Annotated in this window: 36 protein-coding genes; 12 read left to right on the top strand and 24 right to left on the bottom strand. The window is 59.0% G+C overall.

Annotated features, from left to right (window positions below):
• Nucleotides 1-87: 87 nt before the first annotated feature.
• The 3 genes from L8U60_RS09270 to L8U60_RS09260 all read right to left on the bottom strand — a co-directional run bounded on the left by L8U60_RS09270 (nucleotide 88) and on the right by L8U60_RS09260 (nucleotide 3,366).
• Nucleotides 88-564: a GNAT family N-acetyltransferase gene (locus L8U60_RS09270; RefSeq protein WP_269966085.1), complete on the bottom strand. Its 477-nt coding sequence runs from the start codon at nucleotides 562-564 to the stop codon at nucleotides 88-90.
• A 6-nt stretch (nucleotides 565-570) separates the two neighbouring features.
• On the bottom strand, nucleotides 571-2,352 hold the full coding sequence (locus L8U60_RS09265) for an acetyl/propionyl/methylcrotonyl-CoA carboxylase subunit alpha (RefSeq protein WP_269966084.1): 1,782 nt from the start codon (nucleotides 2,350-2,352) through the stop codon (nucleotides 571-573).
• A gap of 120 nt (nucleotides 2,353-2,472) precedes the next feature.
• The gene (locus L8U60_RS09260; protein ID WP_269966083.1) at nucleotides 2,473-3,366 is read right to left on the bottom strand and encodes a sulfurtransferase; all 894 of its coding nucleotides are present in this window, start codon (nucleotides 3,364-3,366) and stop codon (nucleotides 2,473-2,475) included.
• 214 nt (nucleotides 3,367-3,580) lie between these two features.
• On the opposite strand from L8U60_RS09260, the gene L8U60_RS09255 reads away from it, so the two are divergent.
• On the top strand, nucleotides 3,581-4,642 hold the full coding sequence (locus L8U60_RS09255) for a Cj0069 family protein (protein WP_269966082.1): 1,062 nt from the start codon (nucleotides 3,581-3,583) through the stop codon (nucleotides 4,640-4,642).
• A 62-nt stretch (nucleotides 4,643-4,704) separates the two neighbouring features.
• Here the strand turns inward: L8U60_RS09255 and L8U60_RS09250 are convergent, their stop codons facing one another.
• The 5 genes from L8U60_RS09250 to L8U60_RS09230 form a co-directional block, all read right to left on the bottom strand.
• Nucleotides 4,705-5,103, bottom strand: a complete 399-nt coding sequence (locus L8U60_RS09250) for a DUF3151 domain-containing protein (RefSeq protein ID WP_269966081.1) — start codon at nucleotides 5,101-5,103, stop codon at nucleotides 4,705-4,707.
• A gap of 42 nt (nucleotides 5,104-5,145) precedes the next feature.
• The gene (locus L8U60_RS09245) at nucleotides 5,146-5,934 is read right to left on the bottom strand and encodes an acetoin reductase (protein WP_269966080.1); all 789 of its coding nucleotides are present in this window, start codon (nucleotides 5,932-5,934) and stop codon (nucleotides 5,146-5,148) included.
• Between the two features lie 191 nt (nucleotides 5,935-6,125).
• On the bottom strand, nucleotides 6,126-6,959 hold the full coding sequence (locus tag L8U60_RS09240; RefSeq protein WP_269966079.1) for a carbohydrate ABC transporter permease: 834 nt from the start codon (nucleotides 6,957-6,959) through the stop codon (nucleotides 6,126-6,128).
• The gene (locus tag L8U60_RS09235) at nucleotides 6,956-7,969 is read right to left on the bottom strand and encodes a carbohydrate ABC transporter permease (RefSeq protein ID WP_269966078.1); all 1,014 of its coding nucleotides are present in this window, start codon (nucleotides 7,967-7,969) and stop codon (nucleotides 6,956-6,958) included. Before L8U60_RS09235 ends, L8U60_RS09240 begins: the two co-directional genes overlap by 4 nt.
• A 148-nt stretch (nucleotides 7,970-8,117) precedes the next feature.
• Entirely contained in the window at nucleotides 8,118-9,374 is a 1,257-nt protein-coding gene (locus L8U60_RS09230; RefSeq protein ID WP_269966077.1) for an ABC transporter substrate-binding protein, read from the bottom strand.
• Between the two features lie 280 nt (nucleotides 9,375-9,654).
• On the opposite strand from L8U60_RS09230, the gene L8U60_RS09225 reads away from it, so the two are divergent.
• Complete coding sequence (locus tag L8U60_RS09225; RefSeq protein WP_269966076.1) at nucleotides 9,655-10,299, top strand: DUF4282 domain-containing protein; 645 nt, start codon at nucleotides 9,655-9,657, stop codon at nucleotides 10,297-10,299.
• 225 nt (nucleotides 10,300-10,524) lie between these two features.
• On the opposite strand, the gene L8U60_RS09220 is transcribed toward L8U60_RS09225, so the two are convergent.
• The 13 genes from L8U60_RS09220 to L8U60_RS09160 all read right to left on the bottom strand — a co-directional run bounded on the left by L8U60_RS09220 (nucleotide 10,525) and on the right by L8U60_RS09160 (nucleotide 22,789).
• The gene (locus L8U60_RS09220; RefSeq protein ID WP_269966075.1) at nucleotides 10,525-11,121 is read right to left on the bottom strand and encodes a Maf family protein; all 597 of its coding nucleotides are present in this window, start codon (nucleotides 11,119-11,121) and stop codon (nucleotides 10,525-10,527) included.
• A 6-nt stretch (nucleotides 11,122-11,127) separates the two neighbouring features.
• The gene (locus tag L8U60_RS09215; RefSeq protein ID WP_269966074.1) at nucleotides 11,128-11,334 is read right to left on the bottom strand and encodes an acyl-CoA carboxylase subunit epsilon; all 207 of its coding nucleotides are present in this window, start codon (nucleotides 11,332-11,334) and stop codon (nucleotides 11,128-11,130) included.
• A 19-nt stretch (nucleotides 11,335-11,353) separates the two neighbouring features.
• Entirely contained in the window at nucleotides 11,354-12,871 is a 1,518-nt protein-coding gene (locus L8U60_RS09210) for an acyl-CoA carboxylase subunit beta (protein ID WP_269966073.1), read from the bottom strand.
• A 121-nt stretch (nucleotides 12,872-12,992) separates the two neighbouring features.
• Nucleotides 12,993-13,469 (bottom strand): carboxymuconolactone decarboxylase family protein, encoded by a 477-nt coding sequence (locus L8U60_RS09205; protein ID WP_269966072.1) that lies wholly within the window; start codon nucleotides 13,467-13,469, stop codon nucleotides 12,993-12,995.
• A 44-nt stretch (nucleotides 13,470-13,513) separates the two neighbouring features.
• Complete coding sequence (locus L8U60_RS09200) at nucleotides 13,514-14,200, bottom strand: hypothetical protein (protein ID WP_269966071.1); 687 nt, start codon at nucleotides 14,198-14,200, stop codon at nucleotides 13,514-13,516.
• A gap of 23 nt (nucleotides 14,201-14,223) precedes the next feature.
• Complete coding sequence (locus L8U60_RS09195) at nucleotides 14,224-15,975, bottom strand: SWIM zinc finger family protein (protein ID WP_269966070.1); 1,752 nt, start codon at nucleotides 15,973-15,975, stop codon at nucleotides 14,224-14,226.
• Nucleotides 15,976-16,032: 57 nt separating this feature from the next.
• A complete protein-coding gene (locus L8U60_RS09190; protein WP_269966069.1) occupies nucleotides 16,033-16,278 on the bottom strand; it encodes a ribbon-helix-helix domain-containing protein in 246 nt (81 codons plus the stop codon).
• 19 nt (nucleotides 16,279-16,297) lie between these two features.
• Complete coding sequence (locus tag L8U60_RS09185) at nucleotides 16,298-16,843, bottom strand: RNA polymerase sigma factor (RefSeq protein WP_269966068.1); 546 nt, start codon at nucleotides 16,841-16,843, stop codon at nucleotides 16,298-16,300.
• Nucleotides 16,844-16,929: 86 nt separating this feature from the next.
• Nucleotides 16,930-17,280 (bottom strand): hypothetical protein, encoded by a 351-nt coding sequence (locus L8U60_RS09180; RefSeq protein ID WP_269966067.1) that lies wholly within the window; start codon nucleotides 17,278-17,280, stop codon nucleotides 16,930-16,932.
• Nucleotides 17,281-17,349: 69 nt separating this feature from the next.
• A complete protein-coding gene (locus tag L8U60_RS09175; RefSeq protein WP_269966066.1) occupies nucleotides 17,350-18,036 on the bottom strand; it encodes a hypothetical protein in 687 nt (228 codons plus the stop codon).
• Between the two features lie 109 nt (nucleotides 18,037-18,145).
• A complete protein-coding gene (locus L8U60_RS09170) occupies nucleotides 18,146-19,957 on the bottom strand; it encodes an Hsp70 family protein (RefSeq protein ID WP_269966065.1) in 1,812 nt (603 codons plus the stop codon).
• A gap of 36 nt (nucleotides 19,958-19,993) precedes the next feature.
• Nucleotides 19,994-21,346, bottom strand: coding sequence for a DUF7373 family lipoprotein (locus L8U60_RS09165; protein WP_269966064.1), 1,353 nt, complete (start codon nucleotides 21,344-21,346; stop codon nucleotides 19,994-19,996).
• A gap of 87 nt (nucleotides 21,347-21,433) precedes the next feature.
• The gene (locus L8U60_RS09160; RefSeq protein ID WP_269966063.1) at nucleotides 21,434-22,789 is read right to left on the bottom strand and encodes a DUF7373 family lipoprotein; all 1,356 of its coding nucleotides are present in this window, start codon (nucleotides 22,787-22,789) and stop codon (nucleotides 21,434-21,436) included.
• Between the two features lie 303 nt (nucleotides 22,790-23,092).
• Between L8U60_RS09160 and L8U60_RS09155 the strand changes: the two genes are divergently transcribed.
• The 7 genes from L8U60_RS09155 to L8U60_RS09125 all read left to right on the top strand — a co-directional run bounded on the left by L8U60_RS09155 (nucleotide 23,093) and on the right by L8U60_RS09125 (nucleotide 43,023).
• Nucleotides 23,093-24,919: a dynamin family protein gene (locus L8U60_RS09155; protein ID WP_269966062.1), complete on the top strand. Its 1,827-nt coding sequence runs from the start codon at nucleotides 23,093-23,095 to the stop codon at nucleotides 24,917-24,919.
• Nucleotides 24,920-26,344 (top strand): dynamin family protein, encoded by a 1,425-nt coding sequence (locus tag L8U60_RS09150; protein ID WP_269966061.1) that lies wholly within the window; start codon nucleotides 24,920-24,922, stop codon nucleotides 26,342-26,344.
• A gap of 92 nt (nucleotides 26,345-26,436) precedes the next feature.
• A complete protein-coding gene (locus L8U60_RS09145; RefSeq protein WP_269966060.1) occupies nucleotides 26,437-27,378 on the top strand; it encodes a cysteine peptidase family C39 domain-containing protein in 942 nt (313 codons plus the stop codon).
• A 246-nt stretch (nucleotides 27,379-27,624) separates the two neighbouring features.
• Nucleotides 27,625-32,733: an AAA domain-containing protein gene (locus L8U60_RS09140; protein WP_269966059.1), complete on the top strand. Its 5,109-nt coding sequence runs from the start codon at nucleotides 27,625-27,627 to the stop codon at nucleotides 32,731-32,733.
• Between the two features lie 260 nt (nucleotides 32,734-32,993).
• Nucleotides 32,994-35,432 carry a DUF262 domain-containing protein gene (locus L8U60_RS09135; protein WP_269966058.1) on the top strand — a complete coding sequence of 813 codons (2,439 nt, stop codon included), beginning with the start codon at nucleotides 32,994-32,996 and terminating at the stop codon, nucleotides 35,430-35,432.
• Nucleotides 35,433-35,565: 133 nt separating this feature from the next.
• Nucleotides 35,566-38,442, top strand: a complete 2,877-nt coding sequence (locus tag L8U60_RS09130) for a DEAD/DEAH box helicase (protein WP_269966057.1) — start codon at nucleotides 35,566-35,568, stop codon at nucleotides 38,440-38,442.
• 3 nt (nucleotides 38,443-38,445) lie between these two features.
• Nucleotides 38,446-43,023: an Eco57I restriction-modification methylase domain-containing protein gene (locus L8U60_RS09125; protein WP_269966056.1), complete on the top strand. Its 4,578-nt coding sequence runs from the start codon at nucleotides 38,446-38,448 to the stop codon at nucleotides 43,021-43,023.
• Between the two features lie 68 nt (nucleotides 43,024-43,091).
• On the opposite strand, the gene L8U60_RS09120 is transcribed toward L8U60_RS09125, so the two are convergent.
• Nucleotides 43,092-43,754 (bottom strand): hypothetical protein, encoded by a 663-nt coding sequence (locus tag L8U60_RS09120; RefSeq protein ID WP_269966055.1) that lies wholly within the window; start codon nucleotides 43,752-43,754, stop codon nucleotides 43,092-43,094.
• A gap of 69 nt (nucleotides 43,755-43,823) precedes the next feature.
• Nucleotides 43,824-43,991, bottom strand: coding sequence for a hypothetical protein (locus L8U60_RS09115; RefSeq protein ID WP_269966054.1), 168 nt, complete (start codon nucleotides 43,989-43,991; stop codon nucleotides 43,824-43,826).
• 632 nt (nucleotides 43,992-44,623) lie between these two features.
• Between L8U60_RS09115 and L8U60_RS09110 the strand changes: the two genes are divergently transcribed.
• The 3 genes from L8U60_RS09110 to L8U60_RS09100 all read left to right on the top strand — a co-directional run bounded on the left by L8U60_RS09110 (nucleotide 44,624) and on the right by L8U60_RS09100 (nucleotide 54,182).
• A complete protein-coding gene (locus L8U60_RS09110; protein WP_269966053.1) occupies nucleotides 44,624-44,950 on the top strand; it encodes a hypothetical protein in 327 nt (108 codons plus the stop codon).
• A gap of 488 nt (nucleotides 44,951-45,438) precedes the next feature.
• The gene (locus tag L8U60_RS09105) at nucleotides 45,439-51,795 is read left to right on the top strand and encodes a DEAD/DEAH box helicase (protein WP_269966052.1); all 6,357 of its coding nucleotides are present in this window, start codon (nucleotides 45,439-45,441) and stop codon (nucleotides 51,793-51,795) included.
• A gap of 5 nt (nucleotides 51,796-51,800) precedes the next feature.
• Nucleotides 51,801-54,182, top strand: a complete 2,382-nt coding sequence (locus L8U60_RS09100; RefSeq protein ID WP_269966051.1) for a 3'-5' exonuclease — start codon at nucleotides 51,801-51,803, stop codon at nucleotides 54,180-54,182.
• A gap of 7 nt (nucleotides 54,183-54,189) precedes the next feature.
• Here the strand turns inward: L8U60_RS09100 and L8U60_RS09095 are convergent, their stop codons facing one another.
• Nucleotides 54,190-54,363, bottom strand: a complete 174-nt coding sequence (locus tag L8U60_RS09095) for a restriction endonuclease (RefSeq protein ID WP_269966086.1) — start codon at nucleotides 54,361-54,363, stop codon at nucleotides 54,190-54,192.
• Nucleotides 54,364-54,365 lie beyond the last annotated feature (2 nt).

Genomic DNA, 54,365 nt, shown 5'->3' with positions numbered 1-54,365 from the left:
CTTTTGTGGGGATTTGCACGATTTTTGAAAATCGTGCAATGAGGCGGTCCCGCGGGGCGGCCAGCGGGGCACGACCGGGGCCCGGCCCTAAAGCTGCTTCGTCATCACTTCCGGGTGGTGGTCGGACCAGGTGAAGCCGAAGGACTCGTAGACGTGCTGGGCGCGGTCGTTGCCTGGCTCGACGTGGAGGGCGATGGTGGTGGCGCCTTGGGAAGCAGCCAAGTCGCACGCCGCCTGCAGCAGGATGCGGCCGAGCTGGTGGCCGTGGGAGCGGTTCTCCACGGCGATGGCCAGCTCAGGGATGTCGGGGCCGAGGTTGGCGTCGGTGTAATCATCTTCGGGTGCCCAGTAGCGCAGCCAGACCCCGCCGGCGGGGACGAGCTCGGGGTCGTAGGCGATGAACCCGCCGTCGCGCTCCGGGGACCACTTTCCCACGTACTCTTCGGCGCTTTGGACGGCACCGATGCGGGAGCGGGACTCATCGCCGAAGACGTCGGCGAGGTAGTCGAGGCGGCGCAGGTAGGTGCGGTCGGATTCGGTTGCGGGGACGAGGGTGAACTTCATAAAGGGTTATTGGATCTCCAGTAGTACTGCGTTCTTGTTTACCTGTTCGCCCTGCTCAGCGGCCAGCCCCTTGACGGTGCCGGACTTGTGGGCCTTGACAGGGTTTTCCATCTTCATGGCTTCGAGGACGAGCAGGATGTCGCCTTCGTTGACGCTGTCGCCTTCGGCCACGTTGACCTTAACGACGGTGCCCTGCATCGGCGCCGGCACCGCATCGCCCGACAGAGCAGCGCCAGAAGAACGGCGCTTCTTGGACTTGCGCTTCGCACCGTTGCCGATGACCAGGGAGGAGGGGAGAGCGACTTCGATGCGGCGGCCGTCGATCTCTACGGCGTACGTCCGGTTGCCACCAGGTTCCTCGGCGTCGTCGTCCGTGTCCTGGTACGGCGGGATGGTGTTGTTGAATTCCTCTTCGATCCACCGGGTGTAGACACCAAAGCGCGTGCCGTCACCGATGAAGGCCGGGTCATTAAGAACGGCCTGGTGGAAGGGGATAACGGTGGGCAGGCCGGCGACCTCGTACTCGGAGAGAGCGCGGCGGGCACGCTGGATGGCCTCGTCGCGGTCCTCACCGGTGACGATGAGCTTGGCCAACATGGAGTCGAACTGGCCGCCGATGACGTTACCGGCGCGAACACCGCTGTCCACGCGGACGCCGGTGCCGGAAGGCTCGACGTAACGGGTGATGGTGCCCGGTGCCGGCATGAAGTTCATGCCGGGGTCCTCGCCGTTGATGCGGAACTCGATGGCGTGGCCACGCGGTTCCGGGTCGGAGGTCAGGCGCAGGGGCAGGTCGGAGGCGATGCGGAACTGCTCGCGGACAAGGTCGATGCCAGCGGTTTCCTCGGTGACGGGGTGCTCCACCTGGAGGCGGGTGTTCACTTCGAGGAAGGAGACAAGGCCGTCAGAGCCATCAGCCTCCGGCGCACCAACGAGGTACTCCACGGTGCCGGCGCCGTAGTAGCCGGCCTCCTTCACAATCGCCTTGGCGGAGGAGTGGATGGACTCGCGCTGTGCATCGGAGAGGAACGGGGCGGGTGCCTCTTCGACGAGTTTCTGGAAGCGGCGCTGCAGGGTGCAGTCGCGGGTACCGGCGACGATGACGTTGCCGTGCTTATCCGCGATGACCTGGGCTTCAACGTGGCGGGCGCGGTCGAGATAGCGCTCGACGAAGCACTCGCCGCGGCCGAAGGCAGCGACGGCTTCACGGGTAGCGGATTCGAAGAGCTCCGGAATTTCTTCGCGGGTGTGGGCGACCTTCATGCCACGGCCACCACCGCCGAAGGCAGCCTTGATGGCCACTGGCAGACCGTGTTCGTCTGCAAAGGCCAAGACTTCGTCGGCAGTAGCGACCGGATCCTTCGTGCCCGGGGCCATCGGGGCACCGACCTTCTCAGCGATCTGGCGGGCTTCCACCTTGTCGCCCAGCAGGGCGATGGCCTCGGGGGAGGGGCCGATCCAGGTCAGGCCTTCATCGATGACGCGCTGGGCAAAGTCAGCGTTCTCCGACAGGAAGCCGTAGCCCGGGTGGATCGCGTCCGCGCCGGAGGCCTTAGCAGCGCCGATGATTTTGTCGAAGTTGAGGTAGGAATCCGCCGCGGTGGCGCCGCCGAGGGCAAAAGCTTCGTCAGCAAGTTCGACGAAGGGAGCATCAGTGTCCGGCTCGGCGTAGACAGCTACGGAGGCGATGCCAGCGTCCTTGGCTGCGCGGATGACGCGCACGGCAATTTCGCCGCGGTTGGCGATCAGAACTTTGCTGATGGTCAGGGCGTTGGACGCTGCGGACAATTCAAAAACTCCTCGTCGGAAACTTTCGGGACGTCAATCAGGGTAGAGCACTTCTGCCCATATAAGAGGTATCGCACGCAGGACACGAAGAATTACAGCCCCGCGCCCCTAAACCAGGGCCTAGTCCGCTTCTCGCTCAATCGGCATGCGGATCATGTTGCCCCATTCGACCCAGGAGCCGTCGTACAGCGCGACATCTTCTAGCCCAAGCACGTTACGCAGGATGAAGCAGGTGTGCGCCGCGGACTGTCCGTTGCTGCAGTACGCGATGATGGAGGGGTTGTCCGTGTCCACGGTGGCTAGGGTCTGGGCATAAGCCTCAGCTATCGACGCCCTATCCTTCACCCGCCCATTCGGATACACCGACGCTCCCCATGGGTGATTGACCGCGCCCGGGATATGCCCATGGCGTTGAACAGGGGAGGAGCAGTTGGGTTCCTTCTGCGTTAGGTGCTCGGCGCCGGCGTAGAACTCGGGCCCGCGTGCGTCGATAAGCAGATGATTCTTGCTGCGCGTGCGAACATCATCGACGAACGCGCGGCGTGGCTTATCTTGGCGCTCCACCACCGGGTAATTGCGGGAGGGGTAATCGGGGACGGCGTAGGAGGTGTCGCGTTCCTCGCCCATCCACGCGTCGCGGCCGCCGTCGAGGAGGCGCACGTCCGGGTGGCCGAAGAGCTCGAAGACCCAGGCGGTGTAGGCTGCCCACCAGTTGTTGCGGTCACCGTAGACGACCACGGTGTCATCGCGGCCGATGCCCTTGTCGTTCATGAGCTTGGCAAATGCCTCACCGTCGATGAAGTCCCTCACCGTCGGGTCGTTGAGGTCCCGGTGCCAGTCAATGCGTACGGCGCCGGGGATGTGGCCGATGTCGTACAGGAATGCGTCCTCGTCCGACTCCACCACGCGGAGGCCATCGGTGCCCAGGCGGGCCGACAGCCAGGAGGCAGAAACGAATTTTTCCGGGTGCGCAAAGTCCTGAAATTGGGCAAACGGGTCGAATTCGATTCCCATGCGAGTGTCCTCCCAAAGCGTGTTTACAGTCACTAGACACCATACATGTGAACCGCTACCCCCGAAGGTGGATTGTGTGGCCTATCGCGGCTGTGAGGTTAGTTACTAAACGGCCTTCCGCGAGGGCGGGAAGAAGGGTTAGGCCGTAATCTCAAAAGTGGGATTATTTCCGCGTTATATGAGCACTACTGAGCACTATTGAAAGGGATTCACTGTGCACAAGGCAATCGTCGTCTTCGAGGTCGAGGGTGGTTCTGACAAGTACTTCGATGGGCACCGCAAGGACACCATGCCCATCGTCAACGCCATCAAGGAGAAGGGCTGGAATTCCGAGGTCGTGTACTTCCGCCCTGAGTGGTCTGACGCGATCTTCGAGTACGTGTCCAACAACTTCGACGGCTACATCTCCCGCGTGAACCCGGGCAACATCCCGGGCGGTGAGAAGGGCTACTTCGACCTGCTCACCCGCCTGTCCGAGGCAGGACTTGTGGGCATGTCCACCCCGGAGGAGATGGTCTCCTACGGTGCCAAGGACGCACTGGTGAAGCTGAACAAGACCTCCCTGGTCCCGGAGGACACCGCCGCGTACTACGACATCGAGTCCTTCCACAACACGTTCCCGACCTCCCTGTCCTACGGTGAGCGCGTGCTCAAGCAGAACCGCGGCTCCACCGGTTCCGGCATCTGGCGCGTACGCCTCGCGGACGAAGCCCTGGCCGCCTCCGTCGAGCCCGGTACCGCCCTGCCGTTGGACACCAAGCTCAAGTGCACCGAGGCAGTGGACAACCACACTGAGGACCGTGAGCTCGGTGAGTTCATGGACTTCTGCGACCAGTACATCGTTGGCGACAACGGCATGCTCGTGGACATGCGCTTCATGCCGCGCATCGTTGAGGGCGAGATCCGTATTCTCCTCGTCGGCCCGCACCCGGTCTTCGTGGTGCACAAGAAGCCGGCCGAGGGCGGCGACGCATTCTCCGCAACCCTGTTCTCCGGTGCGCAGTACACCTACCAGAAGCCGGAGGAGTGGCAGGAGCTCGTCGATATGTTCGCCGAGGCCCGCCCGGTCATCGCTGAGAACCTCGGCGGCGACAACATCCCGCTGATCTGGACCGCGGACTTCATGCTCGCGGACGACGATGAGACCGGCGAGGACACCTACGTCCTCGGCGAGATCAACTGCTCCTGCGTCGGCTTCACCTCGGAGCTGGACATGGGCATCCAGGAAATGGTCGCTGAGGAGGCCATCAAGCGCGTCGAGGCAAAGCACGCTTAAAAGCCTGCTTATCGACGTTTAACCGCGCCGCCCACCATTCGGGCCGGCGCGGTTTACTTGTTTTAGCCGAGCAGCTTTTCGACGCTCTCCGGATCCGCATCCGACAACATCTGCCGGCAGCGGTCATATTCCGCGTCGTCCCCGATCCTCTTGGAGGCCAGCGCCAGCATCGCGATGGCCTTGAGCACTGCTTGGTTCGGCTCGTGCGAGGCCGGGACCGGACCCCAGCCCTTCCACCCGTTCGCGCGGAGACGGTCCAGCGAGCGGTGGTAGCCGGTGCGAGCGTAGGCGTAGGCAACGATCGGGTCGCCCTCGGCCAGCTCACGCTCAGCCCGGGCAGCCCACACCGCGGGGGAGTCCGGGTGGGCGATGGCGGTGGCGTTATCAAACAAATCGCTCCCGCGCGCCGGGTCCTCAGGGAGGTGGACCGGCGGGGGAGCGAGCATATCCTTAAATTCCATGGTCCTACGCTACCAACTCCGGGGTGCGGTGAGGCAGCAGGTTTAGCGGTAGACCATGCCGCCGTCGGTCAGAATGGACTGGCCGGTGATGTAGTCCGAGTCCTCCGAGGCGAGGAAGGACACCAGGTTGGCTACATCCTCCGGGGTCTGTGCGCGGCCAAGGGCGATGCTCTCCACGTTCTTCTCGTAGGTGGCGCCGAGCTCAGCGCCGGTCAGCTCGTGGAAGCGGCGGTCAATGTCCACCCACATGTCGGTGCCCACGATGCCCGGGCAGTAGGCGTTGACCGTGATGCCGTCGCTGGCGTATTCGCGCGCAGCCACCTGGGTCAGCGCACGCACCGCGAACTTGGAGGCGGAGTAGGCGCCGAGGATGGGGAAGCCGTCGTGGCCAGCGATGGAGGAAGCGTTGATGATCTTGCCGCCGTGGCCGAGCTCCTTGAACTTGGCGGCAGCAGCCTGGATGCCCCAGACAACGCTCTTGATGTTGACGTTGAACATGGCGTCCAGCTCATCGTCCGTAATTTCATCGATCGGCTGGACCTGGGCGATACCGGCGTTGTTCACGATGATGTCAAAGCCACCCAGTTCCTTCTCCGTGCGCTCGATGGCGGCGTAAACCTCGTCGCGCTTGGACACATCGGCCCCGATGGCGATGGCCTTGCGGCCCAGCTTTTCAATCTGGGAAACGGTGTCGGCGCAGTTCTCTTCCTTCAGGTCGAGGACGGCTACGTCCGCGCCGTCCTGAGCAAGGCGCAGGGCGATGGCCTGGCCAATACCGCGTGCGGATCCGGTGACAAGGGCGACCTTGCCGTCGATAGCTTTCGTTGGCATGTTGTTCTCCTGTTTGTACCGTGTGCGTTTCTCTTCTGGCTGACTTTGTCGGCCACGGCCCACGGTACGCGGGAGAAACGAATTGTTCAGGGGGGGCCACTGCTACGAACTTTCCAAAGTTGGTAGCAGTCCTGGTGTTTTAGAGGGGTTGTGCGCCATTTTTGAAAATGGTGCACAAAGCTCCTGGGCGCCTAGCCCTTCACGCCGCCCGCCGTCAGGCCGGAGACGATCCGGCGCTGGAACACCAGCACCATGAGGATGAGCGGGACAGTGACCAGGGAGCCGGCAGCCATGATGGCGGCGTAGGGGTACTCGAAGGCGCTTGGCCCGGAGAAGCGGGCGATGGCCACCGTGACCGGCTCGGTTGCGTTGGTGGACAGCTGGCGGGCCAGCATAAACTCGTTCCAGGTGGCAATGAAGGCGATGATCGCGGTGGTGAAAATGCCCGGTGCTGCCAGGGGGAGCAGCACTTTGCGGAAGGCTTGGCCGCGGGTGGCGCCGTCCACACGCGCTGCTTCCTCCAGCTCCCACGGCAGCTGACGGAGGAAGGAGATGAGGGTGTAGACGGTCAGCGGCAGGGCGAAGGAGATGTTCGGGATGATCATGGCGCGGTAGGTGCCAATCCAGCCGAGGTCGCCGAAGAGCTGGAACAGCGGGGTGACCAGCGCGATGCCAGGGAACATGGACGCGGCCAGGATGATGCCGGTGACCAGCCCCTTGCCGCGGAAGTTCAGGCGCGCCAAAGCGTAGCCGGTGAACACGCCGACGATGACGGCCAGGGCGGTGGTGACCAGGGAGATGATCAGGGAGTTCCCAATCGCACCGAGGAAGTCATTGCCCTTGTCCGTGGCCAAGGCGTCGCGGAAGTTCTCCATGGTCACGTGCGTGGGCCAGGGAGTGGTGTCAAAGGTGTGCTTCTTATCCCGCAGCGCGGTGACCAGCATCCAGTAGAACGGAGCCAGGCCCCACAGGAGGATGAACAGCACGCCCAAGACGTGCCCGATGGATCCAAGACGCTTCTTCATCGTGCGACCTCAGCTTTCTTTGCCTGACGCTTCTCTATCCGCCGCTCCCTGCGGGACCGCGTTTCCTCACCACCGACATCGGCGCCGCCAAACCGGACGAGGAGGAAGGCGACGGTGAAGATGAGGAGGAAGATAAGCGTCGATAAGGCGGACGCTGAGTTGAAGTTGTTCTGGCGCATGTCTTCGACGACGAGCTGCGAGATGGTGGCGGTGGGGGAGTTAGACGAACCGGAGATCATGATGACGGGCAGGTCATACATGCGCAGGGCGTCGAGGGTGCGGAAGAGGATGGCCACCATGAGGGTGGGGCGGATGAGCGGCAAGGTGATGCGGGTGAAGGTCTGCCACGCGGAGGCGCCGTCGACGCGGGCGGCCTCGTAGACATCCTTGGGCACCATCTGCAGGCCGGCGAGGATGAGCAGGGCCACGAACGGCGTGGTCTTCCACACGTCCGCGATGATGACGGCGATGCGCGCCGCCCACGGATCAGTGGTCCAGGCGATGTCCTGGCCGAGCAGGGAGTTCACAATGCCATTGGGGGCGAACATGAACTGCCACAGCTTCGCCGTCACAGCTGTGGGGATCGCCCACGGGATGAGCACCGCCGCGCGCACGAGCGCACGCACGCGGGAGGGGTGGTTCATGATCAGCGCCATGACCATGCCCAGCACAGCTTCCAGCGAGACGGTGACCACGGTGAAGAACAGCGTGATGCCCAGTGCCGGCCAGAAGTCCGTGGCCAGTACACCCGGCGGGCACTCGCCGACGGTGCCGGCGGGGCTCATGCAGCGGTTCTGGATCCAGTACAGGTAGTTGTCTAGGCCGGCGAAGCCACCGTCGACGAACACGCCGGTTGCCGGATCAAGGTGGCGGTTGGCCTGGAATGACAGCCAGATCGCGCGGACGATGGGGTAGCCGATGACAATTGCCAACACGATCAGTGCGGGCGCGACTAAGGCATACGCTTTGCCGGCATCGCTGCGGGTGCGTCGCTTCACCACAGTGCTCATGAACTCTCCTTAACACTCACTCCCAACTCGGGCGAGCGTACTATGCGGACGCAAAAAACGGCAGGGCCGCAGGCGGTAAACAAACCGCTGCGGCCCTTTCCTTGTTACTTCTTCATTGATGCCGTTAGGGGCCAAAGAAGAATTCGAGTCACTGTGCTGCCTGCTTGATAGCAGCAGCCATGTCCTTGGTTGCATCGTCGACGCTCTTGCCGTTAGTCAGTGCGGCGTAAGCGTTGTCCTGGATGGCCTTGGAGATAGCCGGGTAGAACGGCGAAACCGGACGCGGCTTCGCGTTCTCCAGGGACTCCTTGAGAGCCGGCAGGTACGGGTGCTCCTCAATCAGAGCAGCATCGTCGTAGATGGAAGCCAGAACCGGCGGGAAGGATGCCTTGGCGAAGGAGAGCTGGTTCTCCTCGCTAACGATGAACTCGATGAAGTCCTTGGCGGTTGCCTTGTGCTTGGAGTTCACGTTGATGCCGTTGTTGTAGCCACCCAGGGTGGACACACCGACACCGTTCTCGCCGACGAGCGGCTGAACCTCAAAGTTCAGGCCTGCCTCCACAGCATTGGTGTACATGTACGGCCAGTTGATCGCCAGAGCGGTCTTGCCCTCGGTGAAGGCCAGGTTGGTCTCCTCCTCGGTTGCGGCGGTGGAGTTCTTGGCGATGGTGCCGTCCCCATACGCGTCCACAAGCGCCTGCAGACCAGCCTTTGCCTCAGCGGACTCGACGGTCGGCTCACCGTTGTCATCGATGACGGAGCCGCCCCAGCCGTTGATGAAGCCCAGGGTGTTCACCGTCAGGCCCTCGTACTGCTTGAGCTGGGTGGTCAGGCAGTCGCCCTCCACAGCCTCACACGCGGACTTGATGTCAGCGAAGGTGTCCGGCTTGGACGGAACCTGGTCCACGTTGCGGAACAGCAGCTGGCCGTTGGTGTTCTGCGGAAGTGCGTAGAGCGTGCCGTTGTAGGTCGCGGAATCAACCGTTGCCTGCAGCAGCTTGGAGGTGTCCACTGCGTAGTCGCCCTCGAGTGGCTCCAGCCACTGGTTAGCAGCGAAGTCAGCGGTCCAGACAACGTCCAGCGCCATGACGTCGTAGTCAGAGTTGCCAGCCTGGAGGGACTGCACGAGCGTATCGCGCTGGTCGTCTGCCTCACCGGCGAGCTCCTTCAGGGTCACCTGCTCATCCGGGTGCTCCTTGTTCCAGGCCTCAATGATCGGAGTGATCTTATCCGTGTCATTACGGCCCATGGCAAAGGTGATCGGGCCGCGGTCCGAGCCCGAAGACTGTGCGTCGGAGCCAGTGTTCGAATCAGCAGAGTCATCCGAGCACGCGGTCAGTGCGGTAGCGGACAGTGCGATGGCGCACAGTGCGGCGCCAGTCCTGCGGGTTACGTGAATTTTCATGCATCGACCTTTCAGATAGGAGGTTTTCCAAGATCTTAGAGAAAATGTGTCGCCGAATGGACGATTCTTCAATTCTTCCTGCACATTTCCGCACAAAAGGCGCCTCATTTACCCCCGAGCCGGGGGTTTACATGTGGGATTAAGTCCGCCCCGGCCCCATTCAGGTGGGCCGCTCCGCGCGCCTTGTTGCTTATCGACGCCCACCTTCCCCTCCCACTTCCACTACACTGCTAGTGGTTTGCACACCGCCGAGAAGAGAAAGACGAAGGATTAACAAATAATGTCCACTCCATTCGACGACAACAACACCAACGACAGCACCGGCTCCACCGGCTCGGAGTCCACCGGCTCCTTCGGTGACACCTCTGCCACCGACTCTTTCGGCTCCTTCGGCCAGACGAGCTCCACCGAGTCCACCTGGCAGATGTCCCAGCCGTCCTCCCAGCCGTCTTCCGCTGACGCGACCGCAGCAAGCACCGCAGCGAACACTGCTCAGTACGGTCAGCCGGCTTACGGTGCGCAGTACGGCCAGTACCCGAACCAGGGTTACCCGCAGGGCTACTACCAGGGTCAGCCGATGATGCCGAAGGAGGACGGCTTCTTCAAGAAGCTCTTCGACTTCTCCTTCAAGCGCTTTGTCACCCTGGACAGCGCACGGATCATCTACATCATTGCCCTGGTTCTCATCGGCATGATGTGGTTCCTGGGTCTGCTGTTCAGCATCTTCTTCATGATCGGTATGGCTGAAGAGGGCGAGTCCGGCATCGGTATCCTCTTCATCTTCCTCTACCTGATCTTCGGCACCTTCTGGAGCTTCGTCCAGATCGTGTGCGCTCGCCTCACCATCGAGGCCCTGGTGAACCTCTTCCGCACCGCGGAGAACACCACTGAGCTGGTTGAGCAGGGCAAGAAGGACAACGAGTAAGTCTTCTTCCCGCCAACGCGAAACCGTGCGGCGCCAACGCCGCACCAACGCGAAAACCGCGCCGGGGCGACCAAACTAGGTCGCTCATCCGGCGCGGTTTGTGTTTTGTCTCGGGGGGATTCGAGAAATCTGACGACCGGCCCGAAAGCCCATTTCTATCAGTGCAGGTCAAAGCGATGCGAAAATTTTTGGCCCTCTGGAGGCGTTAGATTTCTCGGGTGTGTCCTATGACTTGCTCCACAAAGACAACGCATCCAGTCCAAAAGAATAGAGCGCCCGGCGAAGAAGTGGCAGGGAGAGACCGATGACGCTGGTTTGGTCGCCTTCAATGGAGTCAATGAACCAGCCGCCGAGGGCCTCCAAGGTGAAAGCACCGGCGCATTCGAGGGGTTCGCCGGAACGGGCGTAGGCCTCAATGTCCGCATCGGAGACATCACCGAAGTGGATGCGGGTGGACACGGTGTCTACCACCCAGGTCCCGCCGTACCCAATGGCATGGCCGGTGACCAGCTCGGCGGTGCGGCCGCGCTGGGCTTTCCACCGGCGGATGGTTTCTTCGACGGTGTGGGGTTTGCCTTGGAGGGTGCCGTCCAAAAGCAACATTGAATCGCACCCGACCACCACGTCATCGGGGTAGTGCGGTGCCACAGCGTCGGCTTTTGCGCGGGCGAGGGTGGTCACCGTCGTGGCGGGGGAGGCGCCCCCGAGGGAGGCAATGATCGCGTCCTCATCCACGTGCGCCGGGTGCTGGAGTGGTGAGACCCCAGCGTTGCGCAAGATCATCAGGCGCGAGGGCGACTGGGAAGCAAGAACAAGGCGCATGGAGTACTAGAACAGCGTCTGCGAGTTAAACGCGGACGGGTTGAAAATCACTGGGCCGTGAACGCGTGGGGCCGGGCGGCCCCACAGGTTGCGGTGGCCACCGGCGGTGCGGGACTTCGCTTCCTGCTGCAGATCCGTGAGCACCTGGGTCAGCGCGGCGAGTTCTTCTTCGGTGGGGTTGCCTTTAACCACCGTGAACAGGGGATTAGTCATGCTGGTTCCTTAAAGCTCCTTACAGCGGGATGTTGCCGTGCTTCTTCGGAATGGCGTAGACCACCTTGCGCTCCAGGAGGCGCAGCGCTTCGGTGACGTGGGCGCGGGTCTGGGAGGGCTCGATGACGGCATCCACGAGTCCACGCTCCGTGGCCACGTACGGGGTGAGGTGGGAAGCGGCGTACTCGTCCACGTCGACGCCGAGTTGTTCGGCGGCGGTGGTGGCGTCCGCAAGCGCGATCTGCGCCGTCGGCCATGCAAAGACCATGTCTGCGCCCAGGTCCTTGGAACCCATGACCACGTAGGACGGGCCGATAGCGCGGCGGATGATCACGGTGATCTTGCCCACCTGCGCTTCGGCGTAGGCAAAGGCCAGGCCAGCGCCGTGCTTCGCGGAAGCCAGGTGCTCTTCCTCCTCGGAGGGGAAGAAACCAGGGGAGTCCACGAATTCCACGATGGGCAGGTTGAAGGAATCACACACGCGGATGAAAGCTGCTGCCTTCGTTGCGGCGGCGTGGTCAAGGCAGCCGGCCAGCACACTCGGCTGGTTAGCCACGATGCCCACCGCGCGGCCGGAGATGTGCGCGAAACCCGTCACCACATTGTCGGCGTAGCCGCGGCTGAGCTCGGTCAGGCCCTTGTCGGTGACGCGGTTGATCACATCGCGCACGTCGTAGGAGGCAGCGATGTTGTCCGGGATGAACGTGTCCAGGTCCGTGTTGTCCGGCTCCGTGGCGTTCTCATTGATGGGGGAGGCCGCACGGTTGTTCTCCGGCAGGAAGGCCACTAGGTCACGCACGGTTTGGATTGCTTCCAGGTCCGTCGGCGCAGTCAGGTGAGCCATGCCGGTGATCTGGGAGTGCACATCGGCACTGCCCAGGGACCGTGCGGTTGCAACGCGACGCGTCACCTTCGTCACCGCGGACACGGAGGTCAGGTGCATCGTCGCGGTTTTCACCATGACGGTGAGATCACTGATGGGCACCAGCAGTGCGGCGAGGGACGCCACCTCACCAGCCACGATGGAAATCTGCGGCACAACGCCGGACGCTTCCGTCGCCTTGCGCAGAATCCGCGCGGACATCGCCGCGGTGACCACGCCCTCCTGCAGGCGCGCACCGGTCGAGTCATGGATAGCAATGACCGGCACACCGGTCTTAATAGCCAGGTCGTAGATCTTCAGGATCTTCTCGGCGTACACCTCACCCAGCTGGCCATCAAAAATGGAGGAATCGTGGGCGTAGACGGTGACCCGTCGGCCGTCGATAAGCCCGTAGCCCGTCACAACACCATCGGTGGCGGGCTTCACGCGATCCAGGCCGTAGTCCTCCACGCGGTGACGCGCGAGCGCATCCGTTTCCACGAAGGTGTCTGGGTCCAGCAGGGCCTCAACGCGCTGCCGGGCGGTAGAAATACCCTTCTCACCCGCGGTGCGGGCGGCCTCGCTGCCCATCGGCTCACGAGCCTCCGCCAAACGGTTACGTAAATCCGCAATCTTTCCGGCGGTGGTGGTCATGTCGGGTTTCTTGTCGGTCATAGCGCCTCAGTTTACGGGTTTGCTGTGAATAGATCAGGTCCTACACGGCCTATCGGCCCACACGCCCGCGATGTTTCGCGGATTGCTTATCGACGCCTTTCGGCCTGCGCCAAAAGCCAGCTTACTTTTGGCCTAGATCAAAAGCCGTGACTCCGGAAAGGCTTGTTGGATCAAGGCGTGTGGTGATACCGACTCGGTTCCAAGCGTTGATGGTGACAACAGCCATGAGGAGATCCCGCGTGCCTTTCTCGCCGTGCAGTTCCTCCACTCGCTCCCACAGTGAATCCGGCACAGATTCTTCGCCGTGGATCTTGGTTACTGCATCTGTGAGCTCAAGTGCTGCACGTTCCTTCTCAGAAAAAGCGTCTGGAAAGTCAGTCCAGTTCTCGGTCTGGGTGATTTTGTCTTCTGTCCAACCGCCCTTTCGTGCATCACGACGATGCATTGCCAGGCAGTAAACGCATTGGTTCAGAGCAGAGGCCCGAAGTTGCACGAGGTGGGAGAAGTCCTTTGCCACACGTGCGCGAACGTATGTTTCCAGTCCGAGCATGGGGGCGTAAGCGACTTTTGGAATGGGTTTCCGTTTATGTGTTGCCATGCAGCGAGCCTACGCGCATTCGACATATTTGGGTTGGCCCACGGTTAGCCATCGTGCCCCAACAAGTACTGCCCGGTGTCCCTGTCCCATTGGTCGTAGAACGCCTGCGCGTCCGGGCCGTCCACGACGAGCTTCCCGCCATCATTCTTCAACGTCACGGTGAAACGGTGCGTCACCCCAGCAGCGGTACCGTTGCGCACTTCACCCCAACTGAACTCCGCCGAGCTGGGGGAGAGGCGCTGGATGTTCTCAATCCGGTCAAACTCACGCATCTCACCCACCGGTTCACCGTTGATGTACAGCGCCAACCCGTCGGTGATGGATGCGCCCGTACCGGCCGGGCCGTCCTCATACCCACGCCCGCCAGCGAAAGTGATCCACGACAACTCCGCGCACGGGTCGTAGTTGTTTTCCACGCCCCCGATCCAGAAATTCACGTGAAGGTCGCCGGAGCCCACCACAGCTGGCATCCGCCCGAGCCGCTCGTTGCCGGTGGGGTACTGTTCCCGCGGGTCCTTCGCCAGGGAAGCACACTTCTTCTCCGGTTCCGGCTTTTCCTTCGACGAGGGCTGCGCACTGCTCGACTGCGTCGACGCACCCTCATCCGCGGCAGCAACGGTGGTCATCGCGGGTTCCTCGAGGCCATCACCAGCAGTGGAACAGCCAACGAGCACACCTCCCGCCAGCATGGTTGTGAGGGCAACAGCAGCAGCACGGTAACGGGACATCATGTCGCGCCAGTGTAGTGGAGCGCTCACAGCCCCCACTCCGTGAACACCTCCTTGACCACCGGGTGGCTGCCGAATTCAGATTTCAGCGCACCGACCTGCAACCCCCACTCCACATCGGAATCCAATGAGCCGGTGGCCTCCTGCGCTGTTTTCTTCAGCGCCATCATTCGGCCCATCAACCAGTTGACCGTTGCGCGCGTTGCCGCCATGTTCTCCTGGGCCAGGGCTTGGGACATCTGCTCCCGGATGTGCGCAAAGATCACGCCGAACGCCCATTCCGGGTCATACGCCAGACCGACGTGTTCTGCGAAGTGGGCAGCCATGGATGTGCTGGGGGAGGTGGTGGTGATGAGGGTGAATCCGACGTCGAAAAGCTTGAAATACGCTGCTGCCAGCAACATGTAATCCGGGTTGGTGGCGGCTTCCTCCACGGATTGCAGCACGAACATAACGTCGGCGAAGTCCATGTCCGGGAGACGGATGTAGTCGAGGAAGTTTTCGAGGCTCACGTCCTTCTCAAACCAATAGCGGTGATACATCCGCGTACCGTCCGCACCGAAGTACTTCGCCGCCGAGGCATATAGGAGATCCGGCGTGAGCTCCACCGGATCCGCATTATCCAGTGCCGCAGCCACCAGCTTCTCCGCACCGAGATCCATCCCGTTGCGCTGATAAAAGAACAGCAGCGCGTCATAGTTGCCGTACTCCCCGCACAGCCGCTTGACCTCATGCATGTTGTTGCGCAGCAACGCTACGTCGATCTCCAGCGGCAGGACGTTCTCCGGATGGCGGGGGGCGCATTCGTGGGCTTTGGTGATGATGACATCAAGATCCTCATCTTCCAGCAGCTTTGCATAGTCCGCGAGATGCGGGCGTAGGTAACCGCCGGGGGCCAAGAAGACGTCCACGATCCAATCAACCAGAAGCTGTGTCGGCGGCTGGGTATCATGCGCGATGAGCACGTGGTGCTGATACAGCTTCTCTAGCGCAACCACCACGCTATCGACGGGATAAGTGATGTGATGTGTCCACGCGATGGCGTCAAAGATGAGACTCTCCAACGCGCACAGGAGCTTGAGCTTGTCATTCTGGAAGTCCGTTGCATCAGCATGACTACAGATCACATTGCCCGCGTACTCCAAGTTGTGCGCAGCCTCTTCCACCTTCTCTTCGGTATAGGCCACGTCAAACAGGAATTTGGCAAACTTCATTTCATGTTGCACCGCTTCCATCGCGGGCAATGGCTGGGAAGAAAACGGCAGAACATACTTGGTTACCGTGGGCTCGGCCAGTGGATTCTCATGCCGCAGCGCGTTGATCACATCCACCAGATCCCGCTTGCTCATGGTCTCCAACGTGCTGGTGACTACGTCTTTGGTGTCCACCACCACATCGTCATAGCGCCGGGTCGAATCAAACTCGTACTCCTCTTCGGCTTCCCCAACCAGCTTGGCAGTCAGCGGCCACTCGGGATGCCGCATCATCTGCAACGCCACCGCCACCGCGTGCTTGCACCAAACCCGTGGTACCGGGCAGGTGCAATGCACATTGAGACGATCCGCCACTGTCTTCCCCTCATCGACAACCAGCTCAAACCGCACCACCCACACATCCGTACCCAACACCTGCGCGGTAAACGACGGCCCCGTGCGCACCAACGGCGTCATATCGATGTCCAAGATCTCATCAGCACGGATGAAGCTCTTCACATCGGTCAACGCCGCCACGCCCGCCTCGCCCAGGGCCTGCACAAACTCCACCACGTTCTCGCTCATGCCCTCACGCTACAACGCGGGTGCGACATGGGCTTTGAGCTGCTCGAACGGGTGTGCTTACTCCGTGATGAGGTCGGCGATTGCTTTGCGCACGAGTTCAGAGCGGCTCATGTGTTTCTTGGCTGCCAGGGAGTCAAGGGCTGCGATCTCGGCTTCGGTTAGTCGTACGGTAACCACCCGTGACGGTGTGGCGCCACGGCCGGGGCGTCCGCGGCCACGCTTCTTCAAAAGTGCAACGTCGTAGCCCTGCTCGGCTTCGGTGGCCCAGGTGTTGATTTGGCTTTCGCTTGCTTGAACTGGCATTGGAATTTCCTTGGACACGCTATCCCTGCAGCAGCTCGCGGAGGCTTTTGCGCGCCCGGTGCACGCGGACTTTGGTGGCGGAAAGCGAAGAGCCTTGGTGCTCGGCGATTTCGGCCAGGGTGAGGCCGGCGATCTCGGCGAGGATGAGGGCTTCGCGGGAGTCGGCGGGAAGCGAGGCCAGGGCTGTACTCAACGCGTCGTTGTCCGCGATGGATTGTTCAAACTCGGCGAGGGGATCGGCGATCTCGAAGGAGGGGGAGTCCTCTGACTCGGAGTCGCGCGGGGCGTCGAGGGAGACCGTGGGCTTCCGGCGGCGCACAACTTCCAACGCGGTGTTGGAGGCAATGCGGTACATCCAGGTGCCAAAACCAGAATCACCGCGGAACGTAGGCAGGTTCTTCCATGCCAGATACAGTGCCGCGGTGAATGCTTCCTCCGCATCGTGGTGGTTGGTGGTGATGCGGAGGCAGACGTTGAAAAGTTTTCCTTCGTGCAGCTTCACCAGTTTGGCAAAGGCGGACTCATCCCCACCTTTTGCGTTCTGGAGAAGCTGGGATTCGGACATATCTGCTTTCAATCTGCGCCGGGATGGACAAGTGTTCAATAAGTTACGCAAAAGAATACTGCAACATTGTCGCGCCGGGGCAGTAGTTACATGTCGTAGTTCCCGGAGGAATCGGAATCGAAACCTGAATCAAAACCCGAATCGACATCGGAGGAGAAGTCCGATCCAAGATCAGGTCCCAGATCAGCGCCCAGATCCGGGTAGTCGAGCACCGGGGAGTCGGAAGAGTCCTCTGAGTCAGAGTCAGAGTCAGATTCAGGGGACTCAACCGACCCGGTGTCCTCTTTCCCCGCGAAGGGGTCGAAGGCGTCCAGGTCGAAGGGCTCGTCGGTGGTGGGGACGATGTCGAGTGTGTCCCACTCTGGCCATTCGTCGGTGGTGAAGGCGGTGTGGAGGGCGCGGTCAAGGAGTCCTTCAGGGACTGGTTCTTGTTTCATGGTTGCGGCCTCCTTTCAGCCGGGTCGTCGTCGTTAAGCATCGCAATCGTAGAGGGTGCGAGCGTCACGTTAGAACGAATCGTCGTAGTTGGTATCCAGATTATCCGCCGGGGTATCCAGGTTCGTGTCCAGGGTGGTGTCCGGGGAGCTGATGTAGTCGTTGATGGAGCCGAGGCCGCCAGCGTACTCGTTGGCCTCGATCACGGTCTCCAGGACGCCGTCGGTGTTGTCCACGTCAGAGTGGATCTCATCAATCATGCCGTCGCCGTCAAGGTCAACGAGCTTGGTGTTGATGTAGCCGTCGCCGTCGGTGTCCAGGGTGATCTCATCAACCACGCCATCGCCGTCGGTGTCCTTGTACACAACGTCCGTGACACCATCGCCGTCCAGGTCGACGCGGGACTCGACCACCTGGCCGTCCTCGATCAGGTCCTGCTGGAAGGTGTTGCCGGTCGTCGCGTCAACGTAGGCCACGGTGTCAGCCACGCCGTCATTGTCCGTGTCCACGTTGTAGGCCACGGTGTTCTCATCGACCATCTGGCGCTGGGTTTCAAAGGTGCCATCGCCGTCAGTGTCCATTTCCTCGAGGGTGATGTCGCCCTTGCCGTCGAGGTGGAAGATGTGGGCATTGCCGTCGTGGTCAACGCCGTGGATCAGGTCGTTCGTACCGTCGCCGTCGATGTCGCGTGCGGAGAGGTAGCCGAAGTCATCCGGGTTGAGCTCCGGGAGGTTGAGGTTGTTGTTGTCGCCGCTCATGATGTGGTCCTTTCTAGGGGGTGTGGGTGCTTACATATCTTTAGATGCGAGTAGCGCCCGGATGGTTACATCCAGGCGCCAACTATTTTTTGAAGGGAGTGTCCGCAGGTTAGAGCAGCTTGTGGTACTCCAGCCACTCGATGGCCTTCTCCGGGGAGGCGAAGTCGCGGGACTCAATTGTCAGACCCGTTTCCGCGTTGGCGTAGTGGAGGGAGGCAGAAGTGTCATTCTCCTTGGCAGCAACGGCGGATGCTTCACCCTTGGTAACTGGTTCCGCCCCATCCTTGCCGTTGTAGCGGCCTTGCTCAATGAGGGCCTTCTCGCGCGAGCTGTCGTCCGTGTTGTACGCGAACGAGATGCGCGGTGAGTCGTACGGGCCAGTCGGCTTGAAGTACTGCACGTTGTCGCCGGTGAATTTCACTTCGCAGGAAATTGAGGTCCCGGTGAAGTTAACGGTGCTTGAGGTTCGGCGGTTGCACATGCCGGACTCATTGCGGATGGATTCCGGCAGGGCATTGAGCACGTCCTCGCTGGTTTGTTGCGCGGGAGCCTCGCTGGACGGTTGGCTTTCCCCGGTTGTCTCCATCGTTGCGGTTTCCTCAGGCTCACCGCTGGGCTTGTCGCTTGATTGCGGCTTGACTAGAAACACAATCACTGCCACCACAGCCGCAATGGCCAGGAGTGCGCCGACGGCGATGCCGATGGTCTTGCCATTCGACTTCTTGGCAGGTGCTGCCGATGGCTGCGGCTGATACGCGGACATCGGCTCCGTCATTGGTCGCTGCTGCTGGGGTGCCGGCTGCTGCGGGGTGGGTGCAGGAGTGGTGTGCAGGCCGGTGACGATGGGGCCGACGGCGGAGATAGCACCCTGGGCGACGACCAGCTTCGGATCGTCGAGAGTTGCTACCGGGCCGAGTGCCTTGATTTCTTCCTGCACCAGCGGGACACGAGAGGAGCCACCGGTGAGGTAGAGGGCCTTGAGGTCGGTGGGGTTGTTAATGCCTGCGTCCACGAGCGTGGCCTTGGCCAGGTCGACAGCGCGCTGGACGGGGTGGCGGATGATCTCCTCGAACTCAGAGCGGGTGAGCTGCAAACGGATGGTCTCGCCATCACCAGGGACGGAGATAGTGGCCGTTGGGTGCTCAGACAGGAGCTCCTTGGCACGACGAATGCTGTCTTCCACCGCGTGGCGGTCCGACAGCGGTGCGCGCCGGCGCAGGTATTCGAGGTGCTCCGGGTAGTCATCCTCCAGCTGCTGGTCCACCCAGCGGCGAATGAAGGCGTCAAAGCTCTTGCCACCGAGGGTGTTGTCGCCGCGGGCAGCGATGATGTGGAAGGAGCCATCGGGCTGCACCTGCAGCGCAGCCACGTCAAGGGTGCCGCCGCCGAAGTCGAAGACAGCAATCTTGTCGCCCGGCTCCAGCGGGGAGTTGGTGGAGTAGTACTGCGCAGCAGCCTGAGGCTCCGAGACGGTGCGGATGGTGGTGGCGTTGAGGCCGAGCTTCTCCGCAGCGTCCAGCAGCACCTTCACCTCAGCATCAGACCATGCCTCCGGGTGGGTGAGCACGAGCTCACTCGGGCGCTGATCATTGTGCTCGCGGGAAGCGCGCTTCACCACAGAATCTAGAATCGCGGCCACCGGGGTGGAGGACGGCACGTCATAACCATTGATCTGGAACACCTGCTGTGGCACCACTCGCTTCGGTGCGGCGAGGAACCCGTCCGGGTTGTCCTCCGCCTTATTCAGCGCGACATCACCAGTGTCGACGTGGTCAGGTGTTTCGATGTACACCGAGGACGGCATGGTCATCCGGTCATGAGAGAGACTCACTGCCTCAATCCCACCGCGCGTCGGGTTGGTGTGCGCCGCCGCGGTGTTGGATGTGCCGAAGTCGATGGACAAAATCCAGTCATTGGACATGTCGGGTCCTTCCTAATCTAATTCCCGCCTGGGAGCCTAACTGTTTTCCACGGAGCTCGTCGGAGCCTTCTGCAGGATGAGGTACTGGGCGGCCAGAGCCTGCGTGAGCTGGAGCTTCGGATCGACGGTGGTCTTGCCATCGTCGCCACCCTCCACAGCATCCGGGTCCTTGTCGCCTTCGAAGGCGCTGGCCTGGGCAAAGTAGTTCTCATGCACCAAGTAGCAGGTGTAGCCGGTGCCGAAGGGGCGGTCCACCTTCCAGCACGACGCGCCCGGAATCTCCTGCGGCGGGTCCCACTGCTGGTAGCCCGAGTCTGCGTCCACGGCGTGCATGGTGGCCATGATGAGCTTGGCACCCTCCGGGTGCTTGGTGCGGTAAAGCGTGGTGTCCATCTGGGCCATGGCCTCGACCTTGGCCTGGTCGATCATGGACAAAACTTCTCCGGTTTCCTCATAGCGGCCGGCCATGCCGCGTGGGGACAGCGCCATGGGCAGGCCGCCCAAAGCTTCCACGGATTCATCCTTCGGGGACAAGACCGTGTACTTCAGAATGTCGTTCGGATCCAGCGGCGGCCACTCTTCAGAGAAGCCGTAACCGGCCTTCGTCTTGTGGGTCTTCAGCGTGTCCAGAAGCGGAATCTGCTTGTCAAAGAAGGTGGCGGCATACTCGGCCTGCCACTCGGTCTTCTCCGGGTCCGCGTTTTCCGGGGACACATGCGTGGTGGACATCAGCAGGTATTCCTTGTGCACCTTCACTGCGTCCAGGTTCGTGCCATCGGAAGTACGCACTGCAATGGCGTCCTTGTGGCCCGGTACTGATTCTTCGGTGCCCGGCTTAAACGGATCGCTGTCAAAGAAGTAGTCGAGGCCTTCCGTCAGCGCCGTTTCCTTAATCGCGTCTGCTGTAGCCTGTGCGCTTTCCGGGTCCTCGAAGCGGAGGAGGAAGTTGCCTGCGCCGCGCTCACCAGTGCCGTCATCACCCAGGTAGGCGTAACCAAGCAGGTACTTGTCACCCAGTGGGGCCAGGCGGTCACGCGCCACCTTTGGCAGGTCCATGGCGAGGGAATCGAAGTTCCACAGACGGCGATTCGCCGTGCCGCGCTTCAATCCCTGATCAATCTCGTACGGCAGCAACGTGTTGTTGCCCAGAAGAGCAATCTCAGCGGAAGGGCCGAGATCATCTGTCGTTTCGGGCCAGCCCTTGTGCGGCTCGGTGCCGTAGGAGCCGGTGTCGAATTCAGGACCTTTCTGGTCCATTACCTCGGTCGTGTCTGATTCGGCCGGGGCCTCGCCACTCTTGCCAACGCTGTCCAGGACAGAGCAACCAGTGCTGAACAGAGCAGTTGCGGTGAGAATTGCTGCCAGGGGGAGAGCAGTGCGCTTTTTCATAAGTCTTTCTACTTTCCTGATCGGGGGGATCCGGGGTCTTTAGGGTGTACATCCCTTAGACGGGGCAGGGATGCACATGGTTACATGCTATTTTTCGGAGTTTTCCTTCGGAGCCTCCTGCAGGATCAGATACTGGGCAGCCATGATGTGGGAGAGCTGCGTCTTCACATCCACCTTCTGATCATCCGGTGCGGCGGATGTGGTGACCTCATCTTCATCCGGCTTGATGTCCACGAGGTTTCCTCGGGCCACGTAGTTCCCATAACGCAGGTAGCAGGAGTAGTACGTAGCGTTGTTCCCTGGGGAGGTGTAGCACGTGGTGCCGGGGACGTTCTGCGGTTCGTCATAAGGCTCGATGCCCTCCACTTCCGAGTCGAGAGACTTGAGCGTTGCTTCAATGAGGTCCGCGTGCGCCTCGTTCGGGGCACGCAACAGCAGTGTTTCTGCCGAGGCTGCGGCATCGATCTTGGTGTTGTCATACAGCTTGAGAATCGACGCCTTGTCCGCGTAGGTGCTGGTGAGCAAGCGTGCGTTCATGCTCATGGGAGCAGTGCCGACGAGGTCTACTTCCTTCGGCTTCATCACGGCGTAGCGCAAGATGTCATCCGGGTCCGTGTCCGGCCACTCATCAGACTTGCCATAACCTTCAGCGGTTTTGTGACTGGGGATCAGATCAATGAGAGGGAGTTGCTTGTCCGCGAAGGCCTTCACATACTCCTGCATCCAGTCCATGGACTCCGGGCCGTACTCGATCGGCTCGTTGTTCTCATCCAGGCTCTCATTGCTGGTGTAGACGAAGAAGAGGTACTCGTCCTTGGTGAAGAAGGCTCTTTGAACCTGGCGGCGTTCATCCTTGGAGGCCAAGATGTCCTCCTTGCCAGGGATGGTCACCTTCTCCAACGGCGCAGGGTTGCCGGTGGCAAGATCAGAGCCGCCTTCCGCCAAGTACGTGTCATTCAGGAGCTTCGCTGCGTCCTCAGCAGCCTGCGGGGACACGAAGCGGGCCACGGTGTGCTCAGCGTTGGACTTCGTTTTCGGATCATTTGCCAGCTGGGTAAAGCCGGTCAGATACGTCGGCTCCAGGGAGATGATCTTCTCCCGGATGTTGCTGGCCAGGAGGGATGAGAACAGCTCGAAATTTGTTTGACGCTGCGGCAGGCCACCGCGGGAGAAGCGATTGTCCACCTCATAAGGCAACAGCGTGTTGGCACCGATCAGCGTGGTTTCTGTGATCGGGCCGATCGTCTCCCAGGTCGATTTAGGCCAGCCCTGGTGGGGTGTGGACTTGTATGCGCCAGTGTCATAGGTAGCCGCCTGAGTCGATGTTGCTTCAGTGGATTCAGCCGGCTTGCCGTCCCCACCCTTCTCTGCGGAATTGCAGCCGGTCAAGAGCAGGGCGCTGGCAACGGTGGTTGCGGCGATAGCGAGGAATTTAGAGGACATGAGGGCAAACCTTTCTGTTCTAACGGAATGATTCTGCGCTACGCACCCCGCCCGCCACGTGTGTGCCACGGTAGGGAAGCAACGCTTTCATTCTGTTAGACGGGCGCGCTCGCCGAAAGGTTACAAAGAGATTTTTTTGAAGATTTACACAGGTTTTTCATCAGTGTTGCTTGATCGCTGCTCCACGCCGGTCACGTTTAGTTGTGCACCAGTTCAAGCACCTGAGCTCGGGGCAGTAGATATACTTCCCCTAGTTTTTCATCGACATCCCCCTGCACCCGTTTTCCGGAAAGGCTCCGCTCCGTGACCGATCAGCCCGATCAATCCGATCAGCCTCAGGCCCAAGCGCGAGGCCCGCGTGAAGAAGCGACGCTGTGGATTGAGCGCGTGAGCGAGAAGATTCTCACCCCTTATGGCCGGGAGAAGTTTGCTGACCACGCGAAGGCGCTGGCGTCGGCGGAAGACCAAGTCAACACCGTGACCTTGGTGGGGGAAGTGGGGCGCGGCAAGAGTTCGCTGGCCAATGCGTTGGTGGGCCGGCAGGGCGTGTCACCGGCCGGAGTGGATTTCACCACCGTTATCCCCGTGGCGCTGACCACGCCCACGGATGATCTCGCGCCGGGGCAGGCGGCGTTGATGTCGGCGGACGGGGGAGTCGTGGTCAAGCTTGAAGAACTCGCGCAACGTGTAGACCGTGCGGCGCAGCGCTTCGATGATTTTGTGCCCACCCGCGCGCACGTTGCGCTGGAATCATCCATGATGGGCGACGCCGTGGTCATTGACGCGCCGGGCGTGGGCGGGATTTCCTCGATGAACACGGCAGTACACGCGGATACGGAGCGGCAGGCCAGCGTGGTCGTGGTGGTCACGGATGCCTCAAGCCCGTTGACCAAGCCGGAGATGGACTTCCTCGCGCACGCACACGCGGTGAACGGCAACGTGGTGGTTGCTGTGACGAAGACGGATAAGCACACCACGCGCTGGCGCGAGATCGTGGAAGAAGATAAGGCACTCATTGCCACGCACCTGGGTGAGGAGATCCCGGTGATCGGTGTGTCCTCGCTCTTGCCGTTCGTGGGTTTGCAGACGACGGATAGCGTTATCGACGAGATCTCGGGCCTCGGCGAACTCCGCACCGAAATCAATGAGCGTTTCACCCGCGCACAATCCATCCCGGTGACCAAGGGCCTCAAGGTGATCTTGGAAGGCCTGGAAGATGTGGATAAACAGATCCACCGCGATATTGAGGACGTGCGTGAGGCGGAGAAACTCCTACCGGATCTGACGAATGATCTGGCCCGGCTGGAGGAGCTGCAGCGCACGAGTAAAGAATGGGAGCGCTTCTTCTACTCTGACCTGTCGCTCATGCGTACCCGCGCGATGGAACGCCTGGACGTGGACGTGCAGGAGGTGAAGAAGAAGTGGTCTGACTTCATTTCCAAACACGGCGTGAAGCTTCTGCGCAAGGACCCGCAGCACTTCACGCGCCTGATGGAGGAGGACTTCCAGCGCGCGGTGGTGAACACCGTGGATTCCTTCGGCTGGGAAGTGGAAACATACCTGCGGGAGAAGTTCGGGGCATCCCACATTCCGGATGAGATCATCGGGGACGTGCAATCGCAGCTGAGCTTGGGTGAGCTGCACACCTCGGAGCTGCAGAACTATATGAAGGACACCTTCGACCCGATGATGCTCATGATGGGTCTGTCCTCCGGCTCCACCATCGGTGGTTTGCTCGGCGCGGTGCTGGTGCCGGGCGTGGGCATTGTTGCCGGTGCCGGATTCGTGGCCATCACCTTTGGTTACCGCGCGATGCGCCAGGGCAAGTCACACCTGCAGAACTGGCTGCGGGAGGCCGCTAACGCCGCGCAGAAGAACACCGGTAATGCGCTGCAGACCTTCATTGCTATTGCCCAGCCGCGCATTTCCATCCGCTACTCGGAGTTCTTGGCGGAGGAGATTAAGGCGACGCAGGCGCGCATTAAGAAGATTGAGCACGATAAGAACAAAGCCGCGGAGAAGCGCGACCGGGAGCTGGCACAGCTGAATACGAACCTGAAGGCCGTGCAGCGTTCCTACCGTGATGCCGAGATTTTGCTGCGTAAGATCGCGGCGCAGGAGATGGTGTAAATGGCCTCTATCCTCGACCTTCTGCTCACTGAGCTCCAGGGCTTGTCCGCCCAGTCGCCGGAGCTCGCCCAGGCCTGCGCGCCACTGATGGCGCGGGTGAGTACTCCGCCGCGCATTGTCATCGTTGGCCGCATCAAGGCGGGCAAGTCCACTCTGCTCAATGCGCTTGTGGGCGCACCCGTGGCGGAGACCAAAGCACTGGAAGCCACCAACGTGGTCACCGTGTACCAGTACGGCGCGCCGGATCGCGCGGAAGCGATGCTGCGCAACGGTCAGCGCGTGCCCATCCAGACCATGCGCGGGGAAGTAGCAGCGCTGCCCGCCCCGCCGGTGGACATCGCGTTCATTGACAGGTGGATGCCGGCCAGCGCGGTGAGCAATTACACGCTCATTGACACCCCGGGTCTGGCCACCCTCACCGATGAGAATGAGGCAACAACGCGCGCCGCGCTTATCGACGGCTACGAGCAGACCCGCAGCGCCTCCGTCGACGCCGATGCTGCCATGTTCCTTTTCGACTCTGCACCCCGCCGCGACGAAGTGGAGTTCATTCAACAACTCGGCTTTACCCCGTTGAACACCTTGGGCGTGCTCTCCCGCGCTGACTCCTTTGCTGAGGGCGCTTTGGGCTATGAGGACCCGATGGTGGCTGCCGGCCACCACGCCCAGCGCCTGCAGCGCGACCTGGCCTCCTACGTTGGCCGCGTTATGCCCGTGTCCGGCCTGCTCGCCCAAACGGCGGCAACCGGTGTGGTGACAGAAGCCCTCACCCGCCAGGTTGCCCGCGTGACGGCCATGTCCCGCACGGACCTGATCACCGAACTGTTCACCGGTGAACCCGGCGGTAGCCATAGCGCCGTGCACAACATCACCAACGTCATCGACGTGGTGGGGGAGTACGGCCTCTTCCGCGGCGCCGACGAAGCTGCTCAAGGTGCTGCCTCCTTCAACGAGTGGCTCACCCGCTCCTCCGGCATCGGCGCTTTGCGTGAGGTCCTGGAAAAGGAACTGTCCACCTATGCGTACCTCCACCGCTCCGGTGAGATCCTCGCCTCCTTGGAAAACCTGGTGTACCGCCACCCCGCCCACGCGGAAGCCATCCGCCACGCGGTGTCCACCGTGCGCAACCACCCGGCTGCCATCCCCGCCAAACTCCTGGTCACCCTGAAGGGCCTGCTGGCGTCTTCCGCCCAGGACATCTTCCTGGAAGAGGCCACCCGCCTGGCCACCATCGGCAGCCCTGCCCAGCGCCTCGGCCTGCCCGATAACGCCAACGCGTGGCAGATCCTCGACCGCATTCAGGAGAAGCGCCGGGAGATGCAAACCCTGTCCTTCGGCCTGCTTGACCCCTCTGAGGAACACGCCCTTGTCACCTTCGCTCAGGCCTATGACCAGCTTGAACGCAACGCCCAGGCGATGACGTAAAAATTTTTCACACATCCATGTAACCCTTTTGCCGTCCGGCCCGTCTAAGAGTCAGACCCACTTGAAAGACCGCACACCGAAAGGCCGAAACAATGTCCGACTTCTCCGCAGACCTGCCTGACTTCCTCAACGAGATGGTTGAGAACGACGCCGACGTAACCCCCACCCCCCTCGACCCGATCGAGCCCAACCCCTACTCCTTCCCCGACACCACCACCCCAGAACCAGAAACCACCCCCGAGCCGGACACCACCACCGACACCACCACCCCAGAACCAGAAACCACCGAACCAGACTCCACCCCAGTCCTCGAACCTGTCGACGAAGAGGTCACCGAGTCCGTTGCGCCGGAGGAGCCAGCCCCGGTCGTGGATGATGCCCCGGCCCCGGCTGAGCCGGTGGAGGATGTCCCCGTCATCGACGTCCCCTCCGGCCTGGAAGACGGCGTTGCCGGCAACCACTTCCTCTGGTCCGATGACTGGTTCTGGCAGGAAGTTGACGGCTATTGTGGCCCCACCGCCGCCGCGTTCCTGCTCAACCAGTTCCAGGACGCCGGCATCTCCAACCCGGAGTACATGGTTGAGCGCGCCGTCAGTCTCGGCCTCATGGGCGACCCGACCCAGGGTATGTACACCCAGGACCTGGCCACCTTGCTCACCGAGTCCGGTCTCCCGTCTGAGATGCAGACCTCCAACATGGAGGACCTGGCCATGAAGCTTAACGACGGCTACGGCATCATCGCCTGCGTCGACTCCGGCGAAATCTGGGGCGATGAGGAAGACGCCATCCGTGAGGACAACATGATGGACCACTTCCTCGTGGTCTCTGAGATCGATTTCAACCGCGGCGTGGTCACCCTTACCGATCCGGGCGCCCCCTTCGGCAACGGCCTCGAAGTCCCGATCGACCAGTTCGAAGACGCCTGGGCCGACTCCGGCCACACCATGGTTGCCACCACCAACGTCGACGCCGAGCTCAGCGGCGCACCGGGCATGGCCATCGTCAACGCAACCCGCTCCGAGACGATCCGCTAAGCCAAGAAACCACTACCAATCCCGAAAAAGGCCACCGCGAGGTGGTCTTTTTCGCTTGACGCGGATAGCTTTCGGTGGCCTTTTGTCATCGAAGATTCTTAATCCTTCCAAGGTTGGAAAAATTGTCATGATTACTTGTAGTTTGTACGCAGGAACAAATGCAGTATTCATGCTGCTGAGAGCTCGAGCAAAGTGGTGTACAGGTTGAATAACGTCGCAGACAAGGCGTCAAGGCTTTTCCAATTTATGGCTGATCTTCAAGCCCAGAAAGAAAAGCCGACTCGGCAGATTTCTGAGTACAACCGGACCGGCAAATGGATCACTTTGCAGAGTGTGAAAGAAGTATCGGATTCCACTCCTCTCGACGTTCGCTTCTCCCATAATCTTGCTCATGGCTTGGGGGGAGACGACGAAGACGCTGATACCGCTGCCAACGGAGCACTTCTGGAAATTAAGCGGCCGGTAGTTGTTCCTCCGCCTGCTGTGCCAGACATTTTGGAGAGCATTCTCGGTGGAGTCACCGATGACCCCGCCCGTAGGCCTGTGCTCGGAGAAGTAGATAGTGAGGGAGCTCCGCTATCGGCAGAAGCTCGCGTCAAGGGTGAAGCTTGGCTGAAGAAGTGGGATGAGTGGGCGATTGCAGCTCGTGCTCATGATCTTTACCAAACTCTGTTTGATATGCAGGTCAAAGCGCTCCAGCAGGCCGATGAGTTTGAACTCGTGCTGGGCCTGGGGTGGTTGAGCTGGGATCTCGGCCCTAATGAAACGGTCGACCGGCCAATCTTCTCCTTGGCGGTAGACATTGAGATGGATAAGACAACCGGCGCAATCAGTATCAGTGAATCTGGGGAGCCACTGAAGGCTGAACTCGAAGCGTTATCCGCAGACAAGATGGATGACGGTCGGTTCATTGAAGAACTGAAGGATTTCTTGGCCGACTTCGAAGGAGATCCCACTGATGTAGAAGAGTTTGGCGAGCTGGGCGTGTTCACCGCAAACACGTTGACTACGCAAGCCCAGTATGAAGGAAAGACCACCCGTTTAAGTAGCAGTGGTCAGCCGGTTCTAACCTGGGCCCCTACTCTGGTGCTTCGCCCTCGCCAGCGCGTTGGTCTGTCTAGCACCTTCCGGTCTATCTCCCAGCAGATTGAGGAGGATGGATCAGTTCCAGCAGGGCTGCGTCCACTTGTAGACACTGGGTACGCGGCAGAGGCGACTCCTTCAAGAGAACCGGGTGCGCTGCTGAGCGTGGATAATGAAGTATTCAGTCCGCTGCCACTCAATGAAAAACAGCTTCGAGTTGTGAGCCACGTTGATTCGAACGCTCACACTATTGTTCAGGGCCCTCCGGGAACTGGTAAGACACACATGGCGGCAGCACTTCTGTCGCACCTTCTTGCACAAGGCAAGCGAGTCTTGGTCACGGCAGAGAAAGAACGAGCGTTGTACGAGCTGCGTGACAAACTGCCAAGCGAGGTGAGAGAGCTCGCAGTTTCTGTCATCGGTTCGTCTTCTCAAGAAATGGCAGACTTGCGCACTGCGATTGAGACAATTCAACGTAAATCTTCAAGCTTCGATCAAGAGGAATCCGATCGCAAGATCAGGAACATCGAAGACAACCTGCGGGGCTTGAAAGAAAGAAGAACTCGCATTCTGCGTGAGTGGACCGCGCACCTTGAAGCGGAGCAGCGCCCCGCCAATCTCGAGGGCTATTCACTACCGTTGCCACAACTTGTTCAGGCAGTGGAATCAGATCACGAGAAATTCGAGTGGATTGAGGAACTAGGAATCGTTGATCATCAGCGACAATTCCCTCTTGATCAGCAACAGATTTCCACGTTGCTCGGTGGATTGAATGACGTCGATCTGAAGGCAGTTCCTAGTTACAACAAAGCGGACACGGTTAATCCCAGAGACTTGGCCAGTGTTGAAGAGTTCAGCCTTGCGCTTAGGCAGCTGAACAAGGCTCAAGAAGAGCAGGCTGAGCTTGTAGACAAGATCCCTCAGGACATTTTGTCGACGTGGGACAAGCTAGAGAAAGCAGGAAAAGCGCGGCTCGAAGTCACTCTTGACGGTCTAGGAGACAGCCTTCAAGAGCTTGAGTCCTTTGATGCTCCATGGGTAGAAACCGTAGGACTGAAATCTAGCGGCAGGGAGATAGAGCAGTGGCGAGTGGCGCGAGAAACGCTTCTTCAGAAGCTTGAAGAACTTCAGCCGCCGTTGGATGAGATCAAAGACATTCAAAGGTTCACTGTGGAAGGGAACATCGACAGTTTCATTCCCATGGCTCAAAACCTGAAGACTTATTTGGCTTCGGGCAAGGCCTTGACCGTGAAGGCTGACGGCACCGTCAAAGTTCCGGTCTTCGGCGGCAGCACGGTGAAAGCAACCCTGCCATTTTTGAATGGTGTCAGGGTTAATGGGATGCCACCGACAACAGCAGAGCTGGTGTCGAAGTTCCTTGCGTATGTCAGTGTGTTTTGGGAGTTACAAAGCATCCAAAAGTCTTGGCCGTTCATCCAGATTGATGAAACTGCACCTGCCGGTGATCTCGCTTTCTTGAAGTCAGATCTTGCTCAGTTCGGCCGTTATCTGGAGCTGCTGAAGGAGCTAGATAGCAAGCTCGCCGCAGTGGGACAGCAAGGCTTCGATCCGGCTCCAGAAAAATGCGCTCAGCTCATCGAGTACGCCCCGCTTCTTCGTTCAGTAGATTCAGCGAAGCTCGCGTTGAAAAGTGCAGATACGAACTACAAGAAGACGTGTCGCACGCACCTTCTTGGGGAAGCCAAAGCCGAAAAGCATCCTTGGATGGCAGAACTCGATGCGGCAATTGAAAAACGAAGTATCGAGAAGTACCGGAATGCGCTAGAACGGGGCTTTTCTTACCACTCGGTTGGTCTTAAACGTCGTGAGCTGGACACCTTGATTAATGAGTTGTCTGCTTGGTCTTCGAAGCTCGCTAGCTTGATTCTGGATGATCGATCTAGCGATCAGTGGCGTCCTCGTCTGAGCCAAGCAGAAGATGCTCGCCGATGGCTCGCTGCTAGGGCATATGTGAAGAAGCACGCGGGAGTTTCCCGTGACGATGAGACTTCCGAGCTAACTCAAATCGATGATCGGATCCATTCTGAGGTTTCTTCCTTGGCAGCGGAACGAGCTTGGTCTTCCGCAGTCGGTGCCGAGCGAATCGATGGTGCGATGCGGGCTACGATGCAGGCCTATGCCCAGGCAGTGCGGCGTCTTGGCAAAGGAACCGGTAAGCATGCTGAACAGCACCGCAGGGATGTGCGGAGGCATTTGGATCGAGCACGCGAAGCAGTGCCTGTTTGGATCATGCCGATCTACAAGGTGGTTGAGCAGTTTGCTCTCGAGCAAAACATGTTCGATGTCATCGTGGTCGATGAGGCGTCGCAGGCAGGCATTGAATCAGTTTTCCTGCAGTTTCTAGCGCCGAAGATCGTGGTTGTTGGTGATGACCGCCAGGTATCTCCTGATGGAGCGGGCGTCAAACGAGACAAGCTACGAAAAATAGCGCGTCAGTACCTTTATGACTTTGAGAACATAGACGCCTGGGTTGATCCAGAACGCTCGCTCTTTGATGATGCGAATATGCGGTACGGGGGACGCATTGCTCTCGATGAACACCGTAGGTGTGTTCCGGAGATCATTGAGTTCTCAAATGAGCTTGTCTATCGGCCGAGCAATATTGAGCTCAAACCTGTGAGGGAAGTTCAGAAGGAACGTTTGGCGCCCTTCCGTGTCACGCGCACCCCGAATGCTTTTGGGGAAGGAAAGAAGACGGTCAATCGTGCTGAAGCGGACACCCTCATCGCACGGCTGCTTGAGGTTTTCGAGAAGCCCGAATACGACGGGAAGTCCATTGGTGTCATCTCGCTTCTGAGTACGTCAGACCAAGCTGATTACATACAGAAGCGCCTACTAACGGCTCTTCCCCCTCAGGTCTGGGAGGAACGATCCTTGAAGGTCGGCGCCCCCGCTGATTTCCAGGGCGCTGAGCGTGATGTGGTTTTCTTGAGCATGGTCTCACCAGTGGCACAAGGCGCACGACCTTCGTCGCTCACCGGACTCAAATACGAGCAGCGCTATAACGTCGCCGTTAGCCGTGCGAAGGACCAGGTATGGCTCTTCCACTCGATTGGTGTTGAGGACCTGCACAACCAAGAAGACGTTCGGTACAAACTGCTCGAGTACGCCTACAGGGTTGCTGAAACATCTCCAGAATCCCGAACTTCTCAGGTGGTTTCTTCCGACATTCGCACTGAACCCTTCGATTCACTTTTTGAACAGAGGGTGTACAACGAACTAGTTATCAGGGGCTACTACGTCGTGCCTCAGTTCGATGCCTACGGAAGGCGAATCGACCTTGTTGTGCAAGGTGATGCCGGCCGCCTCGCAGTTGAGTGCGATGGCGATTACTGGCACAGCGAGGAGTACGCGCTGGCGGACCAGGCACGTCAGCGGGAGCTGGAGCGTCTTGGCTGGACTTTCGTCCGCATCTTTGAATCGGATTTCTATCTGGACAAGAACGGTGAGATCCAGCGAGTAGTGGATCGACTCGATGAACTTGGCATTAAACCTGGTTATGTCGATGGAGTTGATCTCGTCACAACCGACAATGTTGAGGTTGTTGATTCTGTCTTTGGGCTAGCTGACCGTATCGAAGATCTCTCTCGTGGAAACGACATTGAGGAGTCTGAACACAGCAGCGTTGAAGAAGAATCGCCGCTGTCTGATGAGAGCTTCAACGGAGGGGATTACGAAGGGGTTGATGAGCACATCGACGACCCTGAACCCGTTCAGCGGGAAGAGGAGAGCACGGCTCCGGTTGAAGCGAAAAAGACTCGGAAGAAATCCTTGGAGAAGTACGAGGCTTTTGAAGGCTGGACTGAATCGGTGAAAACCGCAGGCAAGTATGAAATCGATGACGGCTTGCGTCAGATCATTACCGTCGAAGGCCCCATCCCTGAGCAACTGTTGTTCCAGCGATACGTGAAGGCAGGTGGCGACTCTCGTGTCGGGGATTACGCACGAGATGTCCTCACTGCAGGGGTGGCCCGTCTCATCACTCGGGGCGATATTGTCAAGGCAAGCGAAGGAGGGCGCATTTATCGTTTGCCTTCCCAGCCTGATATCCGCCCGCGCACTAGAGGCCCGCGCACCTTCGACGACATCACGCCAGCCGAATGGAATGTGCATCTGTTGAACACAGAGAAAACGAACCCAAGAGCGGTCGGCGAGGAGCTATACAAGAAAACGATCCAGCGCATCGGATTCCAGCGTTTGACGGCCAGGATGCAAAATGCGTTGGAAGACATCCATTGGGGTCGTTTGTAGGGATCACCCGTGGGTCGGGGAGAGAACTCACATAATGAAATGAATGAAGCCAAAACATCGGCGCAGCCGTCTTGTCCGGGATGAGAATGAGACGGTTGGCCGGTGTTTAGCTTTGTGCGGCTCCTTACTACAAGCTTCCGGACAACAGAGACTGGAGCTTTTGGAATGGGAGTAGGGAACTGCTCACAGATCAAACGATCCACATTAAAAACTTGTCACATATCCTTTAGCTAATTGCACCTCGCCGAGTAGGAGAAGCGATGAAAGGCACCACTAATCCCATCCTCAACGCGTTCGACGGGAACCACAAGGAACTGTTTATTCCCGTGTACCAGCGGAACTATGACTGGCAGATCAAACAGTGTGAGCGTTTGTTCCAGGACTTGGAAGACATCATTGCCGTTGATAGGAAGAAGCACTTCTTCGGTGCTGTGGTGGGGAAGCCGGAGTCGTGGAAGTGGATTGTCATTGATGGACAGCAGCGCCTTACAACCGTCAGTCTCCTCATGCTGGCTTTAGCTAATGCTCTCCGTGAGGGGGACATCGAGTCCGACGATGATGAACTCGCAGAGAAGATCGAGATGGACTATCTGCGTATCGGTGCCACTAAGAAACGCACCCGTTTCAAGCTGAAGCCAGTGAAGGACGATGACAAGGCGTACCAGCGACTCTTCGGGCCTGAGAAAGAATTCATCAACAGCTCAAACATCACTGCGAACTATAAGTACTTCCGTGAGCGTATTTCCCAGACATCATTGAATGCTGATCAGCTGTGGGATGCAATCTGCCGTCTGGAGGTGATGCACCTGGATCTGGAGGAGTATGACGATGCACAACGGATCTTCGAATCGTTGAACTCCACAGGACTTGAGCTGAAAGAAGCAGACAAGATCCGAAACTTCGTTTTGATGGGGCATGACTCGGCGACGCAAACGCATCTCTACGAAGATCGCTGGAACCCGATCGAGGAGAACAGTGATTTTGAGACAGATGCCTTCATTCGTTGGTATCTGACTACGAAGACTGCTCGTACCCCGAAGGAGCAGGACGTATATGAGGCATTCAAGACGTACGTAGCCAAGACTGGGAAATCTACGGAAGAGATTTTGGATGACCTCTATGAGTTCTCCTCCTATTACCGCAAGATCCGTCGCGCTAGTACGGGAGACCAGAGGGTAAACGCGTTGCTGCGTCGGATGAACCCGATCCGAGGAGCGGTGACCATTCCGTTCTTGATGCCGGTCCTGCGGGCGGTTGAGAATGGGGAGACCAGCTATGACGATTTGTACAACGTCTTGAAGATCATCGAGGCATTTGTAACTCGACGATTCGTTGTTGGAATCGCAACCAATGCGTTGAACAAGATCTTCGCAACGGCATTCTCGGATGTGTCTAAGCTTCGCACGGGCGATCAGAGCATGGCTGAGATCTTTGCCTACACATTGCTGCGCCGTACTGGCTCTGGTCGATTCCCGAATGATGCTGAGTTCAAAGAAGCTTTCGCGACAAAGAACATGTACGCGCTGAGAGCCGCATGGCGTGAGTATCTCTTTGATGTTCTGGAGAACGGAGATTCAAACGACAACCGGGACATCGCTCAGGCAATGCACAACGGCGACATCACAGTCGAGCACATCATGCCGCAAACCCTTACCGCGGCTTGGAAGGACGAACTCGGGGAGGATGCCGAGGAGATCCATGAAACCTGGTTGCACAGGATAGGCAATCTCACCGTTACTGGGTACAACCCCTTCTACTCCAACTCGTCTTATGAGCGTAAGAAGACGATGGAGCATGGGTTTGTTGATTCTCCTTATCGCCTTAATGACATGTTGAAGGCTAACGATTCGTGGGGCCTTGAACAGATGAAGGAGCGCACAGCATATTTTGCTGACCGTGCGCTGAAGTACTGGCAGACCCCAGTCACCGACTTCGAACCGCCAGCAACGGTTCTACCGGCGCTTCCGATGGGTGAAGAGGGTTCCTTTAAAGGCCGGGAGATTGTTGCCTTCCAGTACGGCGATCTTCACCAGACAGTGGAGAGCTGGGCTGAAATGGTCCAACTTCTGTTGAACTTCCTTATGCGTGATCGGCGCACGGAGATCTTGTCGTATGCGAAGGACTACGGTCCGTTGCGTGTCATTGAGGCTGAGGAGGAGACGCCAGCTGAGTGGCGTCGAGTTGATGACGTGTTGATCGTTTTTACCGCGAATAACACGGACTCCAAGCTAGGGTTCCTCCGCACTCTTTTCGAGTACTTGGATATTGACCCTGAGGAGCTTGTATTCAGTCTTCGTCCGGGCAAGGGTGACGTGGCTGATGTGGATGAAACCCCAGAAACCCTGAAAGAACAAAGCGAAGCTGAACCTGAAACCTATGCAAAGGTGACCAAGTATCTTGCTGAGCTCGAGGAAGCAGCGACACTGAAATCCTCGCTCGAATCGACGGTCGAACTACGTGAGCAGTTCGCGAAGGACTTCGCTGAGTTCGCACGGGAAGATGCTGCAGCCGTCCTTGGCGGGACGCCGATCTTCGATTTTGTGGCAGCGACGGATCCTGCTGAAGCGTCTGAAGCAGTAGTTCTAGCTGTCATCACGCAGATTCTTGCTGCAGGCAGAATGGTCGGCCAAGGGTACGTCCACCAAGTCATTGTTGATGGCACTTTGGGCGAGTGGGTGAAGCAGCTCAGCCGCTTCTAGGAGCCAACGCCGGTTGCCACTGCAGCCAGCTTTTGCTCGCACAAACACCGATCCAAACGCGAGCAGCGAGCAAGAATAACGCGACATTCAGGTTGTGGCCCGCGGCGGTTGTTCGCCCACTAATCTCTACATCATGACTGTTCCCGCGGCACCGCAGCCAGCCAAGACCAAAGAGACCTATGCTCCCGGCCTGATGGTCCGTGTGAGGGATGAGTTGTGGCTCATCACCAATGTCACGCAATCAGTGGATGGGTATCTGCTGAAGGTGCGTGGGCTGTCGGATTATGTCCGCGATACGACGGCGAGTTTCTACACGGCCATCGATGACGTGGAGGTCTTTGACCCAGCCAAGGTCGAGGTTGTTGCGGATGATTCGCCGGGGTACCGCACGACGCGGTTGTGGCTGGAGACAACGCTGCGGCAAACGCCGGTCCCGCTGTACCAAGAGGAGCTCTCCGTCGCGGAGGAGATGCTCATGGATCCGCTGGATTATCAGTTGACTGCGGTGAAGAAGGCGCTGTCGGATGACAACCTTCGTCCCCGCGTGCTCATTGCTGATGCGGTGGGTCTGGGCAAGACGCTGGAGATCGGCATGATCCTGGCGGAGCTCATCCGCCGTGGGCGTGGTGATCGCATCCTTGTGGTCACGCCGAAGCACATCATGGAGCAGTTCCAGCAGGAGATGTGGTCGCGTTTTGCTATTCCGCTTGTGCGCCTCGACTCGGCAGGAATCCAACGCGTACGCCGGATTCTTCCGGCAAGCCGGAACCCGTTCACGTACTTCTCCCGAGTGATTGTTTCGATGGACACGCTCAAGAGCCCGAAGTACCGCGCGCAGTTGGAAAAGGTGCGCTGGGACGCGGTGGTCATGGATGAGATCCACAACGCGACCAATGTGGGTACGCAGAACAATGAGCTTGCCCGCACGCTGGCGCCGACAACGGAGGCGCTGCTTCTCGCATCGGCAACACCACACAACGGTGACCCTGAGTCCTTCAAGGAAATCCTGCGTCTCCTTGACCCAACTTCGGTCATGCCGGATGGCACCATCGACAAGAACGCAGTGAACCGTTTGCTCATCCGCCGCCACCGTCACAGCGAGGAAGTTGCCAACGTGGTGGGGGAGAAGTGGGCGGTTCGCAAGGATCCGTTGAACATTCCGGTTGAGGCTTCGGCTGAAGAGAACGCTGTCGCTGGTGAGCTTGAGAGCACGTGGGTTCATCCAGAAAGCGGTCAGATTCCTGCGCAAGATCGTCTCTTCCCGTGGACGCTCGTGAAGGCATTCCTCTCCTCGCCGGCAGCTTTGGCGGAGACCATCAACAATCGTCTGAAGCGTGTGCCCACGAGCGATACGAAACAGCGCGAAGCGCTTGAGCGCCTCCAGAAACTGAACCAGGCAGTTACTCGTCAGAATTCCAACAAGTACGCCGCGCTGATCAACTACTTGAAAGAGATCGGCGTGGGCAAGGGCAAGGCCACCCGCGCGGTGGTCTTCTCCGAGCGCGTGGCCACGTTGAACTGGCTGCAAGAAAACCTCACCAAAGATCTCAAGATGCCGCAGGACAGCATCGCTGTCATGCACGGTAGCCTCTCCGATGAGGAGCAGATGCGCCTGGTCGATGAATTCAAGCGGGAGGATTCGAAGCTCCGCGTGCTCGTCACCGGTGATGTCGCCTCCGAGGGCGTAAACCTGCACACGCTGTGCCACCACCTCATCCACTACGACATCCCGTGGTCGCTCATCCGCATTCAGCAGCGCAACGGCCGCGTTGACCGTTACGGCCAGACCGAACAGCCACAGATTGCTGCGCTTCTGCTGGACACCAAGCAGGGCGGTTATGTTGGTGAGCTCCACGTGCTGAAGAAGCTCATTGAGCGCGAGCACGAAGCACACGAAGTCCTCGGCGACGTGGGTTCGCTCATCGGCAAGCACAGCGTCGCGGGCGAAGAAGATGAAATCCGTAGGGTCATTCAGAACCAGGTGCTTTTCGACGATGTCGTGAAAACCCCCGAACAACTCTCCGAAGAAGAACCACTCTCCGAGTCGGACCTCATTGATCAGTTCTTGGCCGGTTTCGGTTTCGAGCTCGATGAGGATGGCAACGACATCAGCGAGGAAAATGGCACTACGTATTCAGCGTCGATGCCGCAAAGCCGCGGAAGCCTCTACTCCTCCGAGATCGAGTACCTGGAAGATGCTTTGAGCGAAGCCTTCCACGGTGCACCGGAGAAGGAGCTCGCTGCGAATGGTGTTGGCTACGTCCGCCACCAGAACCAGGTTGCGGAGCTAACTCCGCCGGAGGACTTACGCCGCCGTTTGGACATCCTTCCGCAGGATTACCTGGCGGATCGAAAGGTGCGTGAACGTTTCCAACTGGCTACCAACACGGACATCGGCAATGAGGTCATGCGCCGCGCCCGCACCGGCCAAGATGGTTCCACCTGGCCCAAGGCCCACTACCTTGGCCCACTGCATCCCGTGACGGATTGGGCCACGGACCGCGCCCTTGCATCCCTGTCAGCCGGTCAGATCACCGCCATCAATGGTGATGTTCCTGCACCGACGGTGTTGCTCATGGCCACGTTGACCAACAAGCGCGGCCAGGTCGTCTCCCGCGCATTCGTTGCGGTGATGGATGGCATGATTCCGCAAGACGTGCCGGACCCAATCACATGGTTGCGCAGCATCGGTTTGACCGAAGACGCTATCAACCCCGGAACGCTGGAACTACCCGAGAATGCACACGATCTCATTGCAAAGTCGGTGCAGGTAGCAACTGGTCAGCTGCAGCCGATGATGGCGGCAGCACGTGATCATGCGCATGACCGCATTGGTTATTGGATTCAGCGCGCCAACGACTGGAATGCCGCGAAGAAAGACGTGACCACCACCGCGCGCGTTGGGCGCTCTGCCTCACTCATCGATGAGGAGAAGGCACTCATTGCTTCGTTGGAACCGGACCGCGAACTGATCCGTCCGCTCGTACTTATCCTGCCGCAGGAGGCGTAAATCATGGCTGCATACGATTCCATCCTGAACGTTGACGAGTGGATCAGTGACCACTACTTCACCACCGATGAAACCAAAGGCGAGTCCTTCACCAAGCGTGTGAAGACGCGGACCAAGGAATGGGCTGACCTGGAGAATGAGACCGGCACGCTCTCCCCGGTAAAGCGCTTCCAGCAGTACCGCGGTGATCTGCAGAAGGCTTTCGCCACCGACGCGGATGCGGAGACCACCGATGGGTTGATCCGTAAGGCTTTCGGTTTCGGCGCTTCCTCCACCAAGAACTACAACCGCGCCGGCGAGCAGCTTTCTTACGAAGGCTGGCACGGCAACGCGGGAACACTGATCGTGCTCAACGCACAACCCGATGAGGACGTCAATGAGGACAACCTCGTCTCGCTGTCCGTCACCGGAGGAGTCACACCAGCAGGCAAGGATCCACAACCCACCAAGGTATCCAAGCTCATTGGTGACTTGTTCCTGGCACAGGAGCCACCAGAGTTCATTGTGGTCATCGCCGGTACATGGGTGCTGGTCACCGAACGTGAGTCCTGGCCACTCGGCCGCTACCTTGCCATCAATTTGCAGCTCGCGGTTGAACGCAATGACACAAAGAAGGCCGGCGAGCTCGAACGCGTCGCCGTCATCCTTGCCCGCGAAAACCTTGAACGTGCTGCCGACGGCACGACGTGGTGGACACAGACCCGCGATGAATCCCAGCAGCACGCGGTCAAAGTCTCTGGTGACCTCCGCGATGCCGTCCGCGAGTCCATTGAGATCATCGGCAACGACGTGCTGGCTCGCCGTGGCGAACAGCAGCTGCCACTCGACGCCATCGATGGCAATGATCTTGCCCGCCAGTCCCTGCGCTACCTCTACCGCATCCTCTTCCTGCTCTTCGCCGAGGCATCCCCGGAACTGGCCATCCTGCCCACGGGCACGCCCGAGTACGTCGACGGCTACGGCTTGGATCGTCTGCGCGACCAGATTTTGGATCCGCCGGTCACGGACAAAGCCCGCCACGGCACGCACCTTTATGACTCGCTGCAGGTTCTGTTCGCTCAGGTCAACCATGGCCATGACCCGCTGGAAGCACCCGATGCGGACACAGACGCGCAGAACGAGGGCATCACCTTCCGCAACCTGGAAGCAGACTTGTTCAAGAGCGAGGCAACGGCACTCATCGATGAGGTGAAGCTTTCCAACGACGCCCTCACCCGCGTCCTGCAGAACCTTCTTCTATCCAAGGTGTCTGCCGGTAAGGACCGTGGCTTCATTTCTTACGCCACCCTCGGCGTGACGGAACTCGGCCAGGTCTACGAGGGGCTGATGTCCTACCACGGCTTCATCGCCCAAGAGGATCTCTACGAGGTTGCGCCGAAGGGCGATGCTTCGAAGGGTTCCTGGGTCCTGCCGGTCCACCGCGCTGACTCCGTCCCACAGGACAGCTTTGTCATGGAGACACAGCAGCAGGAAGAGGGCGGCACCGCCAAGGTCCGCCGTCAACACCCGGCTGGCTCTTTCGCCTTCCGCCAGTCCAGCCGTGACCGCGAACGTTCCGCCTCCTTCTACACCCCACAGGTTCTCACCGAGTTCACCGTTGGCCAGGCTATTGAGGTCCTCCAGGAAGAAGGTCGAATAACAACCTCCGAGGACGTCCTCAGCCTGACTATTTGCGAGCCCGCCATGGGCTCCGGCGCCTTCGCCGTCGAAGCCGTCCGCCAGCTGGCCGAGCTGTACCTCAAACTCCGCGAAGACGAACTCGACGAGCAAGTCGATCCTGAGACCCGCACCCTCGAACTGCAAAAGGTCAAGGCTCACATTGCTCTGCACCAGGTCTACGGCGTGGACCTGAATCCCACGGCAGTCGAACTCGCCGAGATCTCCCTCTGGCTCGACACCATGACCAGCCAACTCAAGGCGCCATGGTTCGGCCTACACCTCCGTCGCGGTAACTCACTCATCGGTGCACTGCGCTCCACCTACTCCACGGCCCAGCTGAAGAAACGTGAGTGGCTCACCGCCGTGCCGCGCCGGGAGTCAGTGGAGAACCTCGCCAAAGCTATCGACGCCGGCGAGACCCGCGACATCAACGCCGCCGGCCGCATCCACCAGTTCCTCCTACCGTCTTCGACGTGGGGTGCCGCCGCAGATGCCAAGGATCTGAAGACCTTGGCCAAGGATGAGATCGCCGCTATGAAAGCGTGGCGCCGCTCCGTCACCGGCAAGGTGCCCACGAAGGAACAGACGAAGAAACTCACCAACCTTACCGCCCGCGTGGAGTCCCTCTGGGCCATCACGCTGTCCAAGATGCGCATCGCTGAGGACCAGATCCGTCGCGACATCGACCTCTGGGGCAGGGGCACCGAGCACACCGCAAAGAACATCCGTCGCGAGCAGATCGAACGCGAACTCCTTCACAACGAAGATGGCGCTTACCTCCGCCTGCGTCTGGCCATGGATGCCTGGAACGCCCTGACGTTCTGGCCACTCACCGCAACGGATGAACTCCCAGATCTCGACGAATGGCTCTCCGCCCTCACCGACCTCCTCGGCACCGAAGCCACCGCCCGCGACTCCGCCCAAACCCTCCTTGGCCGCGCCGACAACTGGGACGAACTCGTCCAACTCGAGCGCACCGAGATCGAACTCTCCGGCGCCCGCAAGATCGACACCCTCCTGGCCAACCACCCATGGCTCCACACCGTGAAAAACGTCGCCTCCGACCAAGGCTTCTTCCACTGGGACCTCGACTTCGCCGCCGTCTTCGCCCGCGGTGGCTTCGACCTCCAGGTGGGTAACCCGCCGTGGGTGCGACCCCGCACCGATCTCGATGCGTTGTACTCCGAGTCCGATCCATGGTTCTCCCTTGCCCACAAGCCGACGCAGGCACAGAAGAACGAACGCCGCGAACAATGGAATGACGATCCGGCGGTGCGAGAAGTCGTTTACCGCGGTCTCGCCGAGTCAGTTTCCACGGCTGCAGTTCTTACCGATGTCACCCGCTATCCGCACCTGATCGGCCAGCAACCGGATTTGTACCGCGGGTTCATGGAACTGACTTGGAAGAATGCTTCTGCTCAGGGCACCACATCGCTCATCCACCCCGAGTCACACTTCACCGAGAAGAAAGCGGCTCCCTTGCGTCGCGGTGCGTATCTGCGGTTGCGGAGACACTGGCAGTTCATTAACGAACTATCGATTTTTGATGTGCACCACCTCGTTGGATACGGCATTCATGTCTATGGGGCAGAACAAGTCGAACCGTTGTTCAACCACGCTACGTCGCTGTATCATCCCGCAACAGTTCTTGATTCTCTTTCGCACAATGGATCTGGTTCTCTTCCGGGGCTAAAAGATGACAACGGTAACTGGGATCTTCGTGCTCACCGCGACAGGATCCAGACCGTGGGTCTCCACACCTTGGAGGTCTGGCATTCGATTCTCGAAGACGACTCGGTTCCTGTGCTCGAATCACGCATGGTCTACACCGTGAATACCGAAGCCGCTTCTGTTCTGGAGAAGCTAGCAAACGCTCCCCGAATCCGTGAACTTGATCTGCAATTCTCTCGCGGCTGGGATGAGTCCATCGACAAAAAGAAAGGGTATTTCGATACTGGATGGGCGCACTCCGATTCGTGGAACGATGTCATTCTCCAGGGACCGCACCTCGGCGTATCGACACCGATGATCAAACAACCCAACCCCACCCTGAAGCACAACCAGGACTGGTCCGAGGTCGACCTCGAGGCGATGCCCGCCGACTTCATCCCCGCAACCGCCTACCAGCCAGACCGCACAGCCAAGCCCACCTACGATGCTGACTATGGAACCTGGGGCGGTATATCCGCAAAGGAGCCATATCGAATCGCGTGGCGCACGATGGCGGCAGGTACCGGATATCGAACTGTCTACCCTGCAATTGTTCCCACTCAAGCGGCGGTGATCTTCACGCTTACCACAGCCGCTCAAATTAATGACCCACGAAAGACCGTGACGGTGGGCGCGTTTATGAGCGCTGTGCTGATGGATTTTGTGGTTAGGTCCAGCGGAAGGAAGCACGTGCTGCCGGAAGTCGTAGATGTCCTCCCAATGCCTCCGATTAGCGAGAGAGCCGAGGTGCGTCTCGTTACCCAATTCCTCCGTCTCAATTGCCTCACTGAGGCGTATGCGCCGTTGTGGGAGGAGTTGATGGGTGAGGCGTGGAGCGTCGATACGCCGCTGCGCAAAGACGAGGAGCGACGCGCGGCGCAAGTAGAAATCGATGCAATTGTGGCGCTGTCGTTGGGGGTTACGGCGGATGAGCTGTGCATGATTTACCGGACGCAGTTCCCGGTCATGCGTCGTTATGACCAGGAGGATCGCTTTGACGCGAATGGTCGGAAGGTGCCGAAGGAGATTGTGAAGGCGGACGCGAAGCTGAAGGACGGGGCGCAGTTGTCGGAGGCCGATCGGACGTGGACGCATCCGCAGTCCGGTGTGGAGTACGTGTACGAGTACCCGTTTAGGCAGCTGGATCGGGAGGCGGATATGCGGGAGGCGTATGCGCGGTTCGAGGGGATGGCTGGGGGATCCAAGGTTTAAGGGCAGGGATATATTCCTAGTTGCGGGTCAGGTAATAGAGTTCCTGCTTCGCAAAATAGGAAACTCTCTCAACTCGTTTCGTAATGACGAATACCGTCGGGATCTGTCCAAGTTCTAATTGTGGTCACTTCGTCATGAGCGAAGCGTTTCAGTATGCTTACATAATCGTCCAAGGGGACATAGGTCAAAGCATTCTTACTTGATCGATCGGACGCTACTAGCCAGCCTGCAAGTACACGGGGATCCTCTTGCGTGCGCACGTCATCTCCATCGAGGGCCCAGTACTCCTCGAACGAAAGGGTTGGAATTGTCCAAGCGAAGCGCAAGAACAGACTATGCACGAAGTAATTGCAAATCGTTTGAACAGTCACTGTTCGCTTCTTTGGTGATTGGAGATCGTAAATGTCGATGTCACCTAGTGCATCCCAAAAGTCTGGGGACTTTGCGGCTTCTCTCAATGGAAAGTCAACAACGTCGATGGATGCTCGGGCCACCTCTCTCGTCATCTTGGTTGGTATGCCGATTAGTCGGCGCATTGCATATGCGCTCAGCAGTACATCGCGTTCCACCTGGTACAGAATTTCAGCTTCTGGGTCCGAATAAAGGAAGTCGTAGTCATCGAGCTCCAGGGTGGCATTGTCTAGTTGATCAGCAAGATTGAACTTCGCATTTTCGATTCGTTCGGCTGCAAGCCAGAGATCCCTTTTCCAGGGCCAAGATTCGTTAATCATATTCAGATAATAGGTGTGTGTGGGGGTGGAAAGCTGGTGAGAGTAAATTGCGGTCCCGGCCGTGACTGTCTAGTAGCGCTTGAGTGGGAATCCGATAGCATGCTTCTCTGCGATGTGGACAGGTGTAACTGCCTCAGCGTCTCGATACCGTTCGGAGATTTCCTTCACCTCGGAGGAGCAGCGTGTGCGAACATCTGGCTGGTCAGCATGCTGCCCAGATTTTTCTGCAGTACGCATGTCCCTTGGGTTTAAGTGCGTCTCCGAAGGAAGGCAAGCTTTACACCACTACACGGGACTTGACCTACTTGACCGTGTTCATGAGAATTTGCGGGAAATGGTCAGATCCCAGTGAGAGGAGTCATCCGTGTCGGCTTACCTGATCAAGTATCAGCGTCGCTCGGGTGACGTTGCGCTTCAGTGGTTTCGTTCTCTTCATGAAGCTACTGTGGAGCGACTAAAACTAGATCGATGCAATGACGATCCTGATCTCGAGATCGTAGCTGTGGCTAGCGAGAGCGAGGAACATCTGAGGATCTCACACTCCCGATACTTTTCAGCTGTTTAGTAGTTAATAAACGCGAGCTCTGTTTTTCATTCGGACAAGTTCTTAGGCCCCTAACTGCCAAGCAACCTTGGTGTGACCGGAAGATTGAATCCGAGCTTCACTGAAAGTAGGGCGGTGCCAGTACTTTCATTAATACGTCTGGATTAGCGAATCCCATCCGGATCAGCGACATGGTTTGAAGGGAGATATCCCACTGATGCGTGCTCATGGCTCCAAAGATCGCTGGACAATTGGCGGTTATGATATTGGGTGTCTACCGCATAAGAGTTTTGAGAATAAGGCAGGCAACAGGAGGCAGAATCTGATGGCTAAGGACGATTGGCAAAAAGTCGAGGGGCAGGGGTGGTTGTCTCTCGGGCAGTTTGGTCAAATCAACCCTCGAGATTGGGGGCCTGGAGTTGATAAACACATTTTTACGGCGGAGCACCCTGACGGCGGGTACTACATAATGCGAGGCAAGGAGGCTTCTGGCACCTACGAGTTCGAGTTTGATTCGCCCTTCGTCCTACTAGGAGGGGCAAAAGGGCCAAATTTGGAGATGGTGATCACCCCGCTAGTGCGTGGCCAATATGGTGTGCGTTTTAGGGAGTGGCAGGAATCTCCAGGCAATTCTGCCTGGTCTGGTGAGTAGCTGTTAGGTGGAGGATCATTTTTAAAACCTTGCAGTTTCTATTTAGCTAGTTCTCGATGTCGATCAACAGGGGGACCTCGGTCACCCGCCGCATTGAACATCCCGTTGAGATAGCCTTCGCGAAAGATTCTAGGAGGCGTCGATGAGATGGATTCGGAAGTTCTGCCGATGGAGGTAGTTATCGAAAAGGGGTTCAATTCCGATTTGGCTTGAAATGCGGACTGGGCCTTCACAGATAGGTTGATGGACGGTTAGCCCCCGTATCGCCACGAAATATTCAGGGATCGCGACGGTGCTCCGATCTAAATGCCACCAAACGTGTCTGCTCTGATGTGGGGGTCCAGTTCGTATGGGGAAGTGTTCCATCCCTGAGATTATCGCTCAGGCGTGTGCAACTAACTGTTATGTTTGTTGGGGGTGAAGGTGGCTCTGTTAAGACACTTTTTGCTGACCACAAAATCCGGCTTCCCGCCAGTTAGAGTGTCACTGTGTCTACCCTCATTCCCGTTCACGCATCGGAGCACATTCTTGGTGGTGTCTCCGAGTATCTTGCCACCGCGTTTTCGCTTGCGAATCCGGAGACGTCTAGTGCACTGAAGGCGTTCTTGGAGGACACGGAACGTGGCATGTTCCATGGCCCGTACGTGCGTGTGCGGTTGCCGTATGCGCGGGCTCTAGGGTGGGACGGGATCTTGGACTGGGTGCCGTCGTGGTTCACGCCGTATCACCACCAGGCGGAGGCGTTCCGTCGTTTGCGAAGCAAGGATGAAAACGGGGAGCGCCGACCGGATCCCACTCTGGTGATCACGGGTACTGGTTCAGGTAAAACTGAGTCTTTCTTGTATCCGGTTCTGGATCATGCAATGCGGGCGCGTGCGCAGGGTCGTACTGGCGTGAAGGCGTTGCTGTTGTACCCGATGAACGCCTTGGCCAATGACCAGGCGGATCGTTTGGCAAAGCTGCTGACGAATGAGCCGGCACTGGCTGGTGTGACGGCGGGTATTTATACGGGTGAGGCAAAGGGCGACGTTAAGAAAGTCACGGAGCATTCGCTGATCAATGATCGCGATGAAATGCGAATGAATCCGCCGGACATTCTGCTGACGAATTACAAGATGCTAGATCAGCTGCTGCTGGAACCGAAAGATCGGGAAATCTGGCAGAAATCCGCAACGTCGTTGCAGTACCTCGTGCTTGATGAGTTCCACACGTATGACGGTGCGCAAGGCACGGACGTGGCGTTGTTGTTGCGACGTTTGGGGTTGATGCTCAAAGCGCATCAACCGGAGGGCTTCTTGGATGAAGAGGCGTCCGCACGCCCACTTGGGCACGTCACTCCGGTGGCCACGTCGGCAACGCTTGGTGGTGAAGGTGACCGCCAAAAGGTGCTGGATTTTGCCGGCACGATTTTCGGTGAGACCTTCACATCAGACGCGATGGTGGGGGAGCGCACGCTCACATATAACGAGTGGGTTGAGGAAATCTCTTCAACATTTGGCGCACACGAGGTTCAGCCGTATCCGGATATTGAACAACTGAGCGACGTCGTTAAAGCGATTGCTGCCGACGCGTCAGAGCGTGATTATGCGGACGTGGTGTTGGATGTGTTCCGCACACAGCTTTGGAATGCGGGTGAGGACCTGGAAGAGATGATCGCTGCGTGCGCGGTTCATCCATTGACCCAGGCGTTGCTCACCACTGAGAATTCCGTAGTGCCACTCATTGAGCGTGAAGGCGAAACCGAGAAGACGCTTTCGCAGCAGGTGCTTGGTCCCATCGTGGAACGAAGCCTCACTGCGGAAGTCTCCCGTGAGTTTGTCACCCATTTGCTCACCGCGGTGGCGCATCTGCGTGCCCTGGCTGGTGAGGAGTATGGCTTCGGCGGCAAGCGTCTGCCGGGTGTGGAAACACATTTGTGGGTGCGTGAGGTTTCACGCATTGAGCGCACCGTTACCCCAAATGACCTGGGGGAAGTGTTCCGCTTTGCCGATGATGGTCACCTTGACTTGGGCGATTCCGGAGTCTGGTTGCCGGCGATTTACTGCCGTGAATGTGGCCGTGCCGGCTGGATGACAGCGTTGGAGCCGGGCACGGATGCGGTGGTACTCAATGGATCCGAGATCCGTGGTGCCTCAGTCAATGCCCGTGAGCGGACGCGCCCGCTCATTGATGCCACCAACGAGTATCGTCGTGCACTCGCAGACGGGGTGGAGCTGTCCAAGTTTGGGGACGAGGACGGCAAACGCGAAGTCATGTGGTTCCACACAGAGAGCCAGATGCTCAACACCACGGAACCGAGCGAAGAGGAGCTTGCCGAAGGCGCTTCTGTTCCGGTGTTGACCTACACGGGCCTGGAAGCGGAGGATTACGCGCGTGATCAGGTGTGCCCGAACTGTGGGGAGACAGACACGATCCGGTACATCGGTTCCCGTGTAGCTACGCTGCTTTCGGTGGGGCTGTCCAACCTGTTTGGCATGCAGAACCTGGAGCAAAAAGAGAAGAAGACCCTCGTATTCGCTGACTCGGTGCAGGATGCAGCGCACCGTGCAGGTTTTGTGCAATCACGTGCCCGAGCCTTTGGTATTCGTACCCTCATGCGTTCCGTGGTCACCGATTCGGAAGATGGCGGTAGTGAGGGACTAACCCTCGCACAAATGCCACTTCGCATCTTGGAGCAAGCAGATGCGGATGCAGATCCGGCACGCGCACGCTTTGAGCTTTTGCCACCCGAGATCGCTGAAACACCGCAGTTCACTCCGTTCTGGTCGAAGGATGCGGGAGGAAACGAACGCCGCTACGCAACGAAGGCTGCGCTCAACCGCCTGGAACTTGATGTAGCTCTTGAGTTCGGTCAACGCGCACACTTGCCGCGCTCGTTGGTCTCAACTGGTGCACTCGTGCCGTCGGTCCACATTGATAATGAGCTACTCCTCGAAAGTGCGGATGCTGCTCTGCGCAATGTGGACGAGGGACTCTTTGACGTCAAGGACATTTCCTCGCCGGAACTGCGGTTGCAGTGGATGCGTGGGCTCCTTGAACAGGTGCGTGAACGCGGTGGCATTGTTACCCCGTTGTTGGAGAGGTATCTCCACGATGACGCCAACGCGTGGCGGTTGCACAACCGCTACGCCAAGGCGGAAGGCGTGCCCAGCTTCCCTAAGGGAGGTGCACCGGAATTCCCACGTGCTGGGCGGGCACTGGATGACAAGGATCGTGGCATCACCCCGTTAGGCAGTCCGCGCGGCAGGTACGCGCGGTGGACATCCAAGGTTCTTGGCATTTCCACGCATGACGCCACCACTGTGCTGACCCAGGTGTTCAAGCAGCTGGCAAATGTTGGCGCCATCACCGCGGTGGGCACAGACACCGGCGGAACCATCTACGCTCTGAAGCCTGAACAGATTGTTGTGCGCCGCGAAGACCACTCGCAGGCACTGCAGTGCGAGGTGTGCCATGGCTCATTGGGCCTGGACCAAGCAACCAACCTCCTTCTTTCTGGCATGCCGTGCCCGACTCCGGGCTGCCCCGGCAACCTTGAACCTACGGAGATCGAGGAGAATTACTACTCGCGCTTGTACACGGCGACCACTCCGCGAGCAGTGGTGGCACGCGAGCACACCGGCTTGATTCCTAAGGAAGAACGCCTCGCTCTAGAGCAGAGTTTCCGCGGAGCGGATAGCGCACCTAATGCACCGAATGTTTTGGTGGCAACGCCGACCCTGGAAATGGGTATCGATATTGGCGACCTCTCCACGGTGATGCTCGCATCACTGCCTAAGTCCGTTGCTAGTTACGTGCAGCGCGTTGGCCGTGCTGGACGTTTGACCGGTAACTCGTTGGTCCTTGCTTTTGTTCAAGGCCGCGGAACCACTCTGCCGAAGCTGAACAATCCACTTTCCATGATCGCGGGATCCGTCGTTCCGCCGGCAGCGTTCCTTTCCGCAACCGAGATCCTGCACCGACAGGTGACGGCGTATTTGCTGGACACACTGGATTTCATTGCGCAAGGTTTGAGTGTTCAGCACTCCCAGGATGTATTCAGTACCAAGCTCAGGTCCCTGGTCGAGGTGCTCACTGAAGATATTGCTGCAGGCGTTGAAGCGCGCGTGGATGCGTACCTGTCCACCGTTGCGGACGCCGTGGATGAACCAACAGTTGCGGGGGTCCGTGAATGGGCTGTTGGTGAGGGGCCGGACTCACTCATGGGTGAGCTGCGCCGCGTGCAGGAGCTGTGGGATGGCGAGGTGAAAGCCTTCACTGCTCGTCTTGATACGTTGCAGGCTCGCATCCGAGATTTGGAGGCAAAGGTTGATCCAAATGCCGGCACCGAAAATGCTGACCCGGATCTAGAACGTGAGAAGCGCAGCACCATGGCTGCGTTTAAGCGAACTCAGCGTGACTTGAGCGAGATCTTGAAACGGGAATTCTGGATCTCTTCCATGGAGCGTTACGGTCTGCTTCCTAACTTCACCTTGTTGGATGATGCGGTTGAATTGTCTGTCGTTGTATCGCAGCTCAACCCCACCACGATGCAGATTGATCCGGATACGTTTGAGCTCTCCCGCGGCGTTTCTTCCGCATTGATGGAACTCGCGCCGGGCAACACGTTCTATGCCCGCGGCATTGCTGCCACGGTGGATGCCGTAGAGATGGGGCACAACGGTGCGGATATTGAGCAGTGGCGTTTGTGCCCGGCTTGTTCCTATGGCGAACGGGTCACACCTGGTGCCACGCCGGTTTCGTGCCCTGCGTGTGGCACAGCAGCATTCGCGGACAAAGGGCAGATCCTCGAATCAGTACGCATGCGGAGGGTCTCCGCGGAGGTTGACCGTGCGAGCTCCCTGATTGATGGCACACATGAAGAACGCCGTGAGCTCAGGTTCACCACGACGCTGAGTTTCGCCGTGCCCGATGGCGGCCGCGGTGGGCGCTGGTTTACGTCCCTCGGGTTCGGTGCGGAGTACCTGCGTTACGTGAACCTGAGTTGGTTCAACTTGGGCCGTGGACCGAGCGCGAAGAGGATCTTTGCCAACCGTGAGACGGACGCGCCGCTGTTTACTGTGTGTAACTATTGCGGGCACCTTGATTCGCAAAAGGGCGAGAACTCCAAGTGGGATCACCGCCCGTGGTGTCCGAAGCGCACGGCCCGGGAAGAAGAGACGGTGACCGTTGCGCTGTCCCGCACGCTGCAGACTCAAGGCGTGCTTCTGCACATTCCGGTGTCACTCACTGCCGGCGATAACTCGACCATTCCGAGCCTCACTGCCGCGATCAAGCTCGGGTTCAAGGAAGTGCTCGGCGGCGACCCGGAGCACCTCAACGTGGTCACCGTCCGCGTGCCGGATAACAAGGGCGACACTGTTGAAGCGCTACTCATGCACGACAACGTGCCTGGTGGCACTGGTTATCTGTCACAGTTTGCTTCACCCGAAGACGTGCGCCGTTTGATGGAGCAGGCCTTTGTTCGTGTGAAGGATTGTTCCTGCGCGGACGATGAACGCATGGCGTGCCCTGACTGCTTGCTTCCGTACACTCACTGGACTCAGACCGAGAACACATCGCGCGCGGCTGCTGAGCGTGCTCTGCGTGCCATCCTGACTGACCAAGATCGGCCAGCACCGGAGACTGATCCGCTGTCTGTCGTATGGGAGACCCAATCTGAGGCGCCTTCTACAGGCGAGGGATCCAACCTGGAAGTGAAGTTCCGTGAAGTTCTGCGTAAGGCGCTTGAGGACCGTAAGGCCGTGGTCAAGGACCTCCCTAATGCTGGCCAGGTTGAATGGTTGATTTCCTTTACCAATGGCGAACAGTGGAAGATGAGTGAACAGGTGGACAAGGGCTATACCAAGCCTGATTTCCTTCTTACCCACCGCAAAAATCCCAATGCTCGCCCGGTGGCTGTGTACACGGATGGCAAGGCCTTCCACATTTCTCATGCGCACTACCGGTTCCCGGATGACATAGCTAAGCGCAACCGACTGCACTACGAAGAGTCTTGGCTGCCATGGAACATCACTAACGCCGACATTGACTGGTTCCAAGGTGAGCAAAAGAAGGTAGCGAACCCTCCAGCGTGGACTAAGAGGAGCAAGCAGGACAAGGATCCTGGATTCGACGGATTCGGAACTGCCGGTTGGGATTTCCTGACGTCGTCTCCGGTGAACCAGCTACTTGATTACTTGGCTTCGCCACAGCAGAACTTCTACTCAATGGCTGAGAAAGCGCTTGTGAAACTGCTGAGTGGAAAGGTTCAGAAGAGGCCAATCCCGGGTGGTGCGCAGCTGACGTACCGCGATGGGATTCACTTTCAATTCTCCGTGTCGGGTCAGAAGTTAAATCTCAAGCGCTTCTTTGTGGATGCGCCAACGGCTGATTCGATCACGGAGGATAACTGGCAGGACTTCCTTCGCTTCGCCAACATTCTGTGGCTTGCGGACGCGCCGGTAATTATTGCCACGAGTGAATTCGATGACGCTGGTGTCCCTGTCGATGTCAACGACGAGACTGCTGAATCAGCTGCTGATGCTGATGAGACGGCGTCCACCAGTGAAGATGCTGGCGCATGGGCTGAAGCCATCGAGGAATTCGAAGGTGAATCTGATGTGGTGGCAGCACTGCAGTTCCTGGCCAGTATCGGTGCGGAGCCGACCGAAGAGATCGGTGAAGAAGTAGGCACGTTGCCCACCGCTGTTGTGTGGCCGGACCACAAGATTGCGCTCATGGTGGAACGCGATGATTCCTACGAGGAAGCGGAGAAGACGCTTCGCAGGGACGGTTGGACATTGATGTACCCGGATACACTCGACGAGCAGACAATCCCGGCAGCCCTGCTGGGTAAGGAGTGACACAGATGGTGACGTTTAGCTTCTACAGCAGCCTCAAACTGGATGGTGCGCTGTACAAGCCGGTGATGAACTTCCTGCAGAAGCTAGCGGAAGACCCCACGAATCCTTCGTTGAGGATTAAGTCGCTGACGAATGCCGTGGACAAGCGGGTGCGCACGGGGCGCGTGAACGATCAATTCCGCGCGGTGCTCTTTGAGATCAAGGACGCGGAGACGCACCATTTCGTGCTCGTTGATGTGGACTCCCATGATGAAGGCAACGCCAAGGCTGAACGGCTTGATCCTTCGCGCCTGCGTCTGGCTGTTAACCCGGTGAACGGATTGACACAGCTTCTCGTGGAAGACGCTCCTGCTGACGCGGAAGACGCTCAAGAGACGGAGTCCGAGCGTAAGGCGAAGGCAGCCGCGCAAGCCGCGCAGGAACTGGCTGATGAGCAACAACGTCAAGCAGAAGAGCTCACCGAAAAAGTCGGTGTGGAGCCGGTTGGTGTGGGCAAGGATAAGCCCGCGCCCTGTACCGAGATGGAGCGCAATGGCTACACGCCGGAGAGCTTGTACGAGGAGCTCGGCATTGATCGGGCACTCGCTGACTCCGTGTGGCTTGCTGAATCCGAGGATGAGCTTCAGCTTCTCTTGGATTCGCGGCCGACATGGGAACAGGATGCGGTCCTTGGTCTTGCTGTTGGGTACACCGTGGAGCAGGTCCGTGAATCCCTGGGGCTGGAAAAGGTGGAACAGAGCTCCACCGAGGATGATGAAGATGCGCGCCTGCTGGCTGGTCTGCGCCACCCGGCTGCGGAATTGGACTTCGCCTACGTCGATGACGTGGACACGGAATCTCTCCGCGCGGTGATTGATGCCGGTTCCTTTGATCAGTGGCGCGTGTACATCCACCCGGAGCAGCGCCGCATGGCGGAAGGGCCGCGCAGTGGATCGTCCCGAGTATTTGGCGGTGCCGGTACGGGCAAGACCGTGGTGGCTGTGCACCGTGCGAATAATCTGGCGCGCCGTGCCATTTCCAACCAGGACCCCGGGGATCTGCCACCGCGGGTGCTTCTGACCACGTTTACGAAGGGGTTGGCGCAGGGGCTGAAATCTCAGCTCAATGCGTTGAACCCGCATTACCCCGAAGCAAGCAATCCGGGCGATGAGGGCATCTGGGTAGACAACATTGACGCGGTTGTGCGCCAGGTGCTCACCATGGCTTCACCAACTGAGGTGGAGGAAGCCACCAAGCGCGTGCTCGGGTTGGGTGCGCCGCGCGTGCGCCCGTACCTCGAACGCGATGCGGAACAGGTGTGGGAGACTGCCTTGGAATCCGCGAGTGATGAACTGCCACGTTCGATTGCGAACCTGACGTTCCTGCAGCAGGAGTATGAGGGTGTGGTTCTGGCCGGTGCGATTACATCCCAGGCGGAGTACCTTAAGGTCGCGCGCGCTGGCCGGGGTACGCCGTTGAACCGTAAGCAGCGCAAGCTCGTCTGGGCAATCATGGAATCTGTGATGCAGACCCAAGCCGTGGACGGGAAGCTGTTCTGGCCGACCATGTCTGCCGTGGGCGCTGAAGCACTCAACGTGAGGTACGAAAACGGTGGGGGATCGCTCTTTGACCATGTTGTCGTGGATGAGGCGCAGGACTTCAACGCCGGCCACTGGCGTTTCTTGCGCGCATGCGTGGCTGAGGGGAAGAACGACATCTTCATTGCGGAGGATTCCCACCAACGCATCTACGGGCAGCCGCTGACGCTGTCCCGCTTTGGTATTTCCACCCGTGGTCGCGCGTCTACCCGCCTGACGTTGAATTACCGCACCACCAAGGAGAACTTGGAGTACGCACTGCGGATCCTCGTCGGCGAGGAGGGGCTTGCATACCTGGATGCTGAGGGTGAGACGGACTCCGTTGCGCATTACCGTTCCGCACGCACAGGCCCGCAGCCGTACCTAGTCCGCGTGGATTCCGAAGCGCAAGAATTCGATGTGGCGGACCACTTCATCTCCAAGTGGATGGACTCTGACACCGACGTTCACATTGGCGTGATGTGCCGCACCCGCGGCCAGATCTCCCGCGTTGTTGCCGGTCTTGCGGACAAGGGCATTGACGCGGTGGCAACCCGCAATGCGGAGCGTGCTTCCCACGAGCAAGTGTCCGTGATGACCATGCACGGAGCGAAGGGCATGGAGTTCACCCACGTCATCCTCATGGGCGTGGGCAAAGAGATCATGCCGCTGCGCTTCCGCCTCAAGGACCTCTCCGAAGAAGATGCCCGCGAAGCACTGCAACGCGAACGTTCGCTGCTCTACGTCGCCGCCTCCCGTGCACGCGACGAACTGGTCATCACCGCGACCGGCGAGCCATCGGAGTTGTTGCCGGCTGTCTCTGAAGAGTGAGCGAGAGCTACTCGAAGAAATCCTCGTCGATTTCAACGATGTTGATTGTTCGTTGAATCTGGGTGCCCACGCCGTGGCGGATCATGAGGCCGGTGAGGAGGGCTCCGTCGATAAGCACGACGCGGAGCTGAACAGAGTCGGCGTATTGTTGGGCGCCCGGGGTGAACGTCGACGTGGTCAGGA

This window comes from Corynebacterium meitnerae, assembly GCF_027570075.1.
GTDB lineage: Bacteria > Actinomycetota > Actinomycetes > Mycobacteriales > Mycobacteriaceae > Corynebacterium > Corynebacterium meitnerae.
Note: the sequence above shows the minus strand (reverse complement) of the source record. Positions and strands in the feature narration are given on the sequence as shown.

Excerpts from the sequence above, each read along its gene's own strand:
- L8U60_RS09225 (WP_269966076.1), top strand. The coding sequence starts at position 9,655 with ATGTCCACTCCATTCGACGACAACAACACCAACGACAGCACCGGCTCC.
- L8U60_RS09150 (WP_269966061.1), top strand. The coding sequence starts at position 24,920 with ATGGCCTCTATCCTCGACCTTCTGCTCACTGAGCTCCAGGGCTTGTCC.
- L8U60_RS09175 (WP_269966066.1), bottom strand. The coding sequence starts at position 18,036 with ATGAGCGGCGACAACAACAACCTCAACCTCCCGGAGCTCAACCCGGAT.
- L8U60_RS09195 (WP_269966070.1), bottom strand. The coding sequence starts at position 15,975 with ATGAGCGAGAACGTGGTGGAGTTTGTGCAGGCCCTGGGCGAGGCGGGC.
- L8U60_RS09235 (WP_269966078.1), bottom strand. The coding sequence starts at position 7,969 with ATGAGCACTGTGGTGAAGCGACGCACCCGCAGCGATGCCGGCAAAGCG.
- L8U60_RS09210 (WP_269966073.1), bottom strand. The coding sequence starts at position 12,871 with ATGACCGACAAGAAACCCGACATGACCACCACCGCCGGAAAGATTGCG.
- L8U60_RS09260 (WP_269966083.1), bottom strand. The coding sequence starts at position 3,366 with ATGGGAATCGAATTCGACCCGTTTGCCCAATTTCAGGACTTTGCGCAC.
- L8U60_RS09135 (WP_269966058.1), top strand. The coding sequence starts at position 32,994 with ATGAAAGGCACCACTAATCCCATCCTCAACGCGTTCGACGGGAACCAC.
- L8U60_RS09240 (WP_269966079.1), bottom strand. The coding sequence starts at position 6,959 with ATGAAGAAGCGTCTTGGATCCATCGGGCACGTCTTGGGCGTGCTGTTC.
- L8U60_RS09120 (WP_269966055.1), bottom strand. The coding sequence starts at position 43,754 with ATGATTAACGAATCTTGGCCCTGGAAAAGGGATCTCTGGCTTGCAGCC.
- L8U60_RS09110 (WP_269966053.1), top strand. The coding sequence starts at position 44,624 with ATGGCTAAGGACGATTGGCAAAAAGTCGAGGGGCAGGGGTGGTTGTCT.
- L8U60_RS09215 (WP_269966074.1), bottom strand. The coding sequence starts at position 11,334 with ATGACTAATCCCCTGTTCACGGTGGTTAAAGGCAACCCCACCGAAGAA.
- L8U60_RS09125 (WP_269966056.1), top strand. The coding sequence starts at position 38,446 with ATGGCTGCATACGATTCCATCCTGAACGTTGACGAGTGGATCAGTGAC.
- L8U60_RS09200 (WP_269966071.1), bottom strand. The coding sequence starts at position 14,200 with ATGATGTCCCGTTACCGTGCTGCTGCTGTTGCCCTCACAACCATGCTG.
- L8U60_RS09220 (WP_269966075.1), bottom strand. The coding sequence starts at position 11,121 with ATGCGCCTTGTTCTTGCTTCCCAGTCGCCCTCGCGCCTGATGATCTTG.
- L8U60_RS09145 (WP_269966060.1), top strand. The coding sequence starts at position 26,437 with ATGTCCGACTTCTCCGCAGACCTGCCTGACTTCCTCAACGAGATGGTT.
- L8U60_RS09100 (WP_269966051.1), top strand. The coding sequence starts at position 51,801 with ATGGTGACGTTTAGCTTCTACAGCAGCCTCAAACTGGATGGTGCGCTG.
- L8U60_RS09190 (WP_269966069.1), bottom strand. The coding sequence starts at position 16,278 with ATGCCAGTTCAAGCAAGCGAAAGCCAAATCAACACCTGGGCCACCGAA.
- L8U60_RS09185 (WP_269966068.1), bottom strand. The coding sequence starts at position 16,843 with ATGTCCGAATCCCAGCTTCTCCAGAACGCAAAAGGTGGGGATGAGTCC.
- L8U60_RS09160 (WP_269966063.1), bottom strand. The coding sequence starts at position 22,789 with ATGTCCTCTAAATTCCTCGCTATCGCCGCAACCACCGTTGCCAGCGCC.
- L8U60_RS09270 (WP_269966085.1), bottom strand. The coding sequence starts at position 564 with ATGAAGTTCACCCTCGTCCCCGCAACCGAATCCGACCGCACCTACCTG.
- L8U60_RS09130 (WP_269966057.1), top strand. The coding sequence starts at position 35,566 with ATGACTGTTCCCGCGGCACCGCAGCCAGCCAAGACCAAAGAGACCTAT.
- L8U60_RS09230 (WP_269966077.1), bottom strand. The coding sequence starts at position 9,374 with ATGAAAATTCACGTAACCCGCAGGACTGGCGCCGCACTGTGCGCCATC.
- L8U60_RS09140 (WP_269966059.1), top strand. The coding sequence starts at position 27,625 with ATGGCTGATCTTCAAGCCCAGAAAGAAAAGCCGACTCGGCAGATTTCT.
- L8U60_RS09180 (WP_269966067.1), bottom strand. The coding sequence starts at position 17,280 with ATGAAACAAGAACCAGTCCCTGAAGGACTCCTTGACCGCGCCCTCCAC.
- L8U60_RS09165 (WP_269966064.1), bottom strand. The coding sequence starts at position 21,346 with ATGAAAAAGCGCACTGCTCTCCCCCTGGCAGCAATTCTCACCGCAACT.
- L8U60_RS09170 (WP_269966065.1), bottom strand. The coding sequence starts at position 19,957 with ATGTCCAATGACTGGATTTTGTCCATCGACTTCGGCACATCCAACACC.
- L8U60_RS09250 (WP_269966081.1), bottom strand. The coding sequence starts at position 5,103 with ATGGAATTTAAGGATATGCTCGCTCCCCCGCCGGTCCACCTCCCTGAG.
- L8U60_RS09205 (WP_269966072.1), bottom strand. The coding sequence starts at position 13,469 with ATGGCAACACATAAACGGAAACCCATTCCAAAAGTCGCTTACGCCCCC.
- L8U60_RS09115 (WP_269966054.1), bottom strand. The coding sequence starts at position 43,991 with ATGCGTACTGCAGAAAAATCTGGGCAGCATGCTGACCAGCCAGATGTT.
- L8U60_RS09245 (WP_269966080.1), bottom strand. The coding sequence starts at position 5,934 with ATGCCAACGAAAGCTATCGACGGCAAGGTCGCCCTTGTCACCGGATCC.